The sequence below is a fragment of the Kitasatospora sp. NPDC127111 genome (genome assembly GCF_042677465.1).
Lineage (GTDB): Bacteria > Actinomycetota > Actinomycetes > Streptomycetales > Streptomycetaceae > Kitasatospora.
Genome location: NZ_JBHXTG010000044.1, coordinates 24,877 through 72,571, shown reverse-complemented (window position 1 = coordinate 72,571; position 47,695 = coordinate 24,877). Strand labels below are relative to the sequence as shown.

The following is a 47,695-nucleotide window of genomic DNA, read 5'->3' as shown; positions in this document are numbered from 1 at the left end:
TTTTTTGGTGGGGGGGGCTGTTTTTTTATTTATCGGGGGGGGGGGGGGGGGGGGGGGGGGGGGGGGGGGGGGGGGGGGGGGGGGCGGGCCCCCCCGCGCCCGGGGGGGGGCGGGAGCGCGGCGCGGGCCGGGACGGTGACAGGGCGGCGGTGAGGGGACGAAGGTGGGCGGTCGCTGCGGCGGGGGCCGAGGGCTGGGTGGCACCTGCGCGTCGCCGCGTCAGGGCCGGGCACCCGCGCACCGGAAGTCGGACCGGCCGACTTCTGGCGCAGGCCCCACCGCCGGGGTGGGTCAGCCCTCCTCGCGCCAGCCTTCGGCTTCGGCGGCGAGGGCGTCGAGGGCGCGGAGGAGTTCAGTGGTCCAGCCGCTCTCCGGGGGCTCCACGACCACCAGCCACTGGGCGTCCTCGGCGTCGTCCTCGCCGGCCAGGGCGTCCCGGACGACCTCCAGGTCGCCGAGGTCGGGATGGGCGGCGCTGAGCTCCTCGGCGGCTTCCTCGGCGGCGTCGCGGTCGGGCAGGACGAGCAGCTGCCGGGCGTGGGGGTCGAAGTCGTCCGGCTGGTCGGTGGTGGGATCTGCGGTCACCGGGCCATTGTCCCGTGCGCGGTGGACGGGCCGGCAGGCGGGCGGGGCTGTCCGTGCCGCGTGGGATGCTGGTAGGCGATGGCCAGGAAGAGTGCACCCGACGACCTGCTCGCCCCGCTGACCCTCGCGGTCGGCCAGGAGGAGCTGCTGCTGGACCGCGCGGTCGCCCAGGTGGTGGCGGCGGCGAAGGCGGCGGACCCCGACACCGATGTGCGGGACCTCGCGCCCGGGAGCCTGCAGCCCGGCAGCCTGGCCGAGTTGACCACGCCCTCGCTGTTCGCCGAGCGCAAGGTGATCGTGATCCGGGCCGCGCAGGACCTCTCCGCCGACTCCGTCAAGGAGGTCAAGGCGTACATCGAGGCCCCGGCCGAAGAAGTGATCATGGTCCTGGTGCACGCGGGAGGCGTGAAGGGCAAGGGGCTGCTGGACGCCGGGCGGAAGGCCGGCGGCCGGGAGGTCGCGTGCGCGAAGCTGGCGAAGGCGTCGGAGCGGCTGGCCTTCGTGAAGGGGGAGTTCCGCACGCTCGGGCGGTCGGCGACGCCGGAGGCGTGCCAGGCGCTGCTGGACGCGCTCGGCAGCGACCTGCGCGAGCTGGCGGCCGCGTGCAGCCAGCTCACCTCGGACGTCGAGGGCACCATCGACGACACCGTGGTGGCCCGCTACTACAGCGGCCGCGCGGAGGCGACCGGCTTCGAGGTGGCGGACCTCGCGGTGACCGGCCGGGCGGCCGAGGCACTGGAGCGGCTGCGCTGGGCACTGGCCGTGGGGCAGCCGCCGACCGGCATCACCTACGCGCTGGCGTCCGGGGTGCGCAGCATCGGCCGGCTGGCGACGGCCGGGCGGAACATGCGCCCGGGTGACCTGGCGCGCGAGCTGGGCATGCCGCCGTGGAAGGTCGAGCGGGTCCGCCAGCAGATGCGCGGCTGGACGGGCGACGGAGTGGCCACCGCCCTGACCGCGATCGCGCAGGCGGACGCGGCCGTCAAGGGGGGTTCCGACGATCCGGCCTTCGCCCTGGAGCGGGCGGTGGTCGCCGTCGCCAGGGCCGCCCGCGCCGGCTCGCGCCCGTACTGACCCGGCCCGTCCGGCGCGCCCAGGAGCGAAGCTGTCCGCCCGGTCCGCCCACGCCGCCCGGCCCGCCCCCGCCGCCCGGCCCGCCCACGCCGCCCGGCGCGCCCGGAGCGGCCCGGGCGGACCGGCCCGCCCCCGAGCAGTACGAGCGGACGCCCGCTACTTCCCGCCGATCGCCTTGAGGATGTCCCGGGTGTCGTCCAGCATGGCCTTCCGGACGGTGTCGCGGTCCAGCGTGTAGTCCTTGCCGATCTGGTAGTTGTCGGTCCAGTAGAGCGAGTACGTCATGCCGCCGTCCCGGACCTCCAGGTAGTAGTTGATGTCGTGGTACGTCTTGTCCGAGCTGGTCGGCTCGTCGCCGTAGGCGTAGTAGGCCTCCTGGCCGAGGTTCGGCACGTCGGAGATCTCGTACTTCTGCTGCTCGAAGTAGTGCCGGGTGGCGGCGTACTCGGGCGCGGAGTCGACGGCCTTGTGCAGCGAGACGCGGATTTCAAGGGTGGCGTAGTCCGGGGAGTCGCTTCCGCTGACGGTGCGCTTCATCAGGGCGTAGCAGCGCATGATGTCCATGGAGTCGCTCCGGCCGGTGTGCTCCAGCGGGTAGTTGTCCACCATCTTGTACTTCTGCCGGAACGCGGAGAGCTTGCCCGTCTCGCAGATCTCGTCGATGGCGTGGTAGCCGTGGAGGCTCTGCGCGGAGGAGCCTCCGTCCACGAGCTTGGGGACGAGGGCGACGGCGCCGGACCAGGCGACGGAGGCCAGGATGGCGCCGACGAACGCCCAGGTGGCGTTGCGGCGGAGGTTACCGCCCCGCCGGCCGGACCCGCCCGGAGCGCCGGGAACCGCCGGCAGCCCGGGCGCGGTGGACGGCAATCCCGGAGAGCCGGGCACCCCCGGAGAGCCGGACATCCCCGGAGAGCCGGGCCCCGAAGAGCCGGGCCCCGAAGAGCCGGGCGCCCCCGGCGAGCTGGGCAGCCCGGGCGGTGGGCCGAAGCCCGGCGCGGCGGCCGGCGGCGGTTGCTGCTGCGGGAATCCGGTGAACCCAGGACCGCCGCCCCGGGACGGCGGCGGTGGCGGAGGTTGCGGTGGCGTCGCCATGGATGGTGCCCCCCTGAAGCCCTTCAACGCCGGGGTGATCCCGGTCTGCCGTGACCGACGATAGCGGTCGGCCCACGGAACGCGACAGGCGCCGCAGCAGCCTCTGGGGAAGAGGTCCGCTACGGCGCCTGCCGTACTGCCCGTGCACCGCACCCGCGTGGCGAACGCAGGCCGCGTGCGGTGCGAGTCTTGGTTCTCGCCTCAGGAGTCCGGGTAGAGGGCCGGTTCGTCCCGAGGGGGGTGGGGCCGGGGGCCCCGGGGGCGTCAGGCCTGGACGGCGTTGACGCGCTTGGTGATGGCCGACTTCTTGTTGGCGGCCTGGTTGGCGTGGATGACGCCCTTGCTCACGGCCTTGTCGAGCGCCTTGGAGGCGGCGCGGGCCAGCACGACGGCCTTCTCGGTCTCGCCGGCGGCAGCGGCCTCACGGGCCTTGCGCAGAGCGGTCTTCAGCGAGGACTTGACGGCCTTGTTGCGCAGGCGCGCCTTCTCGTTGGTCTTGTTGCGCTTGATCTGGGACTTGATGTTCGCCACGAAGGAGCCTCAGTCTTGTGTGTAAACGGTTCTGGGGTCCCCCCGGCCGGAGGCTGGGGAGGGCTGCACCCGCGCGGCCGTCGGACCAGCTGAGAGGGCATGCCGAGGCCAGGTGCAGCGCCCCACGCTACCAGGGGCGCGCCGTTCGGCCCAAACCGGTCGGTCCCGGAGCGCCCTGGCCGGTCAGGCCCGGAGGACCGGCTCGCCGTAGTGCTCGACCTCGGGGAACGGCGCGTAGAAGCGGTGCAGCAGGTCCCGCCACCGCCGGTACTCGGCCGAGCGGCGGAAGCCCTCCGTGTGGTCCTCCAGCGTCTCCCACTCCACCTGGAGCAGGAACCGCGAGCCGCGGCCCTCGTCCAGGCAGCGGCGCAGTTCGAGCGAGTGGAAGCCGGTCTGGACGGCGATGAGCGGCCGGGCCTCGTCGAAGGCGGCGAGGAACTCCTCCTCCTGGCCGGGGAGGACGTCGAGCAGGGCGCTTTCGAGGATCATGCGCCCGAATGCTGCCGCATCCCGCCGCATCCCGCCGCGTGCCACCGCACTCAGCCGCATTCCGCCGCGCCGGCGGAGGGACGGCGGCGGACGGCGGCAGCCGGCGGTGGCGGACGGCGCCGAAGGGGTGGCGCAGGGGTGTCGGGGGAGTGTCGGACGCCCGGCGGACCGGCCCGGGAGAACCGAACGGCGGCGCACGCCGTGGTCGTGGGAAGATGGGAGGAACTATTTCGATCGGACGACTGTCCGGTCCCCGGGAAACCGGTCAGCGATGACCCGGACGCCCCCGGCCCCCGGACCAACGGAGAATCGGACCAAGGTGCCCGCGACCCCCAGCAATGTGCCAGAGCCCAGCCGTACCGACCCGGCGCTGATCCGCAACTTCTGCATCATCGCCCACATCGACCACGGCAAGTCGACGCTCGCAGACCGGATGCTCCAGATCACCGGTGTGGTCGATCCGCGGCAGATGCGCGCCCAGTACCTCGACCGGATGGACATCGAGCGCGAGCGCGGCATCACCATCAAGTCGCAGGCCGTCCGCCTCCCGTGGGCGCCGAAGACCGGGCCGAACGCCGGTACGACGCACATCCTCAACATGATCGACACCCCGGGCCACGTGGACTTCACGTACGAGGTGTCCCGTTCCCTCGCGGCGTGCGAGGGCACGATCCTCGTGGTGGACGCCGCCCAGGGCATCGAGGCGCAGACCCTCGCCAACCTGTACCTGGCGCTGGAGAACGACCTCACGATCATCCCGGTGCTGAACAAGATCGACCTGCCGGCCGCCCAGCCGGAGAAGTACGCCGCGGAGATCGCGCACATCATCGGCTGCGACCCGTCCGACGTGCTCCAGGTCAGCGCCAAGACCGGCCTGGGCGTCGAGGACCTGCTCGACCACATCGTCGACAACATCCCGGCCCCGGTCGGCGTCAAGGACGCCCCGGCCCGCGCGATGATCTTCGACTCGGTGTACGACGCCTACCGCGGCGTGGTCACCTACGTGCGTGTCGTGGACGGCCAGCTCACCAAGCGTGAGCGGATCGCGATGATGTCCACCGGCGCGACCCACGAGCTGCTGGAGATCGGCGTCATCTCGCCCGAGCCGAAGGTCGCCGACGGCCTCGGCGTCGGTGAGGTGGGCTACATCATCACCGGTGTGAAGGACGTCCGGCAGTCCAAGGTCGGTGACACCATCACCTCGCAGAACAAGGGCGCGACCGAGCCGCTCGGCGGCTACAAGGACCCGCGTCCGATGGTGTTCTCCGGCCTCTACCCGCTGGACGGCTCGGACTACCCGCTGCTCCGCGACGCCCTGGACAAGCTGCGGCTGAACGACGCCGCGCTGGTCTACGAGCCGGAGACCTCGGTCGCGCTGGGCTTCGGCTACCGCTGTGGCTTCCTCGGCCTGCTGCACCTGGAGATCATCCGGGAGCGGCTGGAGCGCGAGTTCAACCTCGACCTGATCTCCACCGCCCCGAACGTGATCTACCGCGTGGTGATGGAGGACGGCACCGAGCACACCGTCACCAACCCGAGCGAGTTCCCCGCCGGCAAGATCGCCGAGGTGTTCGAGCCGGTCGTGCGCGGCACCATCCTGGCGCCGAACGAGTTCGTCGGCGCGATCATGGAGCTGTGCCAGTCCCGTCGCGGCAACCTCCAGGGCATGGACTACCTCTCCGAGGACCGGGTGGAGCTGCGCTACACCCTGCCGCTCGCGGAGATCGTCTTCGACTTCTTCGACCAGCTGAAGTCCAAGACCCGCGGCTACGCCTCGCTCGACTACGAGCCCATCGGCGAGCAGAGCGCCAACCTGGTGAAGGTCGACATCCTGTTGCACGGCGACGCGGTGGACGCGTTCTCCGCGATCGTGCACAAGGACAAGGCCTACAACTACGGCGTGATGATGGCCGGCAAGCTGCAGAAGCTGATCCCGCGCCAGCAGTTCGAGGTGCCGATCCAGGCGGCGATCGGCTCCCGGGTGATCGCCCGTGAGACCGTCCGCGCGATCCGCAAGGACGTGCTCGCCAAGTGCTACGGCGGTGACATCTCGCGCAAGCGCAAGCTGCTGGAGAAGCAGAAGGAAGGCAAGAAGCGGATGAAGATGGTCGGCCGCGTGGAGGTCCCGCAGGAGGCCTTCATCGCCGCGCTGTCCACCGATGCCGAGGCGCCGAAGGACAAGAAGTAGCGGGTAGCGGTACGGGAAGCAGCCGTACGCGCGCGAAGGGCCCGGGCACCCGCCCGGGCCCTTCCCCGTCTCCGGGCCCTTCCCCGTCTCCGGGCCCGTCCACCCTCGACTCCACCCTCGACTCCACCCCGGACCGCTTCCCCGCGCCCCGCCCGACCGGGGCTACTTCAGCGCGCTGTAGACCCCGGCGACGATCGCGGCCTTCGCCAGCCGCCCGGCGGTCCCGGTGAGCACGGTGGGCCGCATCGAGTCGTCCCCGCGGACCAGCTGGAGCATCCCGTCCCGCCGCCCGAGGCTCAGGCACTGCGCGAGGTACTTGAACGCGAACGGCTCGTCGGTGCGCCCGGCGAGCAGCTTGCCGAGGTACTGGCCCATCGGCAGGGCGGTGGCGCAGCCCATCCGCAGGGCGCCGGTGCCGGGGACGGTGACCGCGGCGGCGTCGCCGATCACGTGGACGTCCGGGTGGGAGACCGACCGGAGGTGGCCGTCGACCACGGCCCGGCCGCGGGCGTCCACGGTCAGTCCGGCCTCGGCGGCCAGCGGGTGCGGTTCCATCGAGGCGGCCCAGACGGTGACGTCGGCCTCGATCGGGCCGGCGGCGGTGCGCAGCCCGGCGGGGGTGACCTCGGTGACGGCGGCGTTCTCGTGGACGGTGACGCCGAGCCGGTCGAGGGCGCGCCGGACGTGGGTGCGGCCCTTGACCGAGAACCAGCCGCCGACCTGGCCGGCCGCGACGATCCGCACCCGCCACCGCGGGTGGGCCTCGGCGAGTTCGGTGGCGAGCTCGATGCCGGTGGCGCCGCCGCCGACCACGGCGATGGTGCCGGGCCGGTCGGCGTCGCGCAGCCGGCGGTGCAGTTCGGCGGCCCGTTCCACGGGGTAGGCGTGCTCGGCGGCGCCGGGGACGTCGTGCCAGGCGGTGCGGCTGCCGAGGGCGTAGACCAGGGTGTCGTAGCCGAGGGCGGTGCCGTCGTCGAGCAGCACCTTGTGCCCGGCCAGGTCGAGTTCGACGGCCCTGGCCCGGCGGTGCTCGATGCGGCGGCCGCGGGCCAACTGGCTGAGGGCCGGCCAGTCCCGGCCGTGGCCGGCCGCCGCCTCGTGCTGGCGGATGCGGTGGAGGAGCCGCTCCTCGGGCGCGACGAGGGTGACGGGGTGGTGCTTTCCGGCGCCCTTGGCGGCGCTGAGCCCCGCGTAGCCGGCTCCCAGTACGACGATCCGCTTCTCGGTGGTGGTGCTGCTCATCTCGTCCGCCTCCTTCGGTGCGCTCGCGCGCTGTTCGGGAAGGGGACGACGCGGCCGGTCACGGTGTGACGGTGACCCGCGTCACAGCTCCACGGGGGTGATCCGGCCGAGCTTCTCCGGGTTGACCACCACGTAGGCCTCGGTGACCCGCCCGCCGGCGACGGTGAGGGCCAGTACGCCCATGACGGCGCCGGTGGCCTTCTCGTACCAGACCAGTCCCGGCTCGCCGTTGACCAGCGCGTGGCCGAGCCCGTACGCGTCGGTGAACCACTTGGCGACCAGGCCGGCCACCAGCCGGGCGACCTTGTCCGAGCCGAGGATCGGGCGGACGCCGGCGCGGACGACGCCGCCGCCGTCGGAGTGCCAGACCACGTCGGGGTCGAGGACGGTCATCAGGTCCTGGAGGTCGCCGCGGGTGACGGCGGCGGCGAAGGCCTCGACCGCCTGGCGGTGCTCGGCCGGGTCGGCGGCGGCGCGCCGGCTGCCGTCCTTGACCCGGCGGCGGGCCCGGGAGGCGAGCTGGCGGGTGGCGTCGGGGGTGCGGTCGAGCGAGGCGGCGATCTCGTCGAAGCCGACCGCGAAGACGTCGTGCAGGACGAACGCGGCCCGTTCGGCCGGGGTGAGCTGTTCCAGGACGGCGAGCAGGGCGAGCGAGACGGACTCGCCGCGTTCGGCGAGTTCGGCGGGGGAGGCGCCGGCCTCCGCGTAGGAGACGGACGGCTCGGGCAGCCACTCGCCGTAGTAGGCCTCGCGGCGGGCGCGGGCGGAGCCGAGCTGGTCGTAGCAGAGGCGGGTGACGACGGTGGTCAGGAAGGCGCGCGGGTCGGCGACGGCGGTGCGGTCGGCGGACTGCCAGCGCAGCCAGGCGTCCTGCAGCACGTCCTCGGCGTCGGTGAACGAGCCGAGCAGCCGGTAGGCGACGGAGCCCAGGTAGCGGCGGTTCGTCTCGAAGGCGTCCTGGGCGGAGGCGTCCTGGGCGGAGGCGGCCGTGGCCGACGGGGCGTCACTCACGGGCCCCACGGTAGCGTCCGCGGCCGGGAAGGCGAAGGGCCCCGGCCGTGGGGGCCGTCCCCGCCGCGGCCACCGCCGCCGGGGGCGCGCGAACGCGAGGAGCCGGAGTGGGCGGCCCCGCTCCGGCTCCTCGCGTTCCGCTCCCGGCGGTGCCGGTCAGTCGACCTCGGCCACCGCCTCGGCGAACTGCGCCTTGTACAGCCGCGCGTACGCGCCGTCGGCGGCGATCAGCTCGTCGTGCGTGCCCTGCTCGACGATCGAGCCGCTCTCCATGACCAGGATCACGTCGGCGTCCCGGATGGTGGAGAGCCGGTGGGCGATCACGAAGCTGGTGCGGCCGGTGCGCAGCCGGGCCATGGCGCGCTGGATCAGCACCTCGGTGCGGGTGTCGACGGAGCTGGTCGCCTCGTCGAGGACGAGGATGGACGGCTGCGCCAGGAAGGCCCGGGCGATGGTGATGAGCTGCTTCTCGCCGGCGCTGACGCCGGTGCCGTCGTCGTCGATGACGGTGTCGTAGCCGTCCGGCAGGGTGCGGACGAAGCGGTCGACGTGGGCGGCCTTGGCGGCCTCGACGACCTGTTCGCGGGTGGCGCCGTCGGCGCCGTAGGCGATGTTGTCGGCGATGGTGCCGCCGAACAGCCAGGTGTCCTGGAGGACCATGCCGATGCCGGAGCGCAGGTCCTCGCGGGACATGGCGGCGATGTCGACGCCGTCGAGGGTGATCCGGCCGGAGCTGACCTCGTAGAACCGCATCAGCAGGTTGACCATGGTGGTCTTGCCGGCCCCGGTGGGTCCGACGATGGCGACGGTCTGTCCGGGTTCGACCTTGAGCGAGAGGTCCTCGATGAGCGGCTTCTCGGGGTCGTAGCGGAAGGAGACGTCCTGGAAGGCGACCCGGCCGCGGACGGTGTCGGGGCGCTCCGGCATGGCCGGCTCGGGGGTCTGCTCGGGCGCGTCGAGCAGTTCGAAGACGCGCTCGGCGGAGGCGACGCCGGACTGCACCAGGTTGGCCATGCTGGCGACCTGGGTGAGCGGCTGGCTGAACTGCCGCGAGTACTGGATGAAGGCCTGGACGTCGCCGATGGTCAGGGCGCCGCTGGCGACCCGCAGGCCGCCGACGACGGCGACGAGCACGTACTGCAGGTTGCCGATCAGCATCATCGCGGGCTGGATGATCCCGGAGATGAACTGGGCCCGGAAGCTGGACTGGAAGAGGGCCTCGTTGTGCTCGCGGAAGGTCTCGGCGGACTCCTTCTGCCGTCCGAACACCTTCACCAGGGCGTGCCCGGTGTACATCTCCTCGATGTGCGCGTTCAGCTGGCCGGTGGACTTCCACTGCTGGACGAACTGCGGCTGGGCCCGCTTGCCGACCTTGGTCGCCACGACGACCGAGACCGGGACGGAGATCAGCGCGATCAGGGCCAGCAGCGGCGAGATCCAGAACATCATGGCGAGCACGCCGACGACGGTGAGCAGCGAGTTCACGACCTGGCCCATGGTCTGCTGCATGGACTGGCCGATGTTGTCGATGTCGTTGGTGACGCGGCTGAGCACTTCGCCGCGCGGCTGCTTGTCGAAGTAGCTGAGCGGCAGCCGGGCGAGCTTGGCCTCGACGTCCTGGCGCAGCCGGTAGCTGGCGCGCTGGACGGCCTTGGTGGCGAGCCGGCCCTGGACGATGCCGAAGACGGCGGAGGCGACGTAGATCGCGAGCACCCAGAGCAGGACGGTGCCGATGGCCCCGAAGTCCATGCCCTGGCCGGGGGTGAAGTCGATCGAGGAGAGCAGGTCGGCGACGCCGCCGTCGCCCTGGGCGCGCAGGCCCTCGACGACCTGTTCCTTGGAGGTGCCGGCGGGGAAGCGTTCGCCGACCACGCCGGCGAAGATCAGGTCGGTGGCGTCGCCGAGGATCTTGGGGCCGGTCACGGCGCAGCCGATGCTGAGCACGCCGAGTGCCAGGACGCCGCTGAGCAGGGCGCGTTCGGGGCGCAGCAGTTTGAGGACGCGCTTGCCGGAGCCCTTGAAGTCCATGGACTTCTCGGCGCCCTGGCCGCCCATGAAGCGGCCGGGGCCGGCCGGGCCGCGGCGGGCGGCGGCGGCCTGGGAGTCGCTGCGCACCTCGCCGGGGGCGCCCGCGCCGGGGCCGCTCGGGCCGGGGCCGCCCTTGGTGAGGCCGGGGCCCTGCTGCGCCGGGCTCTTCTTCTCCGGGTTGGCCGGGGTGGTCACGCCGCCTCCTGCTCGGTGAGCTGGGAGAGCACGATCTCCCGGTACGTCGGGTTGCCGGCCATCAGTTCGCCGTGGGTGCCGCTGCCGACGACGGCGCCTTCGTCGAGGACGATGATCCGGTCGGCGTCGCGGATGGTGGAGACGCGCTGGGCGACGATGAGCACGGTGGCGTCGGAGGTCTCCCGGGCGAGTGCCCGGCGGAGCTTGGCGTCGGTGGCGTAGTCGAGGGCCGAGAAGGAGTCGTCGAACAGGTAGACGCCGGGCCGGCGGACCAGGGCGCGGGCGATGGCGAGGCGCTGGCGCTGGCCGCCGGAGACGTTGCCGCCGCCCTGGGTGATGGGCGCGTCGAGGCCTTCGGGGAAGCGTTCGACGAACTCCTTGGCCTGGGCGACTTCGAGGGCGTGCCAGAGTTCCTCGTCGGTGGCCTCGGGACGGCCGTAGCGCAGGTTGCTGGCGACGGTGCCGGTGAACAGGTAGGGCTTCTGCGGGACGAGTCCGACGGTCTCGGCGATCGTCTCGGGGGCGAGCTCGCGCACGTCGACGCCGTCGAGCAGGACCTGTCCGGAGGTGGCGTCGAAGAGCCGGGGGACGAGGCCGAGCAGGGTGGACTTGCCGCTGCCGGTGGAGCCGATGACGGCGGTGGTCTCGCCGGGGCGGGCGGTGATGTCGATGCCGCGCAGGACGGAGGCCTCGGCGCCGGGGTAGCGGAAGGCGACGTCGCGCAGTTCCAGGTTGCCCCGGCGGAGCACCTCGGTGACCGGTGCGGCGGGCGGGACGACGCTGGAGCGGGTGTCCAGCACCTCCTGGATACGCTCGGCGCAGACCTCGGCGCGCGGCACCATCATGAACATGAAGGTGGCCATCATGACGCTCATCAGGATCTGCATCAGGTAGGAGAGGAAGGCGGTGAGGGCGCCGATCTCCATGCCGCCGCTGTCGATCCGGTGGGCGCCGAACCAGAGCACGGCGATGCTGGAGACGTTCACGACGAGCATCACGGCCGGGAACATGAACGACATCAGCCGGCCGACCTGGAGCGAGACGTCGGTGAGTTCCTCGTTGGCGCCGGCGAACCGGGTCTGCTCGTGGTCGTCCTTGACGAAGGCGCGGATGACCCGGATGCCGGTGATCTGCTCGCGCAGCACCCGGTTCACGGTGTCGATCTTCGTCTGCATGCTGCGGAACCTCGGGCGCAGCGCGCGGACCAGCAGGACGACCACGACGCCGAGCACCGGGACGACGGCGAGCAGCAGGGCGGACAGCGGCACGTCCTGGTTGAGCGCCATGATGATGCCGCCGACGCACATGATCGGTGCGGCGACCATCAGCGTGAAGGCCATCAGGACCAGCATCTGGACCTGCTGGACGTCGTTGGTGGTGCGGGTGATCAGGGAGGGCGCGCCGAACTGGCCGACCTCGCGGGCGGAGAAGCTCTGCACCCGGTCGAAGACGGCGGCGCGGACGTCGCGGCCGACGGACATCGCGGTGCGGGCGCCGTAGTAGACGGCGCCGATCGAGCAGAGCGCCTGGACCACGGTGACGGCGATCATCACGCCGCCGACGCGCAGGATGTATCCGGTGTCGCCCTTGACCACGCCGTTGTCGATGATGTCGGCGTTGAGGGTCGGCAGGTAGAGCAGGGCGAGGGTGGAGACCAGCTGGAGGAGCACCAGCAGGGTGATCGGTCGGGAGTAGGGGCGCAGGTACGCCCTGAGCAGTCTGATCAGCACTGGCACACTCTTGTCGTCGGCGGTGGGATTCGCATCCCAATTCTCGTTCTTTAGTGGACTCGTACAGGCGATTAGGGGTAGGCCGCCCGGAGGTTTGTCCAGTCCTTTGCCGAATTCGGTGGCGGGGGCGGTTGCGCGGGCCGGTGGGCGCGCCGTACCCGGGGTGCACCGGGTGGACGGTGGCGTGCCACCTGCCTCGCCCTCTTACGGAATGACCGGTTTCCCCCTAGGCTGCTGATTGCCCCCTTGTTACTCGCCGGTACCCGACCGGTTAACACCGGGGCCCGGCGACCGCCCCCACGGGAGCCGCGACAGTCCCTCAGACGGCCACCCGCCCCCGGAGGTCCTCGTTGAGTTCCGCGCAGTCCCTGATCGACTCCGGCCGTGCCGACATCGTCGCCGGGCGTCCCACCTCCGTCGCCCACCTGTTCCAGGAGCGGGTGGCCGCCACCCCGTCCGGTGAGGCGTACCGCTACCCCGTCCCGGTGGACGAGCAGGCGGCGGACAGCGCCCCCGGCGCCGAGCAGTGGCGCTCCCTGACCTGGGCGCAGACCGCCACCCGGGTGTACGCGGTGGCCGCCGGCCTGCTGGCACTGGGCATCCAGCCCGAGGACCGGGTCGCCCTGGCCTCCTCCACCCGGCTGGAGTGGATCATCGCCGACCTCGGCAACATGTGCGCGGGCGCGGCCACCACCGCCGTCTACCCGAGCACCAACGCCGACGAGACCGCGTTCATCCTCTCCGACTCCGGCTCCAAGGCCCTGTTCGCCGAGAACGCCGCCCAGCTCGCCAAGGCCGTCGCCGAGCGGGACCGGCTCCCCGAGCTGCGCACCGTGATCCTCTTCGACGCGCCCGCCGAGGCGCCGGAGACCGGCGGGCTCGAGGTGATCACCCTCGCCGAGCTGGAGCAGCTCGGCACCGAGCACCTGGCCGGGCATCCGGACGCCGTCGAGAAGACCATCGCCGGGCTCGACAAGGAGCAGCTGGCCACCCTGATCTACACCTCGGGCACCACCGGCCGCCCCAAGGGCGTGCGCCTGGTGCACGACTGCTGGGCGTACGAGGGGCGGGCGCAGGAGGCCAGCGGGCTGCTGGCCGCCGACGACGTGCAGTTCATGTGGCTGCCGCTGTCGCACGTCTTCGGCAAGACGCTGATCTCGGGGCAGATCGCCACCGGCCACGTGATGGCCGTGGACGGCCGGGTCGACCGGATCATCCACAACCTGCCGGTGATCCGGCCGACCGTCATGGCCTCGGCGCCGCGCATCTTCGAGAAGGTCTACAACGGCATCGCCGGCCGGGCGCGGGCCGAGGGCGGCGCCAAGTACAAGATCTTCATGTGGGCGGCGCAGACCGCCCGCGAGTACGCCCGGGTCGTCCAGGAGAACCGGGTGGCCACCGGTACCGACAGCGCCCCGCTGGGGCTGCGGCTGCAGCACGCGCTGGCCGACAAGCTGGTGTACGCCAAGATCCGGGCGGCCTTCGGCGGCCGGCTGCGCGGCGCGGTGTCCGGCAGTGCCGCGCTCGCCCCCGAGATCGGCTACTTCTTCGTCGGCGCCGGGGTGCCGATCCTGGAGGGCTACGGGCTGAGCGAGACCAGCGCCGGCTCGTCCGTCAACCGGGCCGAGGACATCCGGGTCGGCACGGTCGGCCGGGCGCTGCCCGGCACCGAGGTCAGGATCGCCGAGGACGGCGAGATCCTGCTGCGCGGCCCCGGCGTCATGCGCGGGTACCACAACCTGCCGGAGAAGACCGCCGAGGTGCTGGAGGCCGACGGCTGGTTCCACACCGAGGACATCGGCGAGCTGTCCCCCGACGGCTTCCTGCGGATCACCGACCGCAAGAAGGACATGTTCAAGACCTCCGGCGGCAAGTACGTCGCGCCCAGCGAGGTCGAGGGCAAGTTCAAGGCGGTCTGCCCGTTCGTCAGCAACATCCTGGTGATCGGCAACGGCCGCAACTACTGCACCGCGCTGATCGCCCTGGACGAGGCGGTGATCATGCCGTGGGCCGCCGAGCACGGCCTGGGCGGCAAGCCGTACGCCGAGGTGGTCGCCGACCCGCAGGTGAACAAGCTGATCGAGGGCTTCGTGCAGCGGCTCAACGGCGACCTGCAGCGCTGGCAGACGATCAAGAAGTTCCACCTGCTGCCGCGCGACCTGGACGTCGAGCACGGCGAGCTCACCCCGAGCCTGAAGATCAAGCGCCCGGTGGTCGAGAAGACGTACGCGGACGCCGTCGCCGAGATGTACGCGGGCACCAACGAGGCCTGATCCGTCCCGCTCCCGTACGGCCCGCCGGCTTCGGCGGGCCGTACGGGACAATGGGGTCATGCCCTCCGCACTCCCCGACGGCGAACCCGTGCCGTCCGACGGTTCCCTGCCCGCTCACGCCCTCGCCGGGCTCGGGTCGCGGCCGTTCGGCTTCTACCTGCACGTGCCGTACTGCGCGAGCCGCTGCGGCTACTGCGACTTCAACACCTACACCGCCACCGAGCTGCGCTCCTCCGGGGCGGTCGCCTCGCAGGAGACCTACGCCGACAACGTGGTCGCCGAGATCCGGCTGGCCCGGCGGGTCCTCGGGGCCGCGGACCTCCCGGTGCGGACCGTCTTCCTCGGCGGCGGCACGCCGACCCTGCTGCCCGCCCGGGACCTGGTGAAGATGCTCGCCGCGATCCGCGACGAGTTCGGGCTGGCCGAGGACGCCGAGGTCACCACGGAGGCCAACCCCGAGTCGGTCGACCCCGCCTACCTCGCCGAGCTGCGGGCCGGCGGCTACAACCGGATCTCCTTCGGCATGCAGTCCGCCCGCCCGCACGTGCTGCGGCTGCTCGACCGGCACCACACCCCCGGCCGCCCCGAGGCCTGCGTGGCCGAGGCCCGCGCGGCCGGCTTCGAGCACGTCAACCTCGACCTGATCTACGGCACCCCCGGCGAGTCCGACGACGACTGGCGGGCCTCCCTGGACGCCGCGATCGGCGCCGGGCCCGACCACGTCTCCGCGTACTCGCTGATCGTCGAGGACGGCACCAGGCTGGCCGCCCGGGTCAAGCGCGGCGAACTCCCGATGATCGACGACGACGTGCACGCCGACCGCTACCTGATCGCCGAGGAGGCGCTCACCGCGGCCGGCTACTCCTGGTACGAGGTCTCCAACTGGGCCACCACCCCGGAGGGCCGCTGCCGCCACAACGAGCTGTACTGGACCGGCGCCGACTGGTGGGGCGCCGGCCCGGGCGCGCACAGCCACGTCGGCGGCGTCCGCTGGTGGAACGCCAAGCACCCCGCCGCCTACGCGCAGGCCCTCGCCGAGGGCCGCACCCCGGCGCTGGGCCGCGAGGTCCTGGCCGAGGAGGACCGCCGGGTCGAGCGCATCCTGCTCGAACTCCGCCTCGCCGAGGGCATCCCGCTCACCCTCCTCACCGACGCGGGCTGCAGGGCTGCCGGGCAGCACCTCGCCGACGGCCTGCTGGCCCCGGAGCCGTACGCCGCCGGCCGCGCCGTCCTCACCCTCCAGGGCCGGCTGCTGGCGGACGCGGTGGTACGTGACCTGGTGGACTGACTCTCGTTGACGTGGTCTCAGCCGGACTACTGGTCGGTGCGCACCGCCAAGTTCGGCGAGCCCGTCCCGCTGGACGTGCTCGGCATCACGCTCGACACCTCGGAGTTCCGGACCTACGCCTGATCCGCCGACGTCACGAAGTCGATCAGTTCCTCGACGCGACCGAGCAGCTCGGGCTCCAGGTCCTTGTAGGAGTCCACCTTCGACAGGATCCGCTTCCAGGCGGCGGGGGTGTCCACCGGCCAGCCGAGGCGCCGGCAGACGCCCTCCTTCCACCCCTCGCCGCGCGGGACGTCCGGCCAGGCGGGGATGCCGACGCTGGCGGGCTTCACGGCCTGCCAGACGTCGATGTAGGGGTGGCCGACGACCAGGACGGCGTCGCCGGTGACCTGGGCGGCGATGCGGTGCTCCTTGGTGCCGGGGAGCAGGTGGTCGACCAGGACGCCGAGGCGGCGGCCGGGGCCGGGGGCGAAGTCGGCGACGATCGCGGGCAGGTCGTCGATGCCCTCCAGGTACTCGACCACCACGCCCTCGATCCGCAGGTCGTCCCCCCAGACCCGCTCGACCAGCTCGGCGTCGTGCCGGCCCTCGACGTAGATCCGGGACTCCCGCGCCACCCGGGCACGGGCGCCGGGGACGGCCACCGAGCCGGACGCGGTCCTGCCGGGCGCCCGCGAGGGCGCCGGACCGGCGGGACGGACCAGGGTGACGGCCTTGCCGTCCAGCAGGAAGCCGCGCGGCACCAGCGGGAAGACCCGGTGCTTGCCGAAACGGTCCTCCAGGGTGACGGTGAACCCCTCGGCGGTCTTCTCGCAGCGCACCACCGCCCCGCAGAAGCCGGTCTCCGCCTCCTCCACCACGAGGTCCCGCTCGGCGGGCACCTCGGGGGCGGGGGTCTGCTTCTTCCACGGCGGGGTCAGGTCGGGTCCGTACTGGCGGCTGCGCATTCCACGGAGTCTACGAGGCGTCAGGCGAGGTGGTGCCCAGGTGAGTGGTGCTCAGGCGAGGTGGTACGAGGTGTCGACGGCCAGGACCTCGGCGAGCCGGCCGCGGACGGCGACCGTGTGGCCGGGTGGCCGTGTGGCCGTATGGCGGAGCGTCACCGACGCGGCTCCGGGCTCAGTCCCCCAGGCCCGGGGCGCCCCAGACCGGGAACCAGCGGGTGAGGTCCTTCTCCAGCCGCAGGTCGTTCCCGAGCATCGCGTTGACCTGCAGCTCCAGCGGACTGTTCCGCTTCTCCCCGCCCCCCGGCACCGGCGCGAACGGGTAGAAGGTGCCGCGCTTGTACAGGTAGACCAGTGCCAGCGGCTGCCCCTCGGCGTTGCGGAAGGCGACCAGCGAGCAGAGCAGCTGCGGCCCGAAGCCGTTCGCCTCCAGCTCGCTGTTGACCGCGTGCAGGTCGTTGACCAGCTCCGGCAGTTCCTCGGGCTGGTGCCGGGCGAGCAGCCAGGAGTAGCCGTACGCGTCCTTGGACGCCTCCACCGGGACGCCGCCGCGCTCGGTGTCGGCGTCCAGCAGCGCCCGTACCTGCCGCTCGACCTCGTCGAACGCCCCGCCCTCGACCGAGGCGAAGCAGACCGAGCCGACGCCGGTGGGCCGGAAGCCGGCCCCCGCCTCCAGGGTCAGCGCGGCGGACGGCACGCCGAACAGCTGGTCGAGATCGGGCTTGACCGGCTTGGTGCGGCCGAAGAGCGTGTCCAGGATTCCCACGGCGGTCCCTTCCGGTCGGGGCGAGGAGGTGGCGGTTCAGCGGCCGAGCCGGGCCGAGATCGCGGCCAGCTGCTCCAGCCGCCGCTCCAGCGACGGGTGGGTGGAGAGCAGCTTGGAGGCGGTCTCCCGGGCGCTCAGCGCCGGGGCGAAGTAGAAGGCGTTGTACGGCTGCGCCTGGCGCAGGTCCTTGGTCGGGATCGCGGCGATCTGGCCGGTCACCTTGGTCAGCGCAGAGGCGAGCGCGCTGGGCCGGCCGGTGAGCTGGGCGGCGGCCCGGTCGGCGGCCAGTTCGCGGTAGCGGGAGAGCAGCCGGGTGAGCAGGAAGCTGATCGCGTACACCACCATCGACACCAGCGGGATGATCAGCGCGATGACGGCCGCGCCGGAGTCGTCGTTGCTCCGCCCGCTGCCCAGGAACCCGCCGTACAGGGCGATCCGCGTCATCGCCCCGGCGAGCACGCCGAGGAACCCGGCGACGGTCATCACCGCGACGTCCCGGTGGGCGACGTGCGAGAGCTCGTGCGCCAGCACGCCCTCCAGCTCCTCCGGCTCCAGTCGCCGGAGCAGGCCGGTGGTCACGCAGACCACGGCGTTCTGCGGGTTGCGGCCGGTGGCGAAGGCGTTCGGCATGTCGTTGTCGGCGACGGCGACCCGGGGCTTGGGCATGTCGGCGAGCGCGCAGAGCCGGTCCACGGTGCCGTGCAGCTGCGGGTACTGCTCGGGGGTGACCCGGTGGGCGCCCATCGCCTTCTCGGTGATCTTGTCGCTGAACCAGAACTGGGCGACGAACAGCCCGCCCGAGATCAGCACGATCAGCGGCCAGGCGCCGCGCAGCAGCGCGATCAGCAGGCCGGTGAATCCGACGTACAGCAGCCCGATCACGAACATCGTCCCGACCATCCGGCCGGTCAGGCCGCGGTCGGGTGCGAAGCGGGTGTGCTGGCCCGAGGTGGACATCGCTGCTCCTCCGTTCGCCGTCCGCTTCCGATGCTGCCACCCGGACGGGCGCGGGGCATCACCCACGCGCCGCGCAGTGCGGGCAGGATCACCCCGGCCGGGCCGTTCCTGCCGTCGGACCCGGGCCTTACACTGGCAGGTACGGTTCTGGCACTCGTGTGTTCAGAGTGCCAAAGCCGGGGCCCGCCCAGTGCGGCCCGCAGCAAGGCGATACGGACACATGTCACATCGGACAACGTGCGAAGACGGAGGTGCGTGCCCCATGGCCGGTGAGGTCCGCCAGCTGGACGACCGCAAACTCGCGGTGCTTCGCGCCATCGTCCAGGACTACGTGGGCACCGAGGAGCCGGTCGGCTCCAAGGCCCTGGTCGAGCGGCACAACCTCGGCGTGTCCCCGGCCACGGTCCGCAACGACATGGCCGCGCTGGAGGAGGACGGCTACATCCACCAGCCGCACACCAGCGCGGGGCGGATCCCCACCGACAAGGGGTACCGCCTGTTCGTCGACCGGTTGGCCGAGGTCAAGCCGATGAGCGCGCCCGAGCGGCGGGCGATCCGGCACTTCCTGGACGGCGCGGTCGACCTGGACGACGTGGTGGCCCGTACGGTGCGGCTGCTCGCGCAGCTGACCCGGCAGGTCGCGGTGGTCCAGTACCCCTCGCTCTCCCGCTCCACCGTGCGCCACATCGAGCTGGTCGCGCTGGCCCCGGCCAAGGTGATGCTGGTCCTGATCACCAACACCGGCCGGGTCGAGCAGCGGCTCGTGGACTGCCCGGGCACGGTCGGCGAGACCGTCCTGGCGGACCTGCGCGCCAAGATCAACACCAGGGCCGCCGGCCGCCGGCTCCCGGAGGTGCCCGGGCTGCTGGAGGAGCTGCCGGCCCAGTTCGAGGCGGCCGACCGGCCGACCGTCACCACCGTCCTGGCGACGCTGTTCGAGGCGCTCGCCGAGCAGAACGAGGAGCGGATCATGCTGGCCGGCACGGCCAACCTGACCCGCTTCGGCCACGACTTCCCGCTCACCATCCAGCCGGTGCTCGAAGCGCTGGAGGAGCAGGTCGTCCTGCTCCGTCTCCTGGGTGAGACCGCGGACGCCGGGATGACGGTCCGGATCGGCCGGGAGAACGCCTACGAGGGGCTGAATTCCACCTCGGTCGTCTCGGTCGGTTACGGTTCGGGCGACGAGAGCGTGGCCAAACTGGGTGTGATCGGTCCGACCCGGATGGACTACCCGGGCACAATGGGGGCGGTGCGAGCGGTGGCACGGTACGTGGGCCAGATCCTGGCCGAGTCGTAGGAACGGCCACCGTCAGGTCCTGACGGTGGTACCAGTCGCAAGCACTTCTACAGGCGGAACAAGCGGAGCATTTGGTGGCCACGGACTACTACGCGGTACTCGGCGTCCGACGGGATGCGGGGCAGGACGAGATCAAGAAGGCGTTCCGGCGCCTGGCGCGCGAACTGCACCCGGACGTCAACCCGGACCCGAAGACGCAGGAGCGGTTCAAGGAGATCAACGCCGCCTACGAGGTGCTCTCCGACCCGCAGAAGCGCCAGGTCTACGACCTCGGCGGCGACCCGCTGTCGCCCAACGGCGGCGGGGGCGCGGGCGGCTTCGGCGCCGGCGCGGCCGGCTTCGGCTTCTCCGACATCATGGACGCCTTCTTCGGCGCCGCCTCCGGCCAGCGCGGCCCGCGCTCGCGGACCCGGCGCGGCCAGGACGCCATGATCCGGCTGGAGATCACCCTGGAGGAGGCCGCCTTCGGCACCACCAAGGAACTCCAGGTCGACACCGCCGTCACCTGCACCACCTGCAGCGGCGAGGGCGCCGCGCCCGGCACCTCCGCGCAGACCTGTGACATGTGCCGCGGCAAGGGCGAGGTCTCCCAGGTCACCCGGTCCTTCCTGGGCCAGGTCATGACCTCCCGCCCCTGCCCGCAGTGCCAGGGCTTCGGCACCGTCGTGCCGACCCCGTGCCCCGAGTGCGCCGGCGACGGCCGGGTCCGCGCCCGCCGCACCCTGACCGTCAAGATCCCGGCCGGTGTCGACAACGGCACCCGGATCCAGCTGGCCGGCGAGGGCGAGGTCGGCCCGGGCGGCGGCCCGGCCGGCGACCTCTACGTGGAGATCGCCGAGACCACCCACAGCGTCTTCCAGCGCCGCGGCGACGACCTGCACTGCACCGTCACCATCCCGATGACGGCCGCCGCGCTCGGCACCCAGGTGCCGCTGCAGACCCTGGACGGGCTGGAGGAGGTCGACATCCGGCCCGGCACCCAGTCCGGCCAGTCGATCCCGCTGCACGGCCGCGGCATCACCCACCTGCGCGGGGGCGGCCGGGGCGACCTGATAGTGCACGTCGAGGTGCAGACGCCCACCAAGCTCGACGCCGAGCAGGAGGAGCTGCTGCGCCGTCTCGCGGTGCTGCGCGGCGAGGAGCGGCCCTCGGGCCAGTTCGCGCCGGGCCAGCAGGGGCTGTTCTCGCGCCTCAAGGACGCCTTCAACGGCCGCTGACGGCCGTACCGGCGCCCGGTGACCCCCGCGGGTCACCGGGCGCCGTCGTTCCACCGCACCCCACCGCCGCACCCCCGGGCGCCGCACCCCGGCCGCCGCACCGCCGGGCGCCGTACCGCTCGGTGGCCTCCGGAATCCCGACCCTCCGCCATCCCGACCTCCGGAACCCCGACCCTCCGGAATCCCGACCTCCAGGACCCGCCATGACCGCGCCCGTGTTCGTCGTCGAGACCGTGCAGCTCGCCACCGCCGCCCCCGGCGCGGTGGTCCGCCTGGACGGCCCGGAGGGGCGGCACGCCGCCGCGGTGAAGCGGCTGGAGGCCGGCGAGGCGGTGACCCTCGCGGACGGTCTGGGCCTCGGCGTGGACGGCACCGTCGCGGCGGTGCACGGCAAGGACGCGATCGACGTCACCGTGGCCGCCGTCCGCCGCGAGCCCGAGCCGGCGCCGAGGATCGTCGTCGTCCAGGCACTGCCCAAGGGCGACCGCGGCGAACTGGCGGTGGAGACCATGACCGAGGTCGGGGTGGACGTGGTGGTCCCCTGGGCCGCCTCCCGCTGCATCACCCAGTGGAAGGGCGAGCGCGGCGCCAAGGCGCTCGCCAAGTGGCGGGCCACCGCCCGCGAGGCGGGCAAGCAGTCCCGCCGGCTGCGCTTCCCCGAGGTCCGCGAGCTGATGACCACCCGGCAGCTGGCCCCCCTCCTGGCCGGGGCGGCGCTCGCCGCGGTGCTGCACGAGGAGGGCGCCGAGCCGCTGGCCGGGGCCGCCCTGCCGGAGACCGGCGACATCGTGCTGGTGGTCGGCCCCGAGGGCGGCGTCTCCCCGGACGAGCTGGCCGCCTTCGCCGAGGCCGGCGCCAAGCCGTTCCGGCTCGGTCCCTCGGTGCTGCGCACCTCCACGGCGGGCGTCGCCGCCGGCGCGCTGCTGCTGGGGCGCACCGGCCGCTGGAGCTGAGACCCGGGGGCCGGACCGCGCCGGACGCCGGCGGGCGTCCCCCGCGCGGGTCGGCTGTTGCGGAAATGCCGGTGCATCGTCCGCGTACCTGCCTAGGCTGACCGTGTGAGCGAAACCCGGAGCACCTCAGCGGGCGCCTACCTGCGCCACCCTCACCTGCACGGTGACCTGGTCACCTTCGTGGCCGAGAACGACGTCTGGCTCGCCCCGCTGGACGGCGGCCGGGCCTGGCGGCTGACGGCCGATCACGTCCCGGTCCGGCGGCCGCGGTTCTCCCCGGACGGCCGGTACGTCGCCTTCACCTCCACCCGGGACGGCGCGCCCGAGGTGCACGTCGCCCCGGTGGACGGCGGCCCGTCCCGCCGGCTGACGTACTGGGGCAGCGACCAGACGCAGCTCCAGGGCTGGACGGCCGACGGCCGGCCGATCGCCACCACCTCCGCCGGGCAGGCCACCCTGCGCCGCACCTGGGCCCACGCCGTGCCGCTGGACGGCGGCGAGCCGGTCCGGCTGCCGTACGGGCCGGTCGGCGGCCTGGCCTTCGAGCCGGGCGGCGACCGGACGCTGCTGGTCTCCGCCTTCGGCACGGAGCCGGCCTGGTGGAAGCGCTACCGCGGCGGCCGGGTGGGCAAGCTCTGGATCGGCGCCGAGGAGTTCGTCCGGATCCACCAGGAGCTGGACGGGCACATCGAGTCCCCGTTGTGGGTGGGCGGGCCCGGCGCGTCCCGGATCGCGTTCCTCTCCGACCACGAGGGCGTCGGCGAGCTGTACTCCAGCCTCCCGGACGGCACCGACCTGCGCCGCCACACCACCTCGCCGGAGGGCTTCTACGCCCGCACCGCCACCACCGACGGCACCCGGGTGATCTGGCACAGCGCCGGTGACCTCTGGCTGCTCGACGGCCTGGGCGGCCCGGACGGCACGGCCGCCGCCGAGCCGCGCCGGCTGGACGTCCCGCTGGCCGGTCCGCGGGCCGGCCGCCGCCCCCGCCCGGTCCACGCCGCCCACTGGCTGGAGACCGCCGCCCCCGACCGCACCGGCCGGGCCGGCGCCGTCGTCGTCCGCGGCACCGTGCACTGGCTGACCCACCGGGAGGGCCCGGCCCGGGTGCTGGACGAGACGCCCGGCGTGCGCGGCCGGCTGGCCCGGGTGGTGCCCGGCGAGGACGGCGCCCAGGGCGTGCTCTGGGTGACCGACGCCGAGGGCGACGACGCGCTGGAGTACGCCCCCGCCGTGCTGGGCACCGAGCGCCGCCGGCTGGCCGCCGGGCAGCTCGGCCGGGTCCGCGGCCTGCTGGTGTCACCGGACGGCAAGCAGGCCGCGGTCGGCTCGCACGACGGCCGGGTGCTGCTGGTCACGCTGGCCGACGGCGCCGTGCACGAGCTGGCCCGCAGCACCGACGGCGAGGTCAGCGGGCTGGCGTTCAGCCCGGACTCGGCCTGGCTGGCCTGGTCGCAGCCGACCCCGGGGCTGGGCGCCTTCTCGCTGCGCCAGATCGTGCTGGCCAACCTGGCCACCCGGACGGTCAGCGAGGTCACCCCGCAGCGGTTCGTCGACACCTCGCCCGCGTTCACGGCGGACGGCAAGCACCTGGCCTTCCTCTCGGTGCGCAACTTCGACCCGGTCTACGACTCGCACGTCTTCGACCTGTCCTTCCCGAACGGCTGCCGCCCGTACCTGGTCACGCTGGCCGCCGACACGCCGTCCCCGTTCGGGCCGCAGCGCGCCGGGCGGCCGGTCGGCGGCGAGGAGGACGAGCCGCGGGGCAAGAAGGCCGACGGCGAGGAGGGCGCCGCCGACGCGCCGCCGGCCACCCGGGTCGACCTGGACGGCATCGCCGACCGGATCATCCCCTTCCCGGTCGAGGGCGGCCGCTTCGGCAGCCTGAAGGCGGCCAAGGACGGCGTGCTCTGGACGAGGGTCCCGCTGATCGGCGAACTCGGCGACGAGGCGGCCTCGCTGGAGGACGAGCGGCCGCGCCCGACCCTGGAGCGGTTCGACTTCCGCAAGCGCCGCGCCGAGCACCTGGTCGACGGCCTGGACGGCTTCGCGGTCAGCGGCGACGGCACCCGGCTGGCCGTCCTGGACGAGGGCGAGCTGCGGATCGTCCCCGCCGACCACAAGGCGTCCGGGGACGACGACGAGATCGCGGTCGACCTGGAGCGGCTGCGGGTCACCGTCGACCCGGCGGCCGAGTGGCGGCAGATGTACGACGAGAACGGCCGCCTGATGCGCGACAACTTCTGGCGCCCCGACCTCGCCGGCGTCGACTGGGACGGCGTGCTCGCCCGCTACCGGCCGCTGGTGGACCGGCTCGGCTCGAAGGACGACCTGGTCGACCTGCTCTGGGAGGTGCACGGCGAGCTGGGCACCTCGCACGCCTACGTGGTGGCGCACGGCGTCCACACCGAGGCGGCCCGCCGGCAGGGCAGGCTCGGCGCCGACCTGGTCAAGGACGGCGAGGTCTGGCGGATCGCCCGGATCCTGCCCGGCGAGTCGTCCGACCCGCGGGCCCGCTCGCCGCTGGCCGCGCCCGGCGTCGCCGTCCGCCCGGGCGACGCCGTCCTCGCCGTCAACGGCCGCCCGGTCGACCCGGTGGCCGGCCCGGCGCCGCTGCTGGCCGGCACCGCCGGGCAACCGGTCGAGCTCACCGTGGCCGGCAAGGACGGCACCGACCAGCGCCACCCGGTGGTCGTGCCGCTCGCCGACGACGAGCCGCTGCGTTACCACGACTGGGTGGCCGGACGGCGGGCCGCCGTCCGGGAGCTGTCCGGCGGCCGCCTCGGCTACCTGCACGTCCCCGACATGCAGGTGGCCGGCTGGGCGCAGATCCACCGCGACCTGCGGTCGGAGATGGCGAAGGAGGGCGTGATCGTCGACATCCGGGAGAACCGCGGCGGCCACACCTCGCAGCTGGTGATCGAGAAGCTGGCCCGCCGGATCGTCGGCTGGGACGTCGCCCGGGACATCGCCAGCCCGGTGCCCTACCCCGGCGACGCCCCGCGCGGGCCGGTGGTGGCGCTGGCCGACGAGTACTCCGGCTCGGACGGCGACATCGTCAACGCCGCGATCCAGGCGCTGGGGCTCGGCCCGGTGGTCGGCACCCGGACGTGGGGCGGCGTGATCGGCATCGACAGCCGGTACACGCTGGTCGACGGCACCCTGGTGACCCAGCCCAAGTACGCCTTCTGGATGGAGGGTTACGGCTGGGGCGTGGAGAACCACGGGGTCGACCCGGACGTCGAGGTGCCGATCGCGCCGCACCAGTACGCGGCCGGGGAGGACCCGCAGCTCGCCGAGGGCGTCCGGATCGCCCTGGCCGCACTCGCCGAGACCCCGGCCAAGGTCGCCCCGCCGATGCCCTGGCAGTAGAGCCGGAGCGGGCCGGAGCGGGAAGTCGGACGGGGCGGCTTCCCGCTCCCCGCGGTGAGTAGGATGCGGGGCTGTTCTTGATCACCGCATTCACGGGGGCACGGCAATGGCGCAGGGATATCCACCGGGTTCGTACGGCCAGCAGCAGTACGCGCAGAACCCGTACGGCCAGAACCCCTACGGCGGACAGCCGTACCCGCCGCAGCAGCCGTACCCGGGCCAGCCGCCGTACCAGCAGGCCCCGCAGCCGTACCCGCCGCAGCAGGCCCCGCAGCACCAGCAGCCGTACCCGCCGCAGCAGCAGTACCAGCAGGCCCCGCCGTACCAGGGGCAGCAGCCCCACCAGGGGCAGCCGTACGGGCACGCGCCGCAGCAGCCGAACGGCGCCCGGGTGCCCCGGCCGGAGGAGGCGAGCGGATTCCGGCGCTACCCCGCGATCCTCGTCGACTGGCTGCTCGCCGTCGTGCTCGGCTTCGTCGCCGCCAAGGCCGCCGGAGGTTCGAAGGTCGACCACGCGGGCGCCTACTTCGGCACCCTCCTCGTGGCCGGCTTCGGCGCCTCCTTCGTCAACCAGGTGGTGCTCGGCCGCCTCCTCGGCTTCAGCGTGGGCAAGGGCCTGATGGCGCTGCGGGTGATCCGCAAGAAGGACGGCAGCCGCCCGAACACCCGGCGGCTCACCAAGCGCTGGGCGCTCGGCTTCGTCATCATCGCGATCTCCCTGATCACCGAGGACTACGAGGACGAGGAGTTCATGGGCGTCCGCGTGGTCCGCTGGAAGCACCTGCGGGAGTACCAGCAGGCGACCGGGCGGCTCGGCTAGCATGCGGCCGTACGCCCCGACCTCCCCCCTTTCCGACCGACCCCGCGAGGAGACCCCGATGGCCGGCGAGCCGCAGCCCGACTGCCTGTTCTGCAAGATCGTGGCCGGCGAGATCCCGGCCACCGTGGTGCGCAAGACCGAGCGCACCCTCGCCTTCCGGGACATCGCCCCGAAGGCCCCGACCCACGTCCTGGTGATCCCGCACGTCCACTACCCGAACGCCGCCGCGCTGGCCGCCGCCGAGCCGGAGATCGCCGGCGAGCTGCTCGCCGAGGCCGGCCGGGTCGCCGAGGACGAGGGGCTGGCCGACTACCGGCTGATCTTCAACACCGGTGCCGGTGCGGGCCAGACCGTCTTCCACGCCCACCTCCACCTGCTCGGCGGCGTTTCGATGACCGAGCGCATGGTCTGACCGGCGTGTCCCAGCGCGAACTCGTCGTCCTCGGCACGGCCAGCCAGGTGCCGACCCGGCACCGCAACCACAACGGCTACCTGCTGCGCTGGGACGGCGAGGGCCTGCTGTTCGACCCCGGCGAGGGCACCCAGCGGCAGATGCTGCACGCCGGGGTCTCCGCCACCCAGATCACCCGGATCGCCGTCACGCACTTCCACGGCGACCACAGCCTGGGACTCGCCGGGGTGGTCCAGCGGATCAACCTGGACAAGGTGCCGCACCCGGTGGACGTCTACTTCCCGGCGTCCGGCGAGGTCTACTTCGAGCGGCTGCGGTACGCCACCGCGTACCACGAGACGGCCGTGCTGCGCCCGCGCCCGATCGACGAGCCCGGCCCGCTGCCCGCCCCCGGCGCCCGGTTCGCGCTGGACGCCGTCCGGCTCTCGCACCCGGTCGAGTCCTTCGGCTACCGGCTCACCGAACCGGACGGACGCCGGCTGGTCCCCGCGCGGCTCGCCGCCCTCGGCATCGCCGGCCCGGACGTCGGCCGGCTGCAGCACCAGGGCGTGATCGAGCGGGACGGCCGGCGGGTCACCCTGGACCAGGTCAGCGAGCCCCGGCCCGGCCAGCGCTTCGCCTTCGTGATGGACACCCGGCTCTGCGAGGGCGTCCACGAGCTCGCCGAGGGCGCCGACCTGCTGGTCATCGAGTCGACCTTCACCGACGCCGACGCCCGGCTCGCCGAGGACCACGGCCACCTCACCGCCGGCCAGGCCGCCAAGGTCGCCGCCGAGGCCGGGGCCCGCACCCTCGTCCTCACCCACTTCTCCCAGCGCTACCCGGACCTCGGCCAGCACCTGGCCGACGCGCGCAAGCACTTCGACGGCCCGATCGTGCTTGCCGAGGACCTCGCCCGGGTATCCGTTCCGCCCAGACGGCACCCGTGAGGCCGGTCGCCCGCCGGCGGAAAACCGCTCGCGCCGCCCCGCGATCTGCCGCAGCATCGTCGGGTGCGGCCCCGCCGCCCGCCGCGGCGATCACGCTCGCGGCGTACCCTGGTGCCCCGGAGAGACCGAGCGGCCCACGAGACACGGATGGGATGAGGCAGGCCCCAGCGCCGACCTATGAGTGACACATCGCAGACCCGCACGAACGGACAGTCGCGGCCCGATCCGGCCGACGACGGCCGTGTCAGCGCCCGGATCGTCATCCCCGAGAAGCACCCGATGGTCACCCTGCTCGGCGCCGCGGACTCGCTGCTCCGGGTGATCGAGCGGGGCTTCCCCGCCGCCGACATCCACGTCCGCGGCAACGAGGTGACCGCCACCGGAGAGCGTGCCGAGGTCGCCCTCGTCCAGCAGCTCTTCAACGAGATGATGCTGGTGCTGCGCACCGGCCAACCCTTGACGGAGGACTCCGTGGAGCGCTCCATCGCCATGCTCCGGAGCGCCGTGGACGACCCGGACAGCCCGGCGCCGTCCCAGGTGTTCACCGCGAACATCCTGTCCAACCGGGGCCGCACCATCCGCCCCAAGACCCTCAACCAGCAGCGCTACGTCGAGGCGATCGACAAGCACACGATCACCTTCGGCCTCGGGCCGGCGGGCACCGGCAAGACCTACCTGGCCATGGCCAAGGCCGTCCAGGCCCTCCAGGCCAAGGAGGTCAACCGGATCATCCTCACCCGCCCGGCCGTCGAGGCGGGGGAGCGGCTGGGCTTCCTGCCCGGCACCCTCTACGAGAAGATCGACCCGTACCTGCGCCCGCTCTACGACGCGCTGCACGACATGATGGACCCGGACTCCATCCCGCGCCTGATGGCGGCCGGCACCATCGAGGTCGCCCCGCTCGCCTACATGCGCGGCCGCACCCTCAACGACGCCTTCATCATCCTCGACGAGGCCCAGAACACCTCGCCCGAGCAGATCAAGATGTTCCTCACCCGCCTCGGGTTCAACTCCCGGGTGGTCGTCACCGGCGACACCAGCCAGATCGACCTCCCGGCCGGCACCCGCAGCGGCCTCAAGGTCGTCCAGGAGATCCTGGCCGACGTGCCCGACATCCACTTCTCCGTCCTCACCAGCACCGACGTGGTCCGCCACAAGCTGGTCGGCCGGATCGTGGACGCGTACGAGCGCTGGGACGCCCGGCAGGAGGCCGGGGAGAGCACCCCGCAGGCCGCCCGCAAGACCGCCCAGCGCCGGCCCGGCAAGACCACCGCGCCGCGCGCACCCCGACAGTCCCATCGCACCGAAAGCTGAGTAACCAGCCCGTCATGTCGATCGACATCGCCAACGAGTCCGGTTGGGACGCCGACGAGGAAGCCATCCTCGACGTCGCCCGCTACGCACTGGACAAGATGCGGATCCACCCGCAGTCCGAACTGTCCGTGATCCTGGTGGACAGTGCGGCGATGGAGGAGCTGCACATCCAGTGGATGGACCTCCCGGGCCCCACCGACGTGATGTCCTTCCCCATGGACGAGCTGCGCCCCGGCAAGGAGGGCGAGGAGCTGCCGCAGGGCCTGCTCGGCGACATCGTGCTCTGCCCCGAGGTCGCCGAGCAGCAGGGCAAGGCGGCGCCGTCCCAGCACTCGATGGACGAGGAGCTGCAGCTGCTCACCGTCCACGGGGTGCTGCACGTGCTCGGCTACGACCACGAGGAGCCGGACGAGGAGGAGGAGATGTTCGGCCTCCAGAAGGCGATCCTCGACGGCTGGCGGGCCGGCCGCGGCCTCGGCGGCATCTCCCCGGCCCCCACCACCCACTGAGCGCGGAGCCCGAACCCCTGTGAGTGGTGAGAGTACGAGCTTCATCCTCGGTGCCGTGCTGCTCGTCGTCCTCGGCTGGCTGGCCGCGTGCGCCGAGGCGGGCATCTCCCGGGTCTCCCGGTTCCGCGCGGAGGAGGCGGTCCGCGCCGGGCGGCGCGGTTCGGCCCGGCTGCTGACCGTGGCCTCCGACCCGATCCGCTACCTCAACCTGGCCACCCTGATCCGGGTGGCCAGCGAGATGGGGGCGGCCGTCCTGGTCACCGTCGTGTGCGTGCGGAACCTGGACACCACCTGGCAGGCCGTGCTGCTGGCGTTCGGCGTGATGGTGCTGGTCTCCTTCGTGGCGGTCGGCGTCTCGCCGCGCACGATCGGGCGCCAGCACCCGCTGACCACCTCGACCGCGGCCTCCTACGTGCTGCTGCCGCTGGCCGCGGTGCTCGGCCCGATCCCGCGGCTGCTGATCCTGCTCGGCAACGCGCTGACCCCCGGCAAGGGGTACAAGGAGGGCCCGTTCGCCTCCGAGGCGGAGCTGCGCGCCCTGGTCGACCTGGCCGAGAAGAACGACGTGATCGAGGACGAGGAGCGCCGGATGGTGCACTCGGTCTTCGAGCTGGGCGACACCATCGTCCGCGAGGTGATGGTGCCGCGCACCGATCTGGTGATGATCGAGCGGCACAAGACCGTCCGGCAGGCGCTCACCCTGGCGCTGCGCTCCGGTTTCTCGCGCATCCCGGTGGTCGGCGACAACGAGGACGACGTGGTCGGCATCGTCTACCTCAAGGACCTCGTGCGCCGCACCCACATCAACCGGGAGTCCGAGTCCGAGGAGGTCGGCACCGTGATGCGGCCGGCCGTCTTCGTCCCGGACTCCAAGGCGGCCGGCGACCTGCTGCGCGAGATGCAGCAGCGCCGCTCGCACGTGGCGATCGTGATCGACGAGTACGGCGGCACCGCCGGGCTGGTCACCATCGAGGACATCCTGGAGGAGATCGTCGGCGAGATCACCGACGAGTACGACCGGGAGATCGCGCCGGTCGAGGACCTCGGCGACGGCTCCTACCGGATCACCGCCCGCCTGCTGGTCGAGGACCTCGGCGAGCTGTTCGGCATCGAGCTGGAGGACGAGGACATCGAGACCGTCGGCGGCCTGCTCGCCAAGCACCTCGGCCGGGTGCCGATCCCGGGCTCGTCCTGCGAGATCCCGGTCCCCGAGGAGGCGGTCACCGACCTCACCGGGATCCGTCTGATCGCGGAGAGCTCCGCCGGCCGCCGCAACCGGGTCGGCTCCATGGTCGCCACCCCGGTCCGCCGCCCCTCCCTGGCCGACGAGGACGGCGGCGAGTAGCGTCCGGGCGGCCGCGGGGCGACGATGAGGGCATGACTCATCTACTGCGCGCGGAGTACGGGCCGCAGGGGACGGCGGGCGGGGCCACGGTCTGGCACGTGGTGCGGGACGGCGATCCCGCCACGGCCCTGTGCGGGCGCACCATGCCGGACGACGCCGAGACCCGGCCGGAGCAGGAGTGGGGGACCGGGCTCCGGTGCTGCCAGCAGTGCGGCTCGTTGTACATGCACGAGGTGCCACACATGCAGGGAGCCCACCCCTACAGCTAGGCGGAGGTCACCATGAAGCTGCAAGACGAACTGCCCGTCGACCACAGGCTCGTCACGGTCTGGCGGATCGGGGCGGGGCTCGGGGGAGTCTTCCTGATCGTGTTCGGCTGCCTCGGGCTTTCCGGCCACCCGGGCTTCCTGTCCACGAGCGGTGACGAGGTCGCCGGGCTATCCACCAACGGGGCGCTCAGCATCCTCTCCATCGTGATGGGCGGGGTGCTGGTGCTCGGCGCCGTGATCGGCGGGAACTTCGCCGCCAACGTGAACATGGCGGTGGGCGTGCTGTTCGTGCTCTCCGGCTTCTACGGGCTGACGGTGCTCGGGCGGCCGGACGCCAACATCCTGAACTTCCGGATGTCCAACGTGCTGTTCGCCTTCGTCTTCGGCCTGGTGATCACCACGTTCGGGATGTACGGGCGGGTCAGCAGCCATCTGCCCCACGACAACCCGTACTGGCGCAAGCGCGTCGAGGGCGAGGAGCCGCTGCCGTCCGGTCCCAAGACCTTCGTGAAGGTGATGCGGCCCGGACCGCCCAACCCGATCGGCCACTGAGCCCCGGCACCGGTGCGCCCGCGCGGCTCTGAGGCACTGAGCCGCCGGGCCGCCGGTCGGGGCCGCGGCCTATGCTCGGCGGCATGAGTGACATCGTCGAGCTCGACCCCGAAGACAAGAAGATCATCACCCTGGCCCGCTCCGCCCGCGCCCGCAACGGCGTCCCGGAGGGGGCCGCGGTGCGTGACGAGACCGGGCGCACCTACGTGGCCGGGACGGTCGCGTTGGAGTCGCTGCGGCTCAGCGCGCTGCAGACGGCGGTGGCGATGGCGGTGGCCAGCGGCGCGAAGTCGCTGGAGGCTGCGGCCGTGGTGAGCGAGGCCGGCGAGCCGGCCGAGGCGGACCTGGCGGCGGTGCGCGACCTCGGTGGGGCCGGGACGCCGGTGCTGCTGGCCGGGCCGGACGGGGTGCTGAAGGTGTCGGTCGAGGCCCGCTGAGGCTCGTTGAGGCCTGCTGAGGCCCGCTGAAGCCCGTTGAGGCCGCCCGGGGGGACGGGCGGCCCGGCGAAAACGCCGGTGCGGGCGGAAGCACCCATCCGCTCAGCCGATAATCTCACCGAGGAGCTTCGGTGAGGGGGCTGGGCACGAGGGGGCTGGGGACATGGGGGCGATGGCGTTCTTCGCCGGGCTGCTGCTGTTCGTGATGGGAATGGGCAAATGGCAGGAGACCGGCTCGCCCTGGTGGCTCTGGGGCTCGCTCGCCTTCCTGCTGCTGGTGGTGGTCACCGCGCTCACCTCACGGGACGGCGGCAAGGGCTGACACCCGGCGGCGGCGGGCCCGGACGGCACCGCTTCGTCCATCAGGGAGAATGGTGCGCATGAGTGCCCCTTCCTCCTCGTACCGCTCCGGCTTCGCGTGCTTCGTCGGCCGGCCCAACGCGGGCAAGTCGACCCTGACCAACGCCCTGGTGGGGACGAAGGTCGCGATCACCTCCGACCGCCCGCAGACCACCCGGCACACCGTCCGCGGCATCGTGCACCGCCCGGACGCCCAGCTCGTCCTGGTCGACACCCCCGGCCTGCACAAGCCCCGCACCCTGCTCGGCGAGCGCCTGAACGACCTGGTCCGCACCACCTGGGCCGAGGTCGACGTGATCGGCTTCTGCCTTCCCGCCGACCAGAAGCTCGGCCCCGGCGACAAGTTCATCGCCAAGGAACTCGCCGAGATCAAGAAGACCCCCAAGGTGGCCATCGTCACCAAGACCGACCTGGTCGACTCCAAGCGGCTGGCCGAGCAGCTGATCGCGATCCAGCAGCTCGGCGTCGAGCTGGGCATCGAGTGGGCCGAGATCATCCCGGTCTCCGCCGTCGGCGACAAGCAGGTGGACCTGGTCGCCGAGCTGATCACCAAGCTGCTCCCGGAGGGCATGCCGCTCTACCCGGACGGCGACCTCACCGACGAGCCCGAGCAGATCATGGTCGCCGAGCTGATCCGCGAGGCGGCGCTGGAGGGCGTCCGGGACGAGCTGCCGCACTCGCTGGCCGTGGTGGTCGAGGAGATGATCCCGCGCGAGGGCCGCCCGGCGGACCGCCCGCTGCTGGACATCCACGCCAACGTCTACATCGAGCGGCAGAGCCAGAAGGCGATCGTGATCGGCGCCAAGGGCTCCCGGCTCAAGCACGTCGGCACCACCGCCCGCAAGCACATCGAGGCGCTGCTCGGCACGCCGGTCTACCTGGACCTGCACGTCAAGGTGGCCAAGGACTGGCAGCGGGACCCGAAGCAGCTGCGCAAGCTGGGCTTCTGACCGGGCCCGCCCGGGCCCTCAGCTCCCCTCGCGCAGCACCAGGGAGACCAACTCCCGCTGCGAGTCGGTGAGTTTGGGGTCGGCGCAGTGCACGGTGCGGCCGTCCACCGTGATCTCGTAGTGGAAGCCGTCCGGCACCCCGTACGAGGGCGCGCGCAGCCCGCCCGCGACGGCCTCTCGGGCGAGTGCGTGCACGTGCGGGGCGTCCGTCCGCTCGGTGGTGTCGAGCTCCGCGCGGCGGACGATGCCCGCGAGGCCGCCGGTCCGGGTCACCTGGATACGCATGGTGTCCATGGTGCTACGCACGGATGGTTGTTTGCCGGGTTTTTTCCGGACCTTGACCTTCGGGGGCCTTAAGTCCGGCTCAACCCCGGCTCAACGGGTTCGGGCGGTTCGGGCGGTGGCGGTACGGGCCGTGCGGCGGTGCCGGTGGTGCGGCCCGGGCGCGGGGGGTTTCAGCCGGCGCTGACGCCCACCCGCGCCCAGGCCGCCGTCACGGTGTCGGCGACCGCCGGTTCCGGGTAGCGGGCCCTGGCGGCCGCGACGGTGGCCCGGGCGAAGGCGGTGAAGTCGGCCGTCGCGGGCAGCCGCCGGCCGGTCAGCGCGTCGTACCAGATCCGCCCGGCCCGCTCCCAGGCCGGGCCGCCGAGGGCGGTGGCCAGCAGGTAGAAGGCGTGGTTGGGGATGCCGGAGTTGATGTGCACGCCGCCGTTGTCCTGGGCGGTGCGCACGTAGTCCCGCAGGTGGGCCGGCTGCGGGTCCTTGCCGAGCCGGGGGTCGTCGTACGCGGTGCCGGGGGCCTTCATCGAGCGCAGCGCCACCCCCTGCACGCCGGGGGCGAGCAGTCCGGCGCCGATCAGCCAGTCCGCGTCGGCGGCGTCCTGGCGGAGCGCGTACTGCTTGACCAGGGAGCCGAAGACGTCGGAGACGGACTCGTTGAGCGCGCCCGACTGGCCGTGGTACTCCAGCCCGGCGGTGAACTGGGTGACGCCGTGGGTGAGTTCGTGGCCGATGACGTCGATGCAGGCGGTGAAGTCCCCGAACACCACGCCGTCGCCGTCCCCGAAGACCATGCGCCGGCCGTCCCAGAAGGCGTTGTCGTAGTGGAGCCCGTAGTGGACGGTGGCGTCCAGCCGCAGGTCCTGGTCGTCGATCGAGCGGCGCCCGTAGGCGTCGGCGAAGAGCGCGTAGGTGGCGCCGAGGCCGTCGTAGGCGTGGTTGACGGACTGGTCGGTGACGGGGTCCTGGCCCTCCCGGCGGACGGTGCGGCCGGGCAGCCGTTCGGCGTGGGCGGCGTCCGCGATCACCCGGTCCAGGGGGGTGGAGCCGGGCCGGTCGGCGACGGCGGTGAGGCGGGCCGTGCGGTGCACGGCGTCCAGGGCGAGGGAGCGGGCGGCGGGCTCGTGACCGTCCTCGGCGAGGCGGTCCAGGACGTACGGCGGGACGATCGCGCAGAGCGGCACGGCGGCAGTCATGTGGCCAAGGGTGAGGCCTCCGTGACCGCTTGTCACTGGCATGGACAGAACCGATTGCCGTCTCAAGGAGTGGAATGCGCGCCCGAGTCGCTTCGGGGGCGCGCGGCCCTGGGTTACGCTGGAGCACATCATGCGCAATGGGCTGCTTCTTCTTAGCTGCCGCGTCGAGGGCCTGTAGTCCACCAAGGGCCGGCTCCCTCGCCGCGGGGACTGTGCTGTGCGCGTAGGAAATCGGGCGACCCGATGAGGGGTCGCGAGCGGCAGCAGGCCGGCCAGTCGGGTGTCCATCCCACCCCGACACGCCCCGCATCCACAGGAAGCCGAGAGTCACCTCCATGACCGAGCAGAGCTCCGCCGCGTCCATCCCCGCCGCCCGCGCGTTCGTCGACCGCCCGACCCCGATCACCGCCGCGACCGTGCGCCAGCAGCCCGCGGGCATGCGCCACGGCCGCTACCTGCCGTTCGGCACCGTCGACCTGGCGGACCGCACCTGGCCGTCGAAGGTCATCACCAAGGCGCCGCGCTGGTTGTCCACCGACCTGCGGGACGGCAACCAGGCGCTGATCGACCCGATGTCCCCGGCCCGCAAGCGGAAGATGTTCGATCTGCTGGTGAAGATGGGCTACAAGGAGATCGAGGTCGGTTTCCCCTCCTCCGGCGCGACCGACCACGCCTTCGTGCGGTCGCTGATCGAGGAGGACGCGATCCCCGAGGACGTCACCATCTCGGTGCTGACGCAGGCCCGCGAGGAGCTGATCGAGAAGACCGTCGAGTCGCTGGTCGGTGCCCCGCGCGCGACCGTCCACCTGTACAACGCGACCGCGCCGCTGTTCCGCCGGGTGGTGTTCCGCAACGACAAGGCGGCCACCAAGGCGATCGCCACCGACGGCACCCGGCTGGTGATGGAGTACGCGGAGAAGCTGCTGGGCGACGACACCGTCTTCGGCTACCAGTACTCGCCGGAGATCTTCGTCGACACCGAGCTGGACTTCGCCCTGGAGGTCTGCGAGGCGGTGATGGACGTCTGGCAGCCGGGCGAGGGCCGCGAGATCATCCTGAACCTGCCGGCCACCATCGAGCGGGCCACCCCGAACGTCCAGGCCGACCAGTTCGAGTGGATGTCGCGCAACCTGTCGCGCCGCGAGTACGTCTGCCTGTCGGTGCACCCGCACAACGACCGCGGCACCGCCGTCGCCTCCGCCGAGCTGGCCTACCTGGCCGGCGCCGACCGCATCGAGGGCTGCCTGTTCGGGCAGGGCGAGCGGACCGGCAACGTCGACCTGGTCACCCTGGGCATGAACCTGTTCTCGCAGGGCGTCGACCCGCAGATCGACTTCTCCGACATCGACGAGGTGCGCCGCACCGCCGAGTACTGCAACCAGATGGAGGTGCACCCGCGCCACCCGTACGCCGGCGACCTGGTGTACACCTCCTTCTCCGGCTCGCACCAGGACGCCATCAAGAAGGGCTTCGACGCCCTGGAGGCGGACGCGAAGGCGGCCGGCGTACCGGTGGACGAGTTCACCTGGGGCGTGCCGTACCTGCCGATCGACCCGAAGGACGTCGGCCGCACCTACGAGGCGGTCATCCGGGTCAACAGCCAGTCCGGCAAGGGCGGTGTCGCGTACGTCCTGAAGAACGACCACAAGCTGGACCTGCCGCGCCGGATGCAGATCGAGTTCTCCCGGATCATCCAGGCCAAGACCGACGCCGAGGGCGGCGAGGTCACCCCGGCCGAGATCTGGCGGGTCTTCGAGGACGAGTACCTGCCGACCACCGGCAACCCGTGGGGCCGGATCGCGCTGAGCGGATCGCGCACCCTGACCACCGAGGACGGCCGGGACGCGCTGATCGCGGGGGCCGTGGTGGACGGCACGCCGGTGACCCTGACCGGTACCGGCAACGGCCCGGTCTCCGCCTTCGCCGACGCGCTGGCCCAGATCGGCGTGGACGTCCGGGTGCTGGACTACGCGGAGCACGCGCTGAGCGAGGGCGGCGACGCCCAGGCGGCCGCGTACGTCGAGTGCGCCGTGGACGGCAAGGTGCTGTGGGGCGTCGGCATCGACAACAACACCGTGCTGGCCTCGCTGAAGGCGATGACCAGTGCCGTCAACCGCGCGCAGCGCGGGTAGTTCGTACGAGTGGCAGTCGGCGGGCCGTCCTGGGGGGGCGGCCCGCCGGCGTTCCGGCAGGTGCGGGCCCGGCACTGTGTCCTGCGCCACATTTTTTCGGTCCGGAAGCCGTTCGAGGTACTGACACGTGCCGGTAACCGTGGCAACATCGACGCACCGGAAAGCCGGGCCGGTGGGACGGCCGCGGTGTCCGGTCGCGTGACCTGCCCATTGTTGTGCAGGCCGCCTGCCGTGTCTGGGGAGTGGCGCCGTGACAGGGTTGTGGGGTGTCCGCCCGCGGTGGCGGACTGACGTTCTCGGCGACTTCTTCTGCCCGGGCTGTGGCGGGGACCGCAACTACCGCCGGCAGCACGGCCGGCGGTGGCTGCGGCTGCTCGGCACGCCGGTGCTGCCGCTCGGCCCGCTCCTCGGCAGTGTGCAGTGCACCACCTGCCACGGCCGGTACGGGGTGGAGAGCCTGGAACAGCCGACCTGCGTCCGCCTCGGCGGAATGCTGCGCGACGCCCAGTACACCGTGGCGCTGGCCCTGCTGGCGGCCGGCGGCACCGCGCACCGGGCGGCCCGCGAGGCGGCCTGCACGGCCGTCCGGGAGGCCGGGTTCGAGGACTGCGGCGAGGCCCAGGTGCTGGCGGCGCTGGCCGCGCTCTCCGGTCTCGGCGGGGAGCTCCACGACGCCCACGACCTCGGTGCGCCGCCCGGCCGGGGGCTCGGGGAGGCCGGCGGCCTGGCCGTGGAGCTGCACGCGGTGCTCGAACCGCTCGCCCCGCACCTCGCCCACCAGGGCCGGGAGCGGCTGCTGCTGCAGGGCGCGGCGATCGCGCTGGCGGACGGGCGCTACCTGCCGCAGGAGCGCGAGGCGCTGGCCGCGGTGGGGCGCTGTCTGGACCTGCCGCAGGCCCGGGTGGGGGAGCTGCTGGAGGCGGCGACCCGCGCCCCGCGCTGACGCCGCACCCCACGTCGCTCCGACGCGCCGCAACCGTCGCCGCGCCGAGGCGCCGCACCCCTCGTCACCCCGCGCTCCACGAACCGTTCCAGACCCCCACACAACGGGCCCGCACCCCCCTCCCGGGCCCGCCGTGACCCGCACCGACCGGGCACACCCCCACGGGCCCCGGTGCGGGCCACACGGCTGCTCCCGGTCGCGCGCTGCGCGACAATGGTGGGATGTCCGTACTGTTCGACGCCGGCCGCGGGGCGGGCGCATGAGTCTGTTCCGGGACGACGGCGTGGTGCTCCGGGCCCAGAAGCTCGGTGAGGCCGACCGGATCATCACCCTGCTCACCCGCCAGCACGGCAAGGTGCGCGCGGTGGCGCGCGGGGTGCGCAAGACCAAGTCCAAGTTCGGGGCCCGGCTGGAGCCGTTCTCGCACGTGGACGTGCAGTTCTTCAGCCGGGGGAGCGAGCTGGTCGGCCGCGGGCTGCCGCTCTGCACCCAGGTGGAGACGATCGCCCCGTACGGCGGCTCGATCGTCACCGACTACGGCCGCTACACGGCCGGGACGGCGATGCTGGAGACGGCGGAACGGTTCGCCGAGAACGAGGGCGAGCCGGCCGTCCAGCAGTACCTGCTGCTGGTGGGCGGCCTGCGCACGCTGGCCGCCGGGCTGCACGAGTCGCACCTGGTACTGGACGCCTTCCTGCTCCGGTCGCTCGCGGTGAACGGGTACGGCGCGAGCTTCACCGACTGCGCCAAGTGCGGTCTGGAGGGCCCGAACCGGTTCTTCTCGCTCCAGGCGGGCGGTGTGCTCTGCGGAGACTGCCGAGTGCCCGGATGTGCCGTACCCTCCCCTGAGACACTGGTACTGCTCGGCGCGCTTCTGTCAGGGGACTGGCAGACGGCCGACACCTGCGAGCCGAGGTACTGGCGGGAGGGCAGCGGCCTGGTCGCGGCCTATCTGCAGTGGCACCTGGAGCGGGGCATCCGCTCGATGAGATACGTGGAGAAGTGAGCACATGGCAGCGCGACGGCTCTTCGGCGGCGGCAAGCAGCGGGCGTACGTCCCCCCGACCCCGCACCCCAGTGGCGCCCAGCCCCCGAAGATCCCCGGCGAGCTGGTCCCCGATCACGTCGCGATCGTGATGGACGGCAACGGCCGCTGGGCCAAGGAGCGCGGGCTGCCGCGCACCGAGGGCCACAAGGTCGGCGAGAGCGTGGTGCTCGACGTCCTGGCGGGCGCGATCGAGCTCGGCGTGAAGAACATCTCGCTGTACGCGTTCTCCACCGAGAACTGGAAGCGCTCGCCCGACGAGGTGAAGTTCCTGATGAACTTCAACCGGGACGTCATCCGCCGCCGCCGCGACGAGATGGACGCGATGGGCGTGCGGATCCGCTGGGCGGGCCGGATGCCGAAGCTGTGGAAGAGCGTCGTCCAGGAGCTCCAGGTCGCCGAGGAGCAGACCAAGGGGAACGACGCCGTGACGCTCTACATGTGCGTCAACTACGGCGGCCGGGCCGAGATCACGGACGCCGCGGCGGCCATCGCGGCCGACGTCGCGAGCGGGAAGCTGGACGCGAAGAAGGTCAACGAGAAGACCATCGCCAAGTACCTGTACCACCCGGACATGCCGGACGTGGACCTCTTCCTGCGCCCGAGCGGCGAGCAGCGGACGTCCAACTTCCTGCTCTGGCAGTCCGCGTACGCCGAGTTCGTGTTCCAGGACGTGCTCTGGCCGGACTTCGACCGCCGGGACCTCTGGCGGGCCTGCGAGCAGTACGCGATGCGCGACCGCCGGTTCGGCGGGGCGATCCCGAACGACGTGTCCGCGGCGGCGGGGCTGCCGGCGCAGCGCTGACCGGAGCGACGTGCGGAAGGGCCCGTGGGACGCGTCCCACGGGCCCTTCCGCACGGTTCGGGTGCGCCTTCCGGACGGGCGCGGCGGCTCAGGCCTTCTTGGCGCACTCCTGGCAGGTGCCGAAGATCTCCAGGGTGTGCGCGATGTCGCTGAACCCGTGCTCGGCGGCGACGGAGTTGGCCCAGCGTTCGACGGCCGGCCCCTCCACCTCGACGGTGGCGCCGCAGCTGCGGCAGACCAGGTGGTGGTGGTGCCCGCTGCTGCACCGGCGGTAGACCGCCTCGCCGTCGGCGGTGCGCAGCACGTCCACCTCGCCCGCGTCGGCGAGCGACTGCAGGGTGCGGTAGACCGTGGTCAGGCCAACCGAGTCACCGCGGTGCTTGAGCATGTCGTGGAGCTCCTGCGCGCTGCGGAAGTCCTCGATCTCGTCCAGGGCCGCCGAGACGGCGGCACGCTGCCGGGTCGAGCGGGCGCGCGGCGACGGGCCTGCGGTGGTCACCGTGGGTCCTCCTGGGGGTGTGGGCGTCTCGCACCTCATTGTGCCAGCCCCGCCCTCCGCTCCGGTGTGGTCGCGTCGGACGGGCCCGGGGAGGGCAGTTGGACGTCGCAGACCTGCGGTCCGGCGTCGGGCGCGGTGCGGTGCCGGCGTCGGGCCAGCGGGGCGGCGAGCGCGCCGAAGACCGCGAAGACGACGATGGCGAGCAGCACGATGGTCGGGCCGGGGGGCAGTTCGGCCTGGTAGGAGCCGGTGACGCCGGCCAGCGAGACGACGACGCCGAGGGCGATCGAGGCGGCCTGGGTGGCGGCGAAGGAGCGGGTGAGCTGCTGGGCGGCGACCACCGGGACCACCATCAGCGCGCTGACCAGCAGCAGGCCGACGACCCGCATGGCGACGGTGACGGTGACCGCGGCCATCACGGCGAGCAGCAGGTTGAGGGTGCGGACCGGCAGGCCGGTGACGCGGGCGAAGTCCTCGTCCTGGCAGATCGCGAAGAGCTGGCGGCGCAGGCCGACGGTGACGGCGATGACCACGGCGCCGAGGGCGGCGATGGTGACCAGGTCGGCCGGGTCCACGGTGAGGATGGAGCCCCAGAGGTAGCTCTCCAGGTTGGTGGCGCTGCCCTGGGGGGACTTGGAGACCAGGAGCTTGCCGCAGGCCATGCCGCCGTAGAAGAGCACGGCCAGCGCGATGTCGCCGCGCTGGTTGCCGCGCGAGCGGACGAGTTCCATGGTGACGGCGCCGAGCACGCAGACCAGGACGGCCATCCAGACCGGGCTGGTCTGGAAGACGAAGCCGAGGCCGACGCCGGTCATGGCGACGTGGCCCATGCCGTCGCCCATCAGGGCCTGCCGCCGCTGCACCAGGTAGATGCCGACGGCGGGCGCGGTGAAGCCGACCAGGACGGCGGCGATCAGGGCGCGCTGCATGAAGTCGTAACTGAGCATCTCGGTCATGCCAGCAGTCCCTGGGGGTGGTGGAGGTCCGCGTGCGGGTGGACGTGGTCGTGGCCGGGCAGGGCGTGCAGGCCGGTGTTGGGGACGGGCGGGCCGTCGTGGGCGACGCAGCCGTCGCGGAGCAGCACCACGCGGTCGATCAGCGGCTCCAGCGGGCCGAGTTCGTGCAGCACCAGCAGGACGGCGGTGCCGCGGGCGACCTCGGCGCGCAGGGTGTCGGCGAGCACCTGCTGGCTGGCGGCGTCCACGCCGGCCATCGGCTCGTCCATGATCAGCAGGTCGGGGGAGCCGACCAGCGCGCGGGCGATCAGCACCCGCTGCTGCTGGCCGCCGGAGAGGTCGGCGACGCCGTCCCCGGCCCGGTCGAGCATCCCGACGGCGGCCAGGGCGCGGTCCACCGCCTCGCGGTCCCTGCGGCGGAACGGCAGCAGGCGGTGCTGCGGCAGCCGTCCGGTGGAGACCACCTCGCGGACGGTGGCCGGGACGCCGGAGGCGGCGGTGGTGCGCTGCGGCACGTAGCCGATCCGGTGCCAGGCGCGGAACCGGGCGAACGGCGTGCCGAACAGCTCCAGACCGCCCCGCTCCAGCGGGACGGCGCCGATCACGGCCTTGACGGTGGTGGACTTGCCGGAGCCGTTGGCGCCGAGCAGGGCGACGACCTCGCCGGGGTTCACGGTGAGGTCGACGCCGCGCAGCACCGGCCGGCCGCCGCGGGAGGCGACGGCGTTGCCGAGACGGACGGCCGGGGGTGTCGGGTGGGTCATGGGGTGCTGTCGTCCCGTCAGCTGGTGGTCGCGGGGGTGGTCGCCGGGCCGGCCGCGGGGGCGCCGGGTGCGGCGGTGGTCGCGCCGAGCGCGGCCTGCAGGTTGGCGAGGTTGCGCCGCATCACGGTCAGGTAGTCGTCCTTGGCGGCGCCGTCGGAGGTGTCGGTCCTGACGCCCTCCAGCGGGTCCAGGACGGCGGTCTTGAGGCCGAGGTCCTTGGCGACGGTCTCGGCGAGCTTGGGGCTCACCAGGGTCTCGAAGAAGACGGTGGTGGCGCCGTTGTCCCTGGCGGCCTTCTGGACCTCGGCGAGGCGGGCCGGGGTGGGCTCGGACTCGGGGTCGACGCCGTTGATGGCGACCTGGGTGAGGCCGTAGTGCTCGGCGAGGTAGCCGAAGGCGGCGTGGCTGGTGACGAAGGTCCGGGACTTGGCGTCCTTCAGGCCGGCCTTGAAGTCCTCGTCCAGGGCGGTCAGTTCGCCGACCAGCTCGTCGGTGTTCCGCTGGTAGTCGGCGGCGTGCGCCGGGTCGGCCTCGGCGAACTCGGCGCCGACGCTCCTGGCGACCGCCGCGTACCGGGTGGGGTCGAGCCAGAGGTGCGGGTCGCCGGCGGGCCCGGCGTGGTCGTGCCCGTCGCCCTCGGCGTGGCCCTCGTCGAGGTGGTGGTCGACCAGCGGACTGGCCGCGGTGGCGTCGATCACGTGCTTGGCGCCGGAGACGGCCTTGTCGACGGTGGGCTGGAGGCCCTTGAGGTAGACGACGGCGTCGGCCTTCTTGACCTTCGCGACCTGCTTGGCGGTGAGCTCCAGGTCGTGCGGTTCGACGCCGGCCGCGGTGAGGTCGGTGACCTTCACGTGCTCGCCGCCGATCTGCGCGGCCAGGAACTCCATCGGGTAGAAGGAGGCGACGACGTCCAGCTTGCCGTCCGCGCCCCGCGCCTCGCTCCCGCAGGCGGTGAGCAGGAGGGCGCCGGAGAGGGCGGTGGCGGCCAGGGCTATGGCGCTGCGGACAGGTCGTCGGATCATCATGACAACCATTCTCAGGTTAGATGGAAATGATTGTCAAATCACTCGGACGGGTGAACGGGGGGTGGCGACCAGTGGGTGCGGACCGGACTTCTCGACGAGTGGGAGGGGGCGGGCGATACCGATTTGAACCACGTACCCATGGGGCCGGTAACCTGAGGTATTCGGGTACGCGCAACCAGCCGTGCCCTGACCGTGCCGTCGTACTGAAGAGAGCACTGTGGCCGCCGACAAGATCGACACGATCGTCAGCCTGAGCAAGCGCCGTGGCTTCGTCTACCCCTGCAGCGAGATCTACGGCGGCACGCGTGCCGCCTGGGACTACGGACCGCTGGGCGTCGAGCTGAAGGAGAACATCAAGCGCCAGTGGTGGCGCGCGATGGTCCAGGCCCGTGAGGACGTCGTCGGACTCGACTCGTCGGTGATCCTGGCCCGCGAGGTCTGGGAGGCCTCCGGCCACGTCGCCACCTTCAACGACCCGCTGACCGAGTGCCTCTCCTGCCACAAGCGCCACCGGGCCGACCACCTGGAGGAGAAGTTCGAGGCCAAGCACGGCTTCCCGCCGCCGAACGGCCTCAAGGACATCAACTGCCCGGACTGCGGCACCAAGGGCTCCTTCACCGAGCCCAAGGACTTCTCCGGCATGCTGAAGACCCACCTCGGCGTCACCGAGGAGGCGAGCGGCCTGGCGTACCTGCGCCCGGAGACCGCCCAGGGCATCTTCACCAACTTCAAGGCCGTCCAGACCACCTCGCGCAAGAAGCCGCCGTTCGGCATCGCCCAGACCGGCAAGAGCTTCCGCAACGAGATCACCCCCGGCAACTTCATCTTCCGCACCCGCGAGTTCGAGCAGATGGAGATGGAGTTCTTCGTCAAGCCGGGCGAGGACGAGCAGTGGCACGAGTACTGGCTCCAGCAGCGCTGGGACTGGTACGTCGACCTCGGCCTGCGCACCGAGAACATGCGCTTCTTCGAGCACCCGAAGGAGAAGCTCTCCCACTACGCCAAGCGCACGGTGGACATCGAGTACCGCTTCAACTTCGGCGGCAGCGAGTTCTCCGAGCTGGAGGGCATCGCCAACCGCACCGACTACGACCTCACGGTGCACAGCGAGGCCTCCGGCCAGGACCTCAAGTACTTCGACCAGGAGTCCGGCGAGCGGTACTTCCCGTACGTCATCGAGCCGGCGGCGGGCCTCAACCGCGCCATGCTGGCCTTCCTGATCGACGCGTACTTCGAGGACGAGGCGCCGAACGCCAAGGGCGTCATGGAGAAGCGCGTCGGCATGCGGCTCGACCCGCGCCTGGCCCCGGTCAAGGTCGCGGTGCTGCCGCTGTCGCGCAACGCCGACCTCTCGCCGAAGGCCCGCGGCCTCGCCGCCGACCTGCGCACCGCGTGGAACGTCGAGTTCGACGACGCCGGCGCGATCGGCAAGCGCTACCGCCGCCAGGACGAGATCGGCACGCCGTTCTGCGTCACCGTCGACTTCGACACCCTGGAGGACAACGCGGTGACCGTCCGCGACCGCGACACCATGTCGCAGGAGCGGGTCTCGCTGGACCAGGTGAAGTCCTACCTGGCGGCGCGGCTGATCGGCTGCTGACGACCGTCTCGCCGGGGAGCCCCCGTTCCGCCTCCGGGCGGGCGGGGGCTCCCCGCGTTCGTGGGCCGGGTGCCGGTCCCTAGGGTTCCTGGCGCCGGCCCCAGCGGGAGCGGGCCGGGGCGGCCGGGGTGGTGGGCAGGCCGGCCGTGCGGAGGGCGGCGAGGGTGGTGCGGTGCCGGCCCTCGTCCTCGGCCAGGGCCGCGAGCAGCGCGCCGTACAACTCCGGGAGGCCGGTCAGCGCGGCGGCCAGCCGGACCACTTCGGCCGCCGGGCGCAGCACCACCAGCTCGCGCAGCAGGACGGCGGGCAGCGGTGCGGGCAGCGTCGTGGCCAGCGCGGCGAGGTCGGCGGTGGCCCGGCCGGCGGCCTGGCGCAGCAGCGTCCGGGCGTCGCCGGAGCGGCCGGCCCGCTCCAACGCGGCGGCGAGGGCGGCCAGTTCGGCGGTGGGGGCGGACCCCCACTCCCAGAGCAGGGTCGCGCTGTCCGCGTGCTGACCGGCGCGCTCCAGCGCCGCCAGCAGCGCCGGCAGCGTGTCGGGCGGGTAGCTCCAGAGGGCGTGGAACAGCTCGGTGGCCTCCTCGCCCAGGCCGGCCGCGCGGAGGGCGGCGAGCGTGCCGGCGACCTGTCCGGGGGCGCCCCGGGCCGCACCGCGGGCCAGTCGGAGGGAGGCGCCGGGCGGGCCGCCGCGGACCAGCAGGCCGGCCAGGTGGGCGGTGTCGGGCGGGAGGAGCAGGGTGGCCGCCTGGCCCAGCAGGGCGGCGGTCTCCGGGTGGGCGCCCTGGCGGTGCAGGCCGGCGATCCGCTCGGCGAGGGCGGTGAGCTCGGCGGGGGAGCGGCGGCGCGGGGCCTTCGGGGCCGGGGGAGGCGGCGGGGGCGGGACCGCCTCGGTCGGGGTGGGGCCGGGTGGGGCCGGCGACTTCGGCTGGGGCCGGGACTGGGGGCGCGACCTGCCGAACCGGGCGCCGGTGACCGGGGGCGGCGGGGGAGCGGGGTGCTGCTCCTGCTCGGCCACGGGGGCGGGGGCCTCCTCGTACGCGCCCCCGAAGCGGGCGCCGGTGGGTCGGCGGGTGCCGGGTTCGCGGGGCGCCGGCTGGCGCAGACGGTCCTCCAACGCCGTGAGCTGCTCGCTCAGTTCGAGGCAGCGCGCGCCGAGCCCTTCGCGCAGCGTCCGCGCCTGCGCCAGCTGGCGCAGCAGCTCCCCGTCCGGCCGCTGCCGCTCCGGCGCGGCCCGCAGGGCCTCGGCCAGCCGTCGTTCACGTTGATTGGCGTACTGCCGGGCTCGTAGTAACTCGTCCAGCTCCTCGCGCAGTTCGAGCGCGTCCTGTTCGCTCTCACCGATGTGCCGACCTGTGGGTTGTTCTGTGTTCCGTATCCGCATGATCGCCGCACCCTGTCCATCTCGACCCTGACTGCGGGTCATCCTGGCGTCGGTATACGGCGGCCGCGTTACGGCTGTGCGTCCAACGGTTTGCGAGTGGAGTCCAGGAGCCGCCGTACCGGATCGCGGGGGCGGGGGCGGGGGCGGGAAGGAGCGCGAGCCCGGCGCGCAGACCGTCCGCGGGCGCCGTCCGGCCCTAGGGCCCGGGCCGCTCGCCCCCCGGGACCTCGCGCCGCGACAGCAGGGGCGAGGGCGAACGCGGCTCCCCTCCCGACGCGACCGCCCCCGTGCCGTCCGGTACGGGGGCGGTCACGCTCACCGTGCCAGTCGGGTACGGGCCTCCATCAGGGCGAACCCGAGCAGGTTCTCCCCGCGCCAGGCGTCCGGCCGCTGCGCGCGCTCGTCGTCCGCCGCCAGCCCGATGCCCCAGACCCGGTCCACCGGACTGGCCTCGACCAGGACGCGCTTCCCGGTGCCGAGGAGGTACTCGCGCAGGGCCTCGTCCTGCCCGAACTTGGCGACGTTGCCCTGGACGACGAGCTCGAACCGCCCGGCGGCCCAGGTGGGTTCGTCGAATCGCCTGACCTGCCGGCCCAGCTTCTTCGCCTCGGCCGGGGTGCGGGCCGCCAGGATCCGCGGCACGATCTCGTCGTCCCCGAACATCCGGGCCTTCCCGGCCATCATCCAGTGCTCGGCGGTGGCGTACCCGACCCCGTCGACGGTGAACGCGGACGGCCACCACTGGCTCAGCGACCCCGGCCCGATCGACCCGTCCTTCTGCGGCCGGTGTCCCCAGAACATCAGCCACTTCGGCTGGGCGCCGGCCGCGACCGCCGCGGTCAGCTCGGCCCGGTTGCGGGTGTCGAGCGGGTCCCCCGTGTACTTCTCACTCATATCGTCATACTGACACAAAGGGGTGGGTGGCGGCCAATGCGTTGATCCCGGCGGCGAAAACGCGAGGGTGCCCCGGCCGGGACGGCCGGGGCACCCTCGATGTGCGCGATCAGTCCTCGGCGGACCGGCGGCGACGGGAGGCGACGACCAGCGCCGCACCCGCGGCGACGGCCGCGGCGGCGCCGCCGGCCTCCCAGCCGAGCTCGTCACCGGCACCGGTGGCGGCGAGCTGGGACGAGGTCGGGCGGGTGGTCGTGGTGACGGCGGCCGGCGCGGGCGCGGGCACCACGGCCGGGGCCGGGTGGGTACCGGTGGTCGCGGCGTTGGAGGCCTGGGTGGCGGTCTGGCCGTTGCCCTGGTTCTGCTGCTGCACCGGCTGGGTCGGCTTGGCCGCGTTGGCCTCGTCCTCGGCCCGGGCCTTGGCCAGGCCCTCGGCGAGGAACTTCATGATGTCCTTGTAGCTGCCGTCGAGCGCGGCCTGGGCGGCCTTCCGCACGGCGGGTCCACCGGTCTCCATGACCTGGGAGACCCTCACCCGGGCGTCGCTGTCCCGCAGGCTCCGGTACTCGCTGTCCAGGAAGCGGTGGAGGTCGGCGGGCGTGCCGTCGAGCGCCTTCTGCGCGGCCGCGCGGACCCGGGGGCCGGTCTGCTGGTCGGCCAGGATCCGCTGCACCTCGGCGCGGTCCTCGTCCTCGGCGCGGGCGATGTACTGGCCCTTGTCGAGGAAGTAGAGGATGTCCGCGTAGGTGCCGTTGAAGGCGGCGTTGCCGGCCTTCTTCACGGCGGGGCCGCCGGCTTCGATGATCTGGGCGGCCTTGACCCGGTTGTCGTCCTGGCGGTTCTTCTCCAGGTCGACTTCGAGGAAGTGCCGCAGGTCGGCGGCGGTGCCCTTGAGGGCCTTCTCGGCCGCCTCGCGGACGCCGCGCCCGGACGCCGGGTCGGCCAGGATCCGCCGCACCTCGGCGCGGTCCTCGTCCTCGGCGCGGGCGATGTACTGGCCCTTGTCGAGGAAGTAGAGGATGTCCGCGTAGGTGCCGTTGAAGGCGGCGT

44 protein-coding genes are annotated in these 47,695 nt (G+C 72.8%); 24 read left to right on the top strand and 20 right to left on the bottom strand.

Features of this window, described 5'->3' with window-relative positions:
* Positions 1–291: 291 nt before the first annotated feature.
* Positions 292–528 (bottom strand): hypothetical protein, encoded by a 237-nt coding sequence (locus ACFVHB_RS24805; RefSeq protein WP_380326295.1) that lies wholly within the window; start codon positions 526–528, stop codon positions 292–294.
* A gap of 135 nt (positions 529–663) precedes the next feature.
* On the opposite strand from ACFVHB_RS24805, the gene holA reads away from it, so the two are divergent.
* On the top strand, positions 664–1,659 hold the full coding sequence (holA, locus tag ACFVHB_RS24800) for a DNA polymerase III subunit delta (RefSeq protein WP_380326286.1): 996 nt from the start codon (positions 664–666) through the stop codon (positions 1,657–1,659).
* A gap of 156 nt (positions 1,660–1,815) precedes the next feature.
* Here the strand turns inward: holA and ACFVHB_RS24795 are convergent, their stop codons facing one another.
* From ACFVHB_RS24795 to ACFVHB_RS24785, 3 genes are all read right to left on the bottom strand, one after another.
* The gene (locus ACFVHB_RS24795; protein WP_380326284.1) at positions 1,816–2,526 is read right to left on the bottom strand and encodes a hypothetical protein; all 711 of its coding nucleotides are present in this window, start codon (positions 2,524–2,526) and stop codon (positions 1,816–1,818) included.
* Positions 2,527–3,015: 489 nt separating this feature from the next.
* Positions 3,016–3,282, bottom strand: a complete 267-nt coding sequence (rpsT, locus tag ACFVHB_RS24790) for a 30S ribosomal protein S20 (protein ID WP_238741111.1) — start codon at positions 3,280–3,282, stop codon at positions 3,016–3,018.
* A gap of 183 nt (positions 3,283–3,465) precedes the next feature.
* Positions 3,466–3,771, bottom strand: a complete 306-nt coding sequence (locus ACFVHB_RS24785; protein ID WP_380326281.1) for an antibiotic biosynthesis monooxygenase family protein — start codon at positions 3,769–3,771, stop codon at positions 3,466–3,468.
* Between the two features lie 319 nt (positions 3,772–4,090).
* Here ACFVHB_RS24785 and lepA point away from each other — a divergent pair, with 319 nt between their 5' ends.
* A complete protein-coding gene (lepA, locus tag ACFVHB_RS24780) occupies positions 4,091–5,959 on the top strand; it encodes a translation elongation factor 4 (protein ID WP_380326278.1) in 1,869 nt (622 codons plus the stop codon).
* A 162-nt stretch (positions 5,960–6,121) separates the two neighbouring features.
* Here the strand turns inward: lepA and ACFVHB_RS24775 are convergent, their stop codons facing one another.
* The 4 genes from ACFVHB_RS24775 to ACFVHB_RS24760 all read right to left on the bottom strand — a co-directional run bounded on the left by ACFVHB_RS24775 (position 6,122) and on the right by ACFVHB_RS24760 (position 12,165).
* Positions 6,122–7,201, bottom strand: coding sequence for an NAD(P)/FAD-dependent oxidoreductase (locus ACFVHB_RS24775; RefSeq protein ID WP_380326275.1), 1,080 nt, complete (start codon positions 7,199–7,201; stop codon positions 6,122–6,124).
* 81 nt (positions 7,202–7,282) lie between these two features.
* Positions 7,283–8,212, bottom strand: coding sequence for an RNA polymerase sigma factor SigJ (sigJ, locus tag ACFVHB_RS24770; protein WP_380326272.1), 930 nt, complete (start codon positions 8,210–8,212; stop codon positions 7,283–7,285).
* A 156-nt stretch (positions 8,213–8,368) separates the two neighbouring features.
* Entirely contained in the window at positions 8,369–10,267 is a 1,899-nt protein-coding gene (locus tag ACFVHB_RS24765; RefSeq protein ID WP_380326292.1) for an ABC transporter ATP-binding protein, read from the bottom strand.
* 164 nt (positions 10,268–10,431) lie between these two features.
* Complete coding sequence (locus ACFVHB_RS24760; RefSeq protein WP_380326269.1) at positions 10,432–12,165, bottom strand: ABC transporter ATP-binding protein; 1,734 nt, start codon at positions 12,163–12,165, stop codon at positions 10,432–10,434.
* A 350-nt stretch (positions 12,166–12,515) separates the two neighbouring features.
* On the opposite strand from ACFVHB_RS24760, the gene ACFVHB_RS24755 reads away from it, so the two are divergent.
* A complete protein-coding gene (locus ACFVHB_RS24755; RefSeq protein ID WP_380326267.1) occupies positions 12,516–14,438 on the top strand; it encodes an AMP-dependent synthetase/ligase in 1,923 nt (640 codons plus the stop codon).
* A 58-nt stretch (positions 14,439–14,496) separates the two neighbouring features.
* Complete coding sequence (gene hemW, locus ACFVHB_RS24750) at positions 14,497–15,726, top strand: radical SAM family heme chaperone HemW (protein ID WP_380326264.1); 1,230 nt, start codon at positions 14,497–14,499, stop codon at positions 15,724–15,726.
* 113 nt (positions 15,727–15,839) lie between these two features.
* Here the strand turns inward: hemW and ACFVHB_RS24745 are convergent, their stop codons facing one another.
* The 3 genes from ACFVHB_RS24745 to htpX form a co-directional block, all read right to left on the bottom strand.
* Positions 15,840–16,673 (bottom strand): DUF3097 domain-containing protein, encoded by an 834-nt coding sequence (locus tag ACFVHB_RS24745; protein WP_380326262.1) that lies wholly within the window; start codon positions 16,671–16,673, stop codon positions 15,840–15,842.
* 172 nt (positions 16,674–16,845) lie between these two features.
* Positions 16,846–17,436, bottom strand: coding sequence for a hypothetical protein (locus ACFVHB_RS24740; protein ID WP_380326260.1), 591 nt, complete (start codon positions 17,434–17,436; stop codon positions 16,846–16,848).
* 36 nt (positions 17,437–17,472) lie between these two features.
* Positions 17,473–18,393 (bottom strand): zinc metalloprotease HtpX, encoded by a 921-nt coding sequence (htpX, locus tag ACFVHB_RS24735; protein ID WP_380326257.1) that lies wholly within the window; start codon positions 18,391–18,393, stop codon positions 17,473–17,475.
* Positions 18,394–18,655: 262 nt separating this feature from the next.
* On the opposite strand from htpX, the gene hrcA reads away from it, so the two are divergent.
* From hrcA to era, 15 genes are all read left to right on the top strand, one after another.
* On the top strand, positions 18,656–19,690 hold the full coding sequence (gene hrcA, locus ACFVHB_RS24730; protein WP_380326254.1) for a heat-inducible transcriptional repressor HrcA: 1,035 nt from the start codon (positions 18,656–18,658) through the stop codon (positions 19,688–19,690).
* Between the two features lie 74 nt (positions 19,691–19,764).
* Positions 19,765–20,907, top strand: coding sequence for a molecular chaperone DnaJ (gene dnaJ / locus ACFVHB_RS24725; RefSeq protein ID WP_380326251.1), 1,143 nt, complete (start codon positions 19,765–19,767; stop codon positions 20,905–20,907).
* 203 nt (positions 20,908–21,110) lie between these two features.
* Positions 21,111–21,860, top strand: coding sequence for a 16S rRNA (uracil(1498)-N(3))-methyltransferase (locus tag ACFVHB_RS24720; RefSeq protein WP_380326248.1), 750 nt, complete (start codon positions 21,111–21,113; stop codon positions 21,858–21,860).
* A 105-nt stretch (positions 21,861–21,965) separates the two neighbouring features.
* The gene (locus ACFVHB_RS24715; RefSeq protein ID WP_380326245.1) at positions 21,966–25,232 is read left to right on the top strand and encodes a PDZ domain-containing protein; all 3,267 of its coding nucleotides are present in this window, start codon (positions 21,966–21,968) and stop codon (positions 25,230–25,232) included.
* Between the two features lie 106 nt (positions 25,233–25,338).
* Positions 25,339–26,052: an RDD family protein gene (locus ACFVHB_RS24710; RefSeq protein WP_380326242.1), complete on the top strand. Its 714-nt coding sequence runs from the start codon at positions 25,339–25,341 to the stop codon at positions 26,050–26,052.
* A 58-nt stretch (positions 26,053–26,110) separates the two neighbouring features.
* Positions 26,111–26,464, top strand: a complete 354-nt coding sequence (locus tag ACFVHB_RS24705; protein WP_380326239.1) for a histidine triad nucleotide-binding protein — start codon at positions 26,111–26,113, stop codon at positions 26,462–26,464.
* Between the two features lie 5 nt (positions 26,465–26,469).
* Positions 26,470–27,393, top strand: coding sequence for a ribonuclease Z (locus ACFVHB_RS24700; RefSeq protein WP_380326237.1), 924 nt, complete (start codon positions 26,470–26,472; stop codon positions 27,391–27,393).
* Between the two features lie 177 nt (positions 27,394–27,570).
* Positions 27,571–28,707, top strand: a complete 1,137-nt coding sequence (locus ACFVHB_RS24695) for a PhoH family protein (RefSeq protein ID WP_380326234.1) — start codon at positions 27,571–27,573, stop codon at positions 28,705–28,707.
* A gap of 14 nt (positions 28,708–28,721) precedes the next feature.
* Complete coding sequence (gene ybeY, locus ACFVHB_RS24690; RefSeq protein WP_380326231.1) at positions 28,722–29,216, top strand: rRNA maturation RNase YbeY; 495 nt, start codon at positions 28,722–28,724, stop codon at positions 29,214–29,216.
* 19 nt (positions 29,217–29,235) lie between these two features.
* Positions 29,236–30,561 carry a hemolysin family protein gene (locus tag ACFVHB_RS24685; protein ID WP_380326228.1) on the top strand — a complete coding sequence of 442 codons (1,326 nt, stop codon included), beginning with the start codon at positions 29,236–29,238 and terminating at the stop codon, positions 30,559–30,561.
* Between the two features lie 32 nt (positions 30,562–30,593).
* Positions 30,594–30,830 carry a hypothetical protein gene (locus tag ACFVHB_RS24680; RefSeq protein ID WP_380326225.1) on the top strand — a complete coding sequence of 79 codons (237 nt, stop codon included), beginning with the start codon at positions 30,594–30,596 and terminating at the stop codon, positions 30,828–30,830.
* Positions 30,831–30,842: 12 nt separating this feature from the next.
* Entirely contained in the window at positions 30,843–31,382 is a 540-nt protein-coding gene (locus ACFVHB_RS24675; protein ID WP_380326222.1) for a DUF4383 domain-containing protein, read from the top strand.
* Between the two features lie 83 nt (positions 31,383–31,465).
* Entirely contained in the window at positions 31,466–31,819 is a 354-nt protein-coding gene (locus ACFVHB_RS24670) for a cytidine deaminase (RefSeq protein WP_380326219.1), read from the top strand.
* 163 nt (positions 31,820–31,982) lie between these two features.
* The gene (locus ACFVHB_RS24665) at positions 31,983–32,141 is read left to right on the top strand and encodes a hypothetical protein (protein ID WP_380326216.1); all 159 of its coding nucleotides are present in this window, start codon (positions 31,983–31,985) and stop codon (positions 32,139–32,141) included.
* A gap of 58 nt (positions 32,142–32,199) precedes the next feature.
* Entirely contained in the window at positions 32,200–33,129 is a 930-nt protein-coding gene (gene era, locus ACFVHB_RS24660) for a GTPase Era (protein WP_380326213.1), read from the top strand.
* An 18-nt stretch (positions 33,130–33,147) separates the two neighbouring features.
* Here the strand turns inward: era and ACFVHB_RS24655 are convergent, their stop codons facing one another.
* Together ACFVHB_RS24655 and ACFVHB_RS24650 are read right to left on the bottom strand one after the other, a co-directional pair.
* Positions 33,148–33,414 (bottom strand): protealysin inhibitor emfourin, encoded by a 267-nt coding sequence (locus ACFVHB_RS24655; RefSeq protein ID WP_380326210.1) that lies wholly within the window; start codon positions 33,412–33,414, stop codon positions 33,148–33,150.
* 170 nt (positions 33,415–33,584) lie between these two features.
* Complete coding sequence (locus ACFVHB_RS24650; protein WP_380326207.1) at positions 33,585–34,604, bottom strand: M4 family metallopeptidase; 1,020 nt, start codon at positions 34,602–34,604, stop codon at positions 33,585–33,587.
* A gap of 335 nt (positions 34,605–34,939) precedes the next feature.
* On the opposite strand from ACFVHB_RS24650, the gene leuA reads away from it, so the two are divergent.
* The 4 genes from leuA to ACFVHB_RS24630 all read left to right on the top strand — a co-directional run bounded on the left by leuA (position 34,940) and on the right by ACFVHB_RS24630 (position 39,529).
* Positions 34,940–36,736 (top strand): 2-isopropylmalate synthase, encoded by a 1,797-nt coding sequence (gene leuA, locus ACFVHB_RS24645; protein ID WP_380326204.1) that lies wholly within the window; start codon positions 34,940–34,942, stop codon positions 36,734–36,736.
* A gap of 250 nt (positions 36,737–36,986) precedes the next feature.
* Positions 36,987–37,679: a TerB family tellurite resistance protein gene (locus ACFVHB_RS24640; protein WP_380326201.1), complete on the top strand. Its 693-nt coding sequence runs from the start codon at positions 36,987–36,989 to the stop codon at positions 37,677–37,679.
* Between the two features lie 259 nt (positions 37,680–37,938).
* A complete protein-coding gene (gene recO, locus ACFVHB_RS24635) occupies positions 37,939–38,685 on the top strand; it encodes a DNA repair protein RecO (RefSeq protein WP_380326198.1) in 747 nt (248 codons plus the stop codon).
* Positions 38,686–38,689: 4 nt separating this feature from the next.
* On the top strand, positions 38,690–39,529 hold the full coding sequence (locus ACFVHB_RS24630; RefSeq protein ID WP_380326195.1) for an isoprenyl transferase: 840 nt from the start codon (positions 38,690–38,692) through the stop codon (positions 39,527–39,529).
* A gap of 88 nt (positions 39,530–39,617) precedes the next feature.
* Here the strand turns inward: ACFVHB_RS24630 and ACFVHB_RS24625 are convergent, their stop codons facing one another.
* From ACFVHB_RS24625 to ACFVHB_RS24610, 4 genes are read right to left on the bottom strand one after another with little or no spacing between them, the layout of a single operon-like run.
* The gene (locus tag ACFVHB_RS24625) at positions 39,618–40,028 is read right to left on the bottom strand and encodes a Fur family transcriptional regulator (protein WP_360196096.1); all 411 of its coding nucleotides are present in this window, start codon (positions 40,026–40,028) and stop codon (positions 39,618–39,620) included.
* 35 nt (positions 40,029–40,063) lie between these two features.
* Positions 40,064–40,984 carry a metal ABC transporter permease gene (locus tag ACFVHB_RS24620; RefSeq protein ID WP_380326192.1) on the bottom strand — a complete coding sequence of 307 codons (921 nt, stop codon included), beginning with the start codon at positions 40,982–40,984 and terminating at the stop codon, positions 40,064–40,066.
* Positions 40,981–41,748 carry a metal ABC transporter ATP-binding protein gene (locus tag ACFVHB_RS24615; RefSeq protein WP_380326189.1) on the bottom strand — a complete coding sequence of 256 codons (768 nt, stop codon included), beginning with the start codon at positions 41,746–41,748 and terminating at the stop codon, positions 40,981–40,983. Before ACFVHB_RS24615 ends, ACFVHB_RS24620 begins: the two co-directional genes overlap by 4 nt.
* 17 nt (positions 41,749–41,765) lie before the next feature.
* Complete coding sequence (locus ACFVHB_RS24610) at positions 41,766–42,773, bottom strand: metal ABC transporter substrate-binding protein (RefSeq protein ID WP_380326187.1); 1,008 nt, start codon at positions 42,771–42,773, stop codon at positions 41,766–41,768.
* Positions 42,774–42,990: 217 nt separating this feature from the next.
* Here ACFVHB_RS24610 and ACFVHB_RS24605 point away from each other — a divergent pair, with 217 nt between their 5' ends.
* Positions 42,991–44,373 carry a glycine--tRNA ligase gene (locus ACFVHB_RS24605; protein WP_380326184.1) on the top strand — a complete coding sequence of 461 codons (1,383 nt, stop codon included), beginning with the start codon at positions 42,991–42,993 and terminating at the stop codon, positions 44,371–44,373.
* 79 nt (positions 44,374–44,452) lie between these two features.
* On the opposite strand, the gene ACFVHB_RS24600 is transcribed toward ACFVHB_RS24605, so the two are convergent.
* The 3 genes from ACFVHB_RS24600 to ACFVHB_RS24590 form a co-directional block, all read right to left on the bottom strand.
* Entirely contained in the window at positions 44,453–45,751 is a 1,299-nt protein-coding gene (locus tag ACFVHB_RS24600) for a hypothetical protein (protein WP_380326181.1), read from the bottom strand.
* A gap of 315 nt (positions 45,752–46,066) precedes the next feature.
* The gene (locus ACFVHB_RS24595; protein WP_380326178.1) at positions 46,067–46,645 is read right to left on the bottom strand and encodes an NADAR family protein; all 579 of its coding nucleotides are present in this window, start codon (positions 46,643–46,645) and stop codon (positions 46,067–46,069) included.
* Between the two features lie 109 nt (positions 46,646–46,754).
* Positions 46,755–47,695 (bottom strand): ALF repeat-containing protein (locus ACFVHB_RS24590; RefSeq protein WP_380326175.1); only part of this gene is annotated, 941 nt, incomplete at its 5' end.

Coding starts and splice junctions, on each gene's coding strand:
- holA (WP_380326286.1), top strand. CDS start 664: ATGGCCAGGAAGAGTGCACCCGACGACCTGCTCGCCCCGCTGACCCTC.
- ACFVHB_RS24785 (WP_380326281.1), bottom strand. CDS start 3,771: ATGATCCTCGAAAGCGCCCTGCTCGACGTCCTCCCCGGCCAGGAGGAG.
- ACFVHB_RS24775 (WP_380326275.1), bottom strand. CDS start 7,201: ATGAGCAGCACCACCACCGAGAAGCGGATCGTCGTACTGGGAGCCGGC.
- ACFVHB_RS24765 (WP_380326292.1), bottom strand. CDS start 10,267: ATGGGCGGCCAGGGCGCCGAGAAGTCCATGGACTTCAAGGGCTCCGGC.
- hemW (WP_380326264.1), top strand. CDS start 14,497: ATGCCCTCCGCACTCCCCGACGGCGAACCCGTGCCGTCCGACGGTTCC.
- ACFVHB_RS24745 (WP_380326262.1), bottom strand. CDS start 16,673: ATGCGCAGCCGCCAGTACGGACCCGACCTGACCCCGCCGTGGAAGAAG.
- htpX (WP_380326257.1), bottom strand. CDS start 18,393: ATGTCCACCTCGGGCCAGCACACCCGCTTCGCACCCGACCGCGGCCTG.
- hrcA (WP_380326254.1), top strand. CDS start 18,656: ATGGCCGGTGAGGTCCGCCAGCTGGACGACCGCAAACTCGCGGTGCTT.
- ACFVHB_RS24720 (WP_380326248.1), top strand. CDS start 21,111: ATGACCGCGCCCGTGTTCGTCGTCGAGACCGTGCAGCTCGCCACCGCC.
- ACFVHB_RS24710 (WP_380326242.1), top strand. CDS start 25,339: ATGGCGCAGGGATATCCACCGGGTTCGTACGGCCAGCAGCAGTACGCG.
- ACFVHB_RS24705 (WP_380326239.1), top strand. CDS start 26,111: ATGGCCGGCGAGCCGCAGCCCGACTGCCTGTTCTGCAAGATCGTGGCC.
- ACFVHB_RS24695 (WP_380326234.1), top strand. CDS start 27,571: ATGAGTGACACATCGCAGACCCGCACGAACGGACAGTCGCGGCCCGAT.
- ybeY (WP_380326231.1), top strand. CDS start 28,722: ATGTCGATCGACATCGCCAACGAGTCCGGTTGGGACGCCGACGAGGAA.
- ACFVHB_RS24680 (WP_380326225.1), top strand. CDS start 30,594: ATGACTCATCTACTGCGCGCGGAGTACGGGCCGCAGGGGACGGCGGGC.
- ACFVHB_RS24675 (WP_380326222.1), top strand. CDS start 30,843: ATGAAGCTGCAAGACGAACTGCCCGTCGACCACAGGCTCGTCACGGTC.
- ACFVHB_RS24670 (WP_380326219.1), top strand. CDS start 31,466: ATGAGTGACATCGTCGAGCTCGACCCCGAAGACAAGAAGATCATCACC.
- ACFVHB_RS24665 (WP_380326216.1), top strand. CDS start 31,983: ATGGGGGCGATGGCGTTCTTCGCCGGGCTGCTGCTGTTCGTGATGGGA.
- era (WP_380326213.1), top strand. CDS start 32,200: ATGAGTGCCCCTTCCTCCTCGTACCGCTCCGGCTTCGCGTGCTTCGTC.
- ACFVHB_RS24655 (WP_380326210.1), bottom strand. CDS start 33,414: ATGCGTATCCAGGTGACCCGGACCGGCGGCCTCGCGGGCATCGTCCGC.
- ACFVHB_RS24650 (WP_380326207.1), bottom strand. CDS start 34,604: ATGACTGCCGCCGTGCCGCTCTGCGCGATCGTCCCGCCGTACGTCCTG.
- leuA (WP_380326204.1), top strand. CDS start 34,940: ATGACCGAGCAGAGCTCCGCCGCGTCCATCCCCGCCGCCCGCGCGTTC.
- recO (WP_380326198.1), top strand. CDS start 37,939: ATGAGTCTGTTCCGGGACGACGGCGTGGTGCTCCGGGCCCAGAAGCTC.
- ACFVHB_RS24630 (WP_380326195.1), top strand. CDS start 38,690: ATGGCAGCGCGACGGCTCTTCGGCGGCGGCAAGCAGCGGGCGTACGTC.
- ACFVHB_RS24620 (WP_380326192.1), bottom strand. CDS start 40,984: ATGACCGAGATGCTCAGTTACGACTTCATGCAGCGCGCCCTGATCGCC.
- ACFVHB_RS24615 (WP_380326189.1), bottom strand. CDS start 41,748: ATGACCCACCCGACACCCCCGGCCGTCCGTCTCGGCAACGCCGTCGCC.
- ACFVHB_RS24610 (WP_380326187.1), bottom strand. CDS start 42,773: ATGATGATCCGACGACCTGTCCGCAGCGCCATAGCCCTGGCCGCCACC.
- ACFVHB_RS24600 (WP_380326181.1), bottom strand. CDS start 45,751: ATGCGGATACGGAACACAGAACAACCCACAGGTCGGCACATCGGTGAG.
- ACFVHB_RS24595 (WP_380326178.1), bottom strand. CDS start 46,645: ATGAGTGAGAAGTACACGGGGGACCCGCTCGACACCCGCAACCGGGCC.